Annotated in this window: 63 protein-coding genes; 3 read left to right on the top strand and 60 right to left on the bottom strand. The window is 41.1% G+C overall.

Annotated features, from left to right (window positions below; translation table 11 throughout):
• Positions 1–628 precede the first annotated feature (628 nt).
• The 12 genes from PHT93_RS07750 to PHT93_RS07695 all read right to left on the bottom strand — a co-directional run bounded on the left by PHT93_RS07750 (position 629) and on the right by PHT93_RS07695 (position 9,847).
• A complete protein-coding gene (locus PHT93_RS07750; protein ID WP_300241447.1) occupies positions 629–961 on the bottom strand; it encodes a hypothetical protein in 333 nt (110 codons plus the stop codon).
• A gap of 236 nt (positions 962–1,197) precedes the next feature.
• A complete protein-coding gene (locus PHT93_RS07745; RefSeq protein ID WP_300241445.1) occupies positions 1,198–1,497 on the bottom strand; it encodes a hypothetical protein in 300 nt (99 codons plus the stop codon).
• Positions 1,498–1,699: 202 nt separating this feature from the next.
• Positions 1,700–2,554 carry a phosphoadenosine phosphosulfate reductase family protein gene (locus PHT93_RS07740; protein WP_300241443.1) on the bottom strand — a complete coding sequence of 285 codons (855 nt, stop codon included), beginning with the start codon at positions 2,552–2,554 and terminating at the stop codon, positions 1,700–1,702.
• Between the two features lie 449 nt (positions 2,555–3,003).
• Positions 3,004–3,396, bottom strand: coding sequence for a hypothetical protein (locus PHT93_RS07735; RefSeq protein WP_300241440.1), 393 nt, complete (start codon positions 3,394–3,396; stop codon positions 3,004–3,006).
• A 221-nt stretch (positions 3,397–3,617) separates the two neighbouring features.
• Complete coding sequence (locus PHT93_RS07730) at positions 3,618–3,866, bottom strand: hypothetical protein (RefSeq protein WP_300241438.1); 249 nt, start codon at positions 3,864–3,866, stop codon at positions 3,618–3,620.
• A 69-nt stretch (positions 3,867–3,935) separates the two neighbouring features.
• On the bottom strand, positions 3,936–4,154 hold the full coding sequence (locus PHT93_RS07725) for a hypothetical protein (protein ID WP_300241436.1): 219 nt from the start codon (positions 4,152–4,154) through the stop codon (positions 3,936–3,938).
• Between the two features lie 133 nt (positions 4,155–4,287).
• A complete protein-coding gene (locus tag PHT93_RS07720) occupies positions 4,288–4,473 on the bottom strand; it encodes a hypothetical protein (protein WP_300241433.1) in 186 nt (61 codons plus the stop codon).
• A 14-nt stretch (positions 4,474–4,487) separates the two neighbouring features.
• Positions 4,488–7,691, bottom strand: coding sequence for a DNA primase (gene dnaG, locus PHT93_RS07715; protein ID WP_300241431.1), 3,204 nt, complete (start codon positions 7,689–7,691; stop codon positions 4,488–4,490).
• Positions 7,692–7,751: 60 nt separating this feature from the next.
• Positions 7,752–8,165, bottom strand: a complete 414-nt coding sequence (locus PHT93_RS07710) for a hypothetical protein (RefSeq protein ID WP_300241429.1) — start codon at positions 8,163–8,165, stop codon at positions 7,752–7,754.
• Positions 8,166–8,187: 22 nt separating this feature from the next.
• Complete coding sequence (locus tag PHT93_RS07705) at positions 8,188–8,556, bottom strand: hypothetical protein (RefSeq protein ID WP_300241426.1); 369 nt, start codon at positions 8,554–8,556, stop codon at positions 8,188–8,190.
• Positions 8,557–8,845: 289 nt separating this feature from the next.
• Positions 8,846–9,424, bottom strand: coding sequence for a hypothetical protein (locus tag PHT93_RS07700; protein ID WP_300241423.1), 579 nt, complete (start codon positions 9,422–9,424; stop codon positions 8,846–8,848).
• Positions 9,425–9,547: 123 nt separating this feature from the next.
• Entirely contained in the window at positions 9,548–9,847 is a 300-nt protein-coding gene (locus tag PHT93_RS07695; RefSeq protein WP_300241421.1) for a hypothetical protein, read from the bottom strand.
• A gap of 132 nt (positions 9,848–9,979) precedes the next feature.
• Here PHT93_RS07695 and PHT93_RS07690 point away from each other — a divergent pair, with 132 nt between their 5' ends.
• Positions 9,980–10,261, top strand: coding sequence for a hypothetical protein (locus PHT93_RS07690; RefSeq protein ID WP_300241419.1), 282 nt, complete (start codon positions 9,980–9,982; stop codon positions 10,259–10,261).
• Between the two features lie 72 nt (positions 10,262–10,333).
• On the opposite strand, the gene PHT93_RS07685 is transcribed toward PHT93_RS07690, so the two are convergent.
• From PHT93_RS07685 to PHT93_RS07640, 10 genes are all read right to left on the bottom strand, one after another.
• On the bottom strand, positions 10,334–10,729 hold the full coding sequence (locus PHT93_RS07685) for a hypothetical protein (RefSeq protein ID WP_300241417.1): 396 nt from the start codon (positions 10,727–10,729) through the stop codon (positions 10,334–10,336).
• On the bottom strand, positions 10,719–11,585 hold the full coding sequence (locus tag PHT93_RS07680; RefSeq protein WP_300241415.1) for a DNA adenine methylase: 867 nt from the start codon (positions 11,583–11,585) through the stop codon (positions 10,719–10,721). Before PHT93_RS07680 ends, PHT93_RS07685 begins: the two co-directional genes overlap by 11 nt.
• Positions 11,545–12,063, bottom strand: coding sequence for a hypothetical protein (locus tag PHT93_RS07675; RefSeq protein ID WP_300241413.1), 519 nt, complete (start codon positions 12,061–12,063; stop codon positions 11,545–11,547). Before PHT93_RS07675 ends, PHT93_RS07680 begins: the two co-directional genes overlap by 41 nt.
• 23 nt (positions 12,064–12,086) lie before the next feature.
• On the bottom strand, positions 12,087–12,314 hold the full coding sequence (locus PHT93_RS07670; protein ID WP_300241411.1) for a hypothetical protein: 228 nt from the start codon (positions 12,312–12,314) through the stop codon (positions 12,087–12,089).
• Positions 12,315–12,324: 10 nt separating this feature from the next.
• Complete coding sequence (locus PHT93_RS07665) at positions 12,325–12,582, bottom strand: hypothetical protein (RefSeq protein WP_300241409.1); 258 nt, start codon at positions 12,580–12,582, stop codon at positions 12,325–12,327.
• A gap of 313 nt (positions 12,583–12,895) precedes the next feature.
• Positions 12,896–13,219, bottom strand: coding sequence for a hypothetical protein (locus tag PHT93_RS07660; protein WP_300241407.1), 324 nt, complete (start codon positions 13,217–13,219; stop codon positions 12,896–12,898).
• A gap of 87 nt (positions 13,220–13,306) precedes the next feature.
• Positions 13,307–13,579: a hypothetical protein gene (locus PHT93_RS07655; protein WP_300241406.1), complete on the bottom strand. Its 273-nt coding sequence runs from the start codon at positions 13,577–13,579 to the stop codon at positions 13,307–13,309.
• A gap of 11 nt (positions 13,580–13,590) precedes the next feature.
• Positions 13,591–14,214 carry an HD domain-containing protein gene (locus PHT93_RS07650; RefSeq protein WP_300241404.1) on the bottom strand — a complete coding sequence of 208 codons (624 nt, stop codon included), beginning with the start codon at positions 14,212–14,214 and terminating at the stop codon, positions 13,591–13,593.
• Positions 14,211–14,750, bottom strand: a complete 540-nt coding sequence (locus PHT93_RS07645) for a LuxR family transcriptional regulator (protein ID WP_300241402.1) — start codon at positions 14,748–14,750, stop codon at positions 14,211–14,213. Before PHT93_RS07645 ends, PHT93_RS07650 begins: the two co-directional genes overlap by 4 nt.
• Positions 14,747–15,001, bottom strand: coding sequence for a hypothetical protein (locus PHT93_RS07640; protein ID WP_300241400.1), 255 nt, complete (start codon positions 14,999–15,001; stop codon positions 14,747–14,749). The genes PHT93_RS07645 and PHT93_RS07640 overlap by 4 nt, the downstream gene beginning before the upstream one ends.
• 164 nt (positions 15,002–15,165) lie before the next feature.
• On the opposite strand from PHT93_RS07640, the gene PHT93_RS07635 reads away from it, so the two are divergent.
• Both PHT93_RS07635 and PHT93_RS07630 read left to right on the top strand, forming a co-directional pair.
• Complete coding sequence (locus PHT93_RS07635) at positions 15,166–15,561, top strand: helix-turn-helix transcriptional regulator (RefSeq protein WP_300241398.1); 396 nt, start codon at positions 15,166–15,168, stop codon at positions 15,559–15,561.
• Between the two features lie 284 nt (positions 15,562–15,845).
• A complete protein-coding gene (locus PHT93_RS07630; protein ID WP_300241396.1) occupies positions 15,846–17,054 on the top strand; it encodes a site-specific integrase in 1,209 nt (402 codons plus the stop codon).
• Positions 17,055–17,065: 11 nt separating this feature from the next.
• Here the strand turns inward: PHT93_RS07630 and PHT93_RS07625 are convergent, their stop codons facing one another.
• The 38 genes from PHT93_RS07625 to PHT93_RS07440 all read right to left on the bottom strand — a co-directional run bounded on the left by PHT93_RS07625 (position 17,066) and on the right by PHT93_RS07440 (position 49,345).
• Entirely contained in the window at positions 17,066–17,371 is a 306-nt protein-coding gene (locus PHT93_RS07625) for a hypothetical protein (protein ID WP_300241394.1), read from the bottom strand.
• 237 nt (positions 17,372–17,608) lie between these two features.
• Positions 17,609–19,849: a hypothetical protein gene (locus tag PHT93_RS07620; protein ID WP_300241392.1), complete on the bottom strand. Its 2,241-nt coding sequence runs from the start codon at positions 19,847–19,849 to the stop codon at positions 17,609–17,611.
• Position 19,850: 1 nt separating this feature from the next.
• Entirely contained in the window at positions 19,851–21,197 is a 1,347-nt protein-coding gene (locus PHT93_RS07615; protein WP_300241389.1) for a right-handed parallel beta-helix repeat-containing protein, read from the bottom strand.
• 243 nt (positions 21,198–21,440) lie between these two features.
• A complete protein-coding gene (locus tag PHT93_RS07610) occupies positions 21,441–21,662 on the bottom strand; it encodes a hypothetical protein (RefSeq protein WP_300241386.1) in 222 nt (73 codons plus the stop codon).
• 18 nt (positions 21,663–21,680) lie between these two features.
• Positions 21,681–21,917 carry a hypothetical protein gene (locus PHT93_RS07605; protein ID WP_300241385.1) on the bottom strand — a complete coding sequence of 79 codons (237 nt, stop codon included), beginning with the start codon at positions 21,915–21,917 and terminating at the stop codon, positions 21,681–21,683.
• Positions 21,914–23,896, bottom strand: coding sequence for a hypothetical protein (locus PHT93_RS07600; RefSeq protein ID WP_300241383.1), 1,983 nt, complete (start codon positions 23,894–23,896; stop codon positions 21,914–21,916). The genes PHT93_RS07605 and PHT93_RS07600 overlap by 4 nt, the downstream gene beginning before the upstream one ends.
• Before the next feature lies 1 nt (position 23,897).
• Positions 23,898–25,997: a hypothetical protein gene (locus tag PHT93_RS07595; protein ID WP_300241381.1), complete on the bottom strand. Its 2,100-nt coding sequence runs from the start codon at positions 25,995–25,997 to the stop codon at positions 23,898–23,900.
• A complete protein-coding gene (locus PHT93_RS07590) occupies positions 25,994–27,190 on the bottom strand; it encodes a hypothetical protein (protein WP_300241380.1) in 1,197 nt (398 codons plus the stop codon). The genes PHT93_RS07595 and PHT93_RS07590 overlap by 4 nt, the downstream gene beginning before the upstream one ends.
• 43 nt (positions 27,191–27,233) lie before the next feature.
• Positions 27,234–30,821, bottom strand: a complete 3,588-nt coding sequence (locus PHT93_RS07585) for a phage tail tape measure protein (RefSeq protein ID WP_300241378.1) — start codon at positions 30,819–30,821, stop codon at positions 27,234–27,236.
• A gap of 8 nt (positions 30,822–30,829) precedes the next feature.
• Entirely contained in the window at positions 30,830–31,351 is a 522-nt protein-coding gene (locus tag PHT93_RS07580) for a hypothetical protein (protein ID WP_300241376.1), read from the bottom strand.
• Between the two features lie 96 nt (positions 31,352–31,447).
• Positions 31,448–31,609, bottom strand: a complete 162-nt coding sequence (locus PHT93_RS07575; RefSeq protein WP_300241374.1) for a hypothetical protein — start codon at positions 31,607–31,609, stop codon at positions 31,448–31,450.
• Between the two features lie 223 nt (positions 31,610–31,832).
• A complete protein-coding gene (locus tag PHT93_RS07570; protein ID WP_300241371.1) occupies positions 31,833–32,324 on the bottom strand; it encodes a hypothetical protein in 492 nt (163 codons plus the stop codon).
• On the bottom strand, positions 32,321–33,235 hold the full coding sequence (locus tag PHT93_RS07565; RefSeq protein WP_300241369.1) for a hypothetical protein: 915 nt from the start codon (positions 33,233–33,235) through the stop codon (positions 32,321–32,323). The genes PHT93_RS07570 and PHT93_RS07565 overlap by 4 nt, the downstream gene beginning before the upstream one ends.
• 4 nt (positions 33,236–33,239) lie before the next feature.
• Positions 33,240–33,818 (bottom strand): hypothetical protein, encoded by a 579-nt coding sequence (locus tag PHT93_RS07560; protein WP_300241366.1) that lies wholly within the window; start codon positions 33,816–33,818, stop codon positions 33,240–33,242.
• Entirely contained in the window at positions 33,815–34,177 is a 363-nt protein-coding gene (locus PHT93_RS07555) for a D-Ala-D-Ala carboxypeptidase family metallohydrolase (protein WP_300241364.1), read from the bottom strand. Before PHT93_RS07555 ends, PHT93_RS07560 begins: the two co-directional genes overlap by 4 nt.
• Positions 34,178–34,223: 46 nt before the next feature.
• Positions 34,224–34,706 (bottom strand): hypothetical protein, encoded by a 483-nt coding sequence (locus PHT93_RS07550; protein ID WP_300241362.1) that lies wholly within the window; start codon positions 34,704–34,706, stop codon positions 34,224–34,226.
• Between the two features lie 41 nt (positions 34,707–34,747).
• Positions 34,748–35,800 carry a DUF6712 family protein gene (locus PHT93_RS07545; protein WP_300241360.1) on the bottom strand — a complete coding sequence of 351 codons (1,053 nt, stop codon included), beginning with the start codon at positions 35,798–35,800 and terminating at the stop codon, positions 34,748–34,750.
• 3 nt (positions 35,801–35,803) lie between these two features.
• Positions 35,804–37,147: a hypothetical protein gene (locus tag PHT93_RS07540; protein WP_300241358.1), complete on the bottom strand. Its 1,344-nt coding sequence runs from the start codon at positions 37,145–37,147 to the stop codon at positions 35,804–35,806.
• Positions 37,141–37,425, bottom strand: coding sequence for a hypothetical protein (locus PHT93_RS07535; RefSeq protein ID WP_300241356.1), 285 nt, complete (start codon positions 37,423–37,425; stop codon positions 37,141–37,143). The genes PHT93_RS07540 and PHT93_RS07535 overlap by 7 nt, the downstream gene beginning before the upstream one ends.
• Positions 37,426–37,517: 92 nt before the next feature.
• On the bottom strand, positions 37,518–37,928 hold the full coding sequence (locus PHT93_RS07530; RefSeq protein WP_300241353.1) for a hypothetical protein: 411 nt from the start codon (positions 37,926–37,928) through the stop codon (positions 37,518–37,520).
• Between the two features lie 88 nt (positions 37,929–38,016).
• Complete coding sequence (locus PHT93_RS07525) at positions 38,017–38,271, bottom strand: hypothetical protein (protein ID WP_300241350.1); 255 nt, start codon at positions 38,269–38,271, stop codon at positions 38,017–38,019.
• Positions 38,271–38,960 carry a hypothetical protein gene (locus PHT93_RS07520; protein ID WP_300241347.1) on the bottom strand — a complete coding sequence of 230 codons (690 nt, stop codon included), beginning with the start codon at positions 38,958–38,960 and terminating at the stop codon, positions 38,271–38,273. Before PHT93_RS07520 ends, PHT93_RS07525 begins: the two co-directional genes overlap by 1 nt.
• Positions 38,938–39,882, bottom strand: coding sequence for a hypothetical protein (locus tag PHT93_RS07515; RefSeq protein WP_300241345.1), 945 nt, complete (start codon positions 39,880–39,882; stop codon positions 38,938–38,940). Before PHT93_RS07515 ends, PHT93_RS07520 begins: the two co-directional genes overlap by 23 nt.
• 135 nt (positions 39,883–40,017) lie before the next feature.
• A complete protein-coding gene (locus PHT93_RS07510; protein WP_300241343.1) occupies positions 40,018–40,737 on the bottom strand; it encodes a hypothetical protein in 720 nt (239 codons plus the stop codon).
• Positions 40,737–41,666 (bottom strand): RAMP superfamily CRISPR-associated protein, encoded by a 930-nt coding sequence (locus PHT93_RS07505; protein WP_300241449.1) that lies wholly within the window; start codon positions 41,664–41,666, stop codon positions 40,737–40,739. Before PHT93_RS07505 ends, PHT93_RS07510 begins: the two co-directional genes overlap by 1 nt.
• Before the next feature lie 11 nt (positions 41,667–41,677).
• Positions 41,678–42,046 (bottom strand): hypothetical protein, encoded by a 369-nt coding sequence (locus tag PHT93_RS07500; RefSeq protein ID WP_300241341.1) that lies wholly within the window; start codon positions 42,044–42,046, stop codon positions 41,678–41,680.
• Complete coding sequence (locus tag PHT93_RS07495; protein WP_300241339.1) at positions 42,016–42,672, bottom strand: hypothetical protein; 657 nt, start codon at positions 42,670–42,672, stop codon at positions 42,016–42,018. The genes PHT93_RS07500 and PHT93_RS07495 overlap by 31 nt, the downstream gene beginning before the upstream one ends.
• Positions 42,673–42,958: 286 nt before the next feature.
• A complete protein-coding gene (locus PHT93_RS07490; RefSeq protein ID WP_300241337.1) occupies positions 42,959–43,288 on the bottom strand; it encodes a hypothetical protein in 330 nt (109 codons plus the stop codon).
• Between the two features lie 4 nt (positions 43,289–43,292).
• Complete coding sequence (locus tag PHT93_RS07485) at positions 43,293–43,667, bottom strand: hypothetical protein (RefSeq protein ID WP_300241335.1); 375 nt, start codon at positions 43,665–43,667, stop codon at positions 43,293–43,295.
• A 314-nt stretch (positions 43,668–43,981) separates the two neighbouring features.
• Positions 43,982–44,200 carry a hypothetical protein gene (locus PHT93_RS07480; protein WP_300241333.1) on the bottom strand — a complete coding sequence of 73 codons (219 nt, stop codon included), beginning with the start codon at positions 44,198–44,200 and terminating at the stop codon, positions 43,982–43,984.
• Entirely contained in the window at positions 44,200–44,448 is a 249-nt protein-coding gene (locus PHT93_RS07475) for a hypothetical protein (protein WP_300241330.1), read from the bottom strand. The genes PHT93_RS07480 and PHT93_RS07475 overlap by 1 nt, the downstream gene beginning before the upstream one ends.
• A gap of 97 nt (positions 44,449–44,545) precedes the next feature.
• Entirely contained in the window at positions 44,546–45,031 is a 486-nt protein-coding gene (locus PHT93_RS07470; RefSeq protein WP_300241328.1) for a helix-turn-helix transcriptional regulator, read from the bottom strand.
• 383 nt (positions 45,032–45,414) lie between these two features.
• Positions 45,415–46,635, bottom strand: coding sequence for a hypothetical protein (locus PHT93_RS07465; RefSeq protein ID WP_300241326.1), 1,221 nt, complete (start codon positions 46,633–46,635; stop codon positions 45,415–45,417).
• A gap of 101 nt (positions 46,636–46,736) precedes the next feature.
• Positions 46,737–47,639 carry a hypothetical protein gene (locus PHT93_RS07460; protein WP_300241324.1) on the bottom strand — a complete coding sequence of 301 codons (903 nt, stop codon included), beginning with the start codon at positions 47,637–47,639 and terminating at the stop codon, positions 46,737–46,739.
• Positions 47,640–47,781: 142 nt separating this feature from the next.
• Entirely contained in the window at positions 47,782–48,012 is a 231-nt protein-coding gene (locus PHT93_RS07455) for a hypothetical protein (RefSeq protein WP_300241321.1), read from the bottom strand.
• 264 nt (positions 48,013–48,276) lie between these two features.
• A complete protein-coding gene (locus PHT93_RS07450; protein WP_300241319.1) occupies positions 48,277–48,522 on the bottom strand; it encodes a SymE family type I addiction module toxin in 246 nt (81 codons plus the stop codon).
• On the bottom strand, positions 48,519–48,863 hold the full coding sequence (locus PHT93_RS07445) for an ArdC-like ssDNA-binding domain-containing protein (RefSeq protein WP_300241316.1): 345 nt from the start codon (positions 48,861–48,863) through the stop codon (positions 48,519–48,521). Before PHT93_RS07445 ends, PHT93_RS07450 begins: the two co-directional genes overlap by 4 nt.
• Before the next feature lie 50 nt (positions 48,864–48,913).
• Positions 48,914–49,345 carry a hypothetical protein gene (locus PHT93_RS07440; RefSeq protein ID WP_300241314.1) on the bottom strand — a complete coding sequence of 144 codons (432 nt, stop codon included), beginning with the start codon at positions 49,343–49,345 and terminating at the stop codon, positions 48,914–48,916.
• Positions 49,346–49,992: the final 647 nt, after the last annotated feature.

Raw genomic sequence — 49,992 nt, 5'->3', positions numbered from 1 at the left:
AACGGAGCATCTGCAATGGATGCAATCTTTTTGCGATTTTTAATGTGCGATAGAAACACTATGCCATGTAATGCAATGAAATGGCATTGTGTTTAGCACATGCGCAAAATGTTTGCAGGAATGAAAGGTGTGGAGTGAGTGTGCTTCATGGAGTAGTTGGGCAGGATTAATCACTGCCACAAAAGATACAGCGGAAAGCCCGGCATCTGCGCTCTTCAGCAGATGATCGCCCAAAGTGTTTTCATAAAAAAAAATATTTTCATTTCTAAGTAAGACACATTTCGCGTCCTACCCGTCCTACCCGTCCTACCGTAATGATTAACAACACATTAACCTCTTTTTTTCGTCCTACCGGCGATTTTATTTTCCTACCCCGTCCTACCTCGTCCTACCTCGTCCTACCTCTTCCTACCTTATTTTTTACTTAAAACACTATATATGAGATAGGTAGGACGGGTAGGACGGGTAGGACGGGGATTTCAAAGTTTTCTGAAAATGTTTTTATTTTTCACTTTTAAAGGCTGTTTTTAGGGTAAAAAGGAAAAACCCGGGAAATTCCGGGTTTTTGGTGATTGGTGATTGGTGATGATATCCATGCGGACTTCGTTACAAGCGCGTATAATAGTGGTTACCTTTCTTTATATCCTAGTGCAATAGCAATTGCTTCTAAAAACCGCGGATCATCATCACCAGAAGTAACGCCATACGCTTCTTTGAAGTTACTCAAGAATAATTTCAATAACTCTCCAAATCCTGCCATTTGCTCGTCGAATGCATCTCCATTATTTACATACAGATTGTTCTTTCTTTTTAATTCAAGAATTTCTGCGGCTTTTAAAACCTGATCAATGGTAAATTTTGATTTTTCAGCAATTTTCTCTAATTCTGAAATGTATACCTTCAGATCAGATTCATAGACGGTGTGCCACATACGTGGACTTTGATCAAATAGTGTTGACATATTCGTAAATTTAAAGTGTTGAAGCGTTCTAAACCGGCACGCTTCATACCGCTGTTCAAATGTACACAATCCTGTAAACTATGTAAACTGACTGTAAACCTGTAAAGTGTTGTATATTAATTAAATAGGCTTTTGGGTTTACAGTGTTTACAGTATTTACATAAAAACATAAGTTCCATGTATGAAAAATCCATTTTCAGTTGGCTTTACCATAAATTGATACCATGTTCCAATGATTATATCTCATAACATTTGTACCATTTTAGGAATCGTTTTATTCTTCGGTATTTTCCAATAAATGGGAGGTCTTCCCATTTCACACTCCAGACAGGTTCGTCTCTTTTGCCCTGGATGTAAGCCTGCAGCAGCTCTTTTTTGTGGCTTTGGCTGGCGTACTCTTCCATTGCTTCAATTACCCATCTGCGGTCAAGCCTATGGAGGTGGTATTCGTTTTCGTCCTCATGCTTTTTGAGGATTGAATCGGCTAAGCGGTTTGTTATCAGTGTTGGGGTGCCGTAAGTTGGGGAATCTTCCATTTGATTTGTTAAATATGTTTACCTCAAAAGGTGTGTATATCGGTATATTGTTTGCGTATATATGCACCTTTGTATTAAAAAGGTGTATATATCAGTAGTTGTGTGCAAGTGCTACGATACTGCTAAATTGAAAGTTCATCGCTACTTACCCGTTTTAATAATTTTTTTCCCCACGCTCTTTTGCGCTAAGGCGCAATTGGGTTTAAGCCGCAATCGCTTCATATATTGTTTTTCTTCCTTCCAAAACATCTTCCAAAGATTTATCTGGTAGGTCTGCTAATTCTACTTCGCAAATAATACCACAATTAGGCATCACTTCTTTACTCATTCTTCCTGCATTCGGGTCTAATTCATCCAAGAAAGTACCGTTTATGCAGGAATACCCTACTTTCCTTTCGAGTCTTGCCATCTTCCAGAAATCATCAGGAAAATGAACCCTAATCAAATTCCAATAGCCTTTACCGCCTTTCACGCATCCAATGCAGTTATTATTATTGAATCCAAGAATATACATTATAGGCAAGTCAATTCCTGCATTTATCAACATTCCTGCGCATTGGTCTTTATCAATACCTTTTTCAATTAATGGAAATAATGGCTTTGTATTTGGGTATTGTTGACCAAATCTGATTGCCCTGTTTACTTGCCTCAATTCATATTCAAAACCCCAAATTTGATTAAGTATTTGAACTTCATTAAACAAGTCAATTTGAAATTGTCGTTCTAATTCAAAGCGAACATCTTTTTTTAATTTCAGCGTACAAGGTGCGCCCATTGGTGTATTTACTGCGCCAGTCTTTTCAATTACTTCATATTGGTCTTTAAAATCACGGCTTTTCAACACGTGTATTTTCTTGCCGTACCATTTTTCACAGTCATTTTTAAAACGCTCATTGTCTGGGTGTGCTGAATCAATATGAATATAGAATAGTTCTACATCATCATACATTTCCAGAGCCATTTTGCAAGCCACAGCGGAAGTAACACCAGCACTCCACCAAGCAACCCGAAAGGATTTGCCCCCGCTCAAAAAATTATTAAAACTACCTTTATCCATAATTCAAACTTTATTTCTATTAAACCGCACCAGACACACAACAGCACCTATAAGCAATACCCTTCGGGATACTGCTCATAGCTGCATCCCGTTAGCGTTCATTTGCCAACCCGCACTGAATCCTGTTCAATCAATTGCATTTTATTGCTATGATAGTTAGTCCATGTGCATCCCATCCTTTCACACGCAAAATGGTCTGTTGATTTTCCATTCTTATATGTTTCTCTCAATATTCTATGTTCACATCTTTGGCACTTTATGCCAGTATCAACCCATTTTGTATTGCTGTGTATTAAGTAATCCATTTTCATTTTGTTTTGCACCGCCCACGCTCAAAAACGAAACGCTAACAAGCGGTCATAGTTAATAAAGCCAATTAAAGTTTGTGTTTCATAGGTTGCAGTATGGGTGGCTTTACTAACCATACCGCCATTCCGTTATGGTTCATGCTAAGAAGCATCATCGTCCGATAGTAATTCTTTGATTTTAGTGTGCAAAATAGAGCCACTACCAACATAGTTTTTTGGATTATCAGATAGATATGTATCAATTTCTTGAAGTACTGAAAACATATCTTTAATCCATTTCGGATGTTGCAAAATATCTGAATCTTTGTCCTGATAATTATCAAGCAGTATTCCTAAATTTAAAGGAACAATAAAAGCCCTATCAGGGTATTTCCTTGCAACGTCCGCAATTTCTTTATTTACGTCTGAATCTTCTTCATCGTAGCATTCATTATCTTTTAGAACCTGTTCAAGTTCTTGTAAGTATGTTCTTACATTATCAAGTTCCGAATCTTCGCATTTTGCAACTGTCATTTGTACTGTTCTTGTTTCCATTTTGATATAATTATTAGTTTAACAATCTGATTAATAAAGCACGAAACCATAACATTTGCTATATGTAACACGGCTCTAAAAGTCCGTACTACCTTGAAAATGTCTGCTATGCCGTGCTACACATAGCAAAGTACCGTTGTGGCGCATTAAAACGTGCGCTTCGCCGCCACAACACAGGCTATAACCAATTAAGGCTTCGAGATGGTTGGGATCGTTCAAACTTAATACACGCACCCTGGTGATGCACCCTCCTCAATTGATCTTTTAATTATTTCGCTTACAGCATCGTTGAAGCCCTCTGGTGTCATTATTTCAAATGCAAATTTTCCATATTGGTCGTGAACGATAACCTCCCATCCAACTCCAACCTGAAATTGATCATCACATCCATTGGTTCGGTAGCTCTGAACCTTATAAGGTACGAATCCAAAGGTTTTGATTAATAGTTCTAAGTATTGTTTTTTGCTCATTGTTGTTTTGTTATTTTAGAAGTTTTAGAAAAGCCTTAACTGGTCATAGCCTCACCGTTATATGCAAGGCTACTTATTCGGGTCAGTATCATTCATCGCTTCTTTAGCCACGCCCATCATATGCCACCAAGTTTCGCTTTGGTCTTGCATTTTGGTGTTTTCACAAAGTTTCAGCAGTTTACCAAGTGCCAGTCTTAATGTGGCATTCTTGTTTTGCAATTCAATTATCACATCACTTGCCCTCTTTTCGTTTCCATAAGCGGGCGTTTGGTTTCCGTTTTTAAACATAATTTCTCGTTTATATACCGCCCAGCATATAACAGGCGGTATAGTTTATAAGCCTTTGAGAGTTTGTGGTCGGATTGAAGCGGTGTGGCAGGCTTACAAAACCATACCGCCAATCCGTTGTAGTGCACCATAGCTACACTTTCGTAGCGAATATGCTAATCATGTGAACTTTACCATCAACAATATGGTAGTTCTTTTTTTTAACTACACCTGTTTTACCTTCAATAAATACAGTGTCGCCTCTTTCTGGTATCTGCATATCTTTTGGTAAGTCAAAGCATTTACCATCAATTTCGATTGTTAAGAATTGTAATTTCATTTTTTTAAGGTTTTTTAAAATGGTAGTTTTTCGTCCGGGATTAGTTCTGCTTTCGGTTGAGCCTGTTGTCCGTTTACGCGGGCTTTGTCCATGTAATTTATTATTGTGTCGGGTTCGTCGTGGTCGTCGGGTTCGTTTGGCAGTGTGTCGCCAAATACGGCTCGCATTAGGTTGATGCCGAGTACTTCGTAGTCGAAGCAGTAGGCGCTGGTGATGGTTTTTGATTCGACTACTTTGCCTTCTTCCGATTTGTATTCTTTGTTTACGAATTTTACGCTGGAGCTTACGCCCAGGAATGGTTTTGAGTTTTTGAGGTAATAGCTCAATGTGTCAGCCGGCAGGGGTTTTATACCTGATCGCCTGGCGTTTTCAGCGTATAGCTTGCTGATGGTTGAGAATTTAAGCCTGAGCACGTATTTCCCGCTGCCTAATTCGCGGTTTCCTGTGGTGGTTTTTAGCTTATCGAGCCAGGTTACCCGGAAGTGCCAGCCGTCAATGAGGATATTTTCATCGTACATGGCTTCTATCATTTCCCAGAATTGTCCAATTTCGTTTGATTTGCTTACCTGTTCGTTTTGTTGTTTGATACCATTTATGATGATTGTGCGTATGTCGGCATAACCGAAGCCGAAGTTCACTTTGTTTTGCAGTGTGCGCAAGGCAGCGGCCACGGTACACCATGACCGGAGCATACGGTCTTCGATTGCATCGTCGCGGAGCTCGTCGGATATGTCGGATACTACATAGTCGCTGTTGGTCCAGAATTCTTTTTCAAAGTATTTTCGGTGTGCGAGTATTTCAGCAGTGAGGTGGCTAAGGCCGGCACGCTCCATTTGTTTGAGTTTGTCGTATAGTTTTTTTTCGGCATCGGTGTATTCGGCTTTGTGGAATTGCAGGAACAGGAGGCGGGTAAAGAGTGCAACGTCGGCAGTAGGCATTTCCTGACCGGTGAGCAGTAGTGCGGCGTTTACAAGTGTAGTTTCTTTACGTTTGTCAACGTTGAGGCGGTTACGCCCAATGGCATCGTATATAGATTTAAGGGTTTCTATCAGGGCATAATCAATGTTATTTTTGTATTCATCGACCCATGCAAATGCGTTGCTGAATTGTTGCATGTGTTCTGCCAGCCCGGCTTTGGTACCGTTGTGGATGTTGTAAGGGGTTTGTTGTTCGCCGAACAGGCAGCTCATGCTCATGGCCATTTGGCTTTTACCTGTACCTTTTGGGCCAAAAAGGTTTAAAATTGGGAAGTTTTTATTGAGGAAAAGGATGTAATCTCTGAATATGGTTGCAATCCAGAAGCATATTCCCACGCGTGCATTGCTGCCGAATACATTTGTAAACAGTTCGGACCACTGAAGCATAGTAATGTCGCGCTGCTTGTACTGGAATTTTCTTTCGCCAATGAACAGGGATTTATCGTTGATGTGGATAGAAGAGAAAGCCGGTATAAAGTAGTTTATTTTGTTGAATTCTACAATGCCGTATTCATCAATTTCATGAAATCCATCCTCGGTAGTTATTCCGTTGCTCCAGGCGAAAAAACCTTCTTTTTGCCAACCGAGCACGCGAATTTCGGAGCATGTTCGCGTTTGTTCGTATAGTTTGGCTTTGATACGGGTGAATTGTGCATCGGTGCCAGAAAAGATAAAGTTACCCCGGCCTTCTATGTTTCGGCGGAAAGCCTGAATTGAGGTCATTTCCTGCATATCGAGGTCAACGACTACTCTAAATCCACGGAAGTTAACGACGTCGTACACCCGACGGCTATCTTGCCCTTCGATGTGGAAAACGGGATTCATAACAAAGTTAGATACTTCTTCGACATCGTTTTTGGTGCGCATGAAGTAGCTGTTGTGGTGTTCGTAGAATCCCCATCGTTCAAAGTCGCGTGCATCGACGCCCGAAGGGAGGCTGTCGTCTTTTTCGATGATGATGTTGTTTTGATCGAGGTCTTTGAGGCGGTCGGTGAACAGCTTGGCCTTCACTTTATGGGCCGTAACCATTGCATCAATGTAGATTTTGCGGGTGGGTTCGTCGTATTGCTGTATGAAACCGCATAATTCTTTAATGGCTTCATTTTTACGTCCGGGGTCGTGGCCTATTTTTTCGAGCAGTGCTTTCGCGCGCAGCAATATCCAGTCCTGGCGGTTGGTGGCTATCCATTCTTTGTATTGCTCCTCTGTGGTGAAAAAGGTGTCGGGATCCTCTTTTTCGGGAAGCACGGCACAGTAGGTCATTAGTCCCATTTCCACAGCCATGCGCCCGGTGCGGTTCATTGATTTTTGTCCGGCAGCATCGCCATCAGTTATGATTGTGATGCTGTTGGTGAGCTGCTTTATGATTTTTAGTTGCTCTTCGGTTACGGCAGTGCCGCAGGGTGCTACGGTTGAATCGGCGCCTACCTGGTGCATGCGTATGGCGTCGGGGTTGCCTTCTACCAGTACGGCGCCATCGTTACGCATTGCGCGCGCGGCAAGGTGTATGCCGTATAGTTGGTAGGATTTCAGGTAAACAGCGGTTTCGGGGCTGTTTATGTATTTGGCATTGTCTTTATCGTTGTCAACCTGCCTGGCACTGAATCCGGTGATGCGTCCTGTTTTGTTGAATACCGGAAACATAAGGCGGTTGCGGAAGTAGTCGTATATTTTGTTGTTCTTTTCTGACTGTTTGATCAGCCCTGAGGTGAGCAGAAACTCTTCGAGGTAACCGGCTGCCCTGGCATGTTGGTAGAAGTTTGCCCAGCCATCTGGCGCAAAACCAAGTCGCCACAGGCTTATGTTATCGGTGCCGAAACGGTCGGTGGCTTCTTTGAGCCTGGGGGCAGTTTGCTGAAGCTGCTGTTGATAGTAGGCGGCTGCAAATTCATTAACGGCAAAGAGCTGTTCGCGCATGGCTGCTTTTTTATCGGCATCGGGGTCTGGTGCTGTTTCCTGTATTTGGATGTTGGCTTTTGTGGCCAGGAATTTAGCAGCTTCGGGGAAAGTCATGCCTTTGTCCCTCATTACAAAGGCAATGACGTCTCCACCGGTGCTGCACCCGTAACAGTGCCATATTCCCTTGTGGGGCGATACGGTAAAGCTGGGTGTTTTTTCGTTGTGAAATGGGCACAATCCTTTGAGTATGCTTCCGGCCGGTTTTAGTTTTACGGTTTCACCGATAACTTCTTCGATACGGATGCTTTGTATTATTTTATCAATAGTTGAGTGAGGGATCATTTTGAGTGGTGATTAGTTATTGGTAATTGGTGATTGGCTATTAGTGATAATTGTAGTAGATTAAAACGGGTTTTTGATATTTACATCTATGTTGTATCTACCTTTCGGTATATATTTTACTTGATCGTAAGATGCGTTAATTTGGATTGTTTCAATCCGTAATCCTGTTTCTTCGCAAAAAGTGCAAAGTAAAGTTCTTATGTTGCTTGTAAGCGCAAGTCTAAGTTTTACGGCTTCGCCAATACTAACTTTGTTTGTTTCTATAAGTTGTAAGATGGGTATTGGCGGTAAGTGGGCCCGCTTAACATCGTTAATGGTTAACTCTATTTCATCCAAGGCAAGGTCTGTTTCAAAATAAAGGTCGAATAGTTTCGATCTATCTTGAATCATTTGATAGGATATTAACTGAGTGTGCGCATTTGCAATAAAATTGCTAATGTCTTCTGGGTTGTTGGTGGTTATTTTGTATTTCATTGCAGAGTATTTGAGGGTTATATTAAATATAAGCGTTACGGCAATTAATGACATGTAAATGCGTGAACAATGGATCAGAACTGGAAATATTGTCTTTTGTTAAATAGACAATATTTATATACTTTATTGCTTTAGCAGATTCAGTCGAAATATCAAAGCCAGCTAAACCGTTAAAAAAATCTTCAATAATTAAAATATCTTCTTTTGTGGCTTCATTTATCACCATCAGGGAGTATTGATCAGTGATGTTACTTGGGAAGCCGTTGTCTATTTTGTGCAAAACTTCCTTTGCGGATGTTCTTATTAAATTTTTATGTGTAATTTCAATGGCTTTGCTAATCCAGTTTTTGCCACTTGCTTTTGGTCCGGAAATGATGGTGTCTTTTTTCATTTGTTGAGTTTTTTTTGATTGATGTGCTTGTTTTAGTTTTTTGATGAAAATTAAATTAGGGTTTATGTATTTTTTGTTTGTGATTTATAACAGCCTTTTGAAATATACTTTTTGAAAAAGCAGCAGTTTTCGATTCTTTTTATTTAGTGGCCAAATTCTGAAGTATTGTTTCATGAGGTTTATGGCTACTCTGTGCTGTGCTAAGGTCTGGCAGCTTTTTAAAGTTCTTATCACTTTTTGGTAAGCGGCTCTTTCGGTTGGGAGAGGGGTCATGGCTTTTGGTTATTAGTTATTGGTGATTGGTGATTGGTTCCAATTCTACCGGTTTGCCGGTTTTACTTAATACTTCAAAGCTAACTACCCACACCCATGGGTTTTTGTTCCAGGAAGCATCGCCATTGATGTTGAGCCAAATGGATGTGAAGCCATTGCGGTAGGATTGTGTGTCTTCGATTACACCTCTCCAAAGTTGATATTCGGCACCTTCAGCTTTTGCATCTTCTTCGGTGATGTCGCGCAGCCGCTCAATACGTATATCAGTTACGCGCAGCCATATGCGTGCAGCGGCTTTTGGCATGTGGATGGATGGAGTCCATGGCGCTGCCCAGTCGTTACCATCGGCTTTATAAACATTGAAATATCCTTCTTCATCTTGAATCATAACTTCTGTCCAGGTTTCTCTCACCCAAAGGAGATCACCCGGCTTTCCGTATCGGCATTTTACTTCGATAATATCTTCGTTTGCTGGGCTAAAGTTAACCATAGGTGCAAAAGTGTAACGACCTGTTGAGTGAAGTACAAGTGATTGAAAGTAGTAATCATCCGGGTTTTTGTTTATTTTATCTAAGCCGGTAACGCGGCGTGTCATGGTTTTGGTGTCGTTTAATAAGCCCTTTACCATTGGTGTACTGAACAATATGGGGTGTTCTTTCATGGGGTGTTAAGCGTTTATAAATGTTTAAAAGTGTAATTATGTGGTGATATAAACGAGTTACCCACCATTATGAAACCACATCTGAACCTTTCGCTCATCAGCAGCATTTTGTGGTGGTAACTCCATCCATTTAACTTCGGCTTTTAGTTCGTAAGCCCTACGCTCAATTTCAGCTTCTGTATATCCCCATGTCACACCTTCAAGTGTAGCGGATTGTGGAATAATTACAGGCTCATCCATCCCCACGCTCTCCATACTTTTACCAAGCCCTTTCATTGGTAAATCAGAATAACGATGGGTAACACAGGCTATATGCAATGCCTGTCCATCTTTGTCGAAACCTCCGAATTTAATCATATCATTTATGCTTTTAAGTTAATGCAGTTTATGGCACTGCACATAGCCAAACCGTTCAGAATTTACTTAGTAGGGCAAATCATCTTCCGGTTGTGTTGGTGTAGATGAAGTGTCGATAGAGTTATCGGTGGTTTGTGGACTTGCCTGGCTCCAGTCGATCATGCTTCCGAAAATTGGCACGTTGTCTTGTTGCTATTTGGTCATTGCTTCGCGTACTTCCTTAGTGAAGCTTTGTTTGATGATGTGGGTGTCGCGGCTATCGGTGTTTTTGTTCCTGATTGGGAAGCCTACAAGGTCAATGTACATCCCTTTTGTTCCTTTGAAGATGTTGTTTTTCTCGAATGGAATGAAGATACCTTCGACCGGATTGCCGTTTTTGCCTTTCATGCTGGTGATTACGTGTACGAAGGCTGAGAGATTCATTTTAATTGATGCGTTTTCCATGGTGTAAAGATTTGAGGATTTGAGAATTTGAGAATTATTGTGTTAAATGAGTTCTATTCTGAAGCAGCGTTTTTCTAAAAGGTGTTCACATTCTCGCCAGCTAATCAGATATTGGTTGGCCGCCTCGGCAGCTTTTTTATCATCAAGTTCAGGGGGATACGTGTACCAGATGTTGTAGCGCTCTTCGCTGCACTTTTTAGCATTTTCGGGTATGCTGTCAATTTTTACAAATGAGTGAAAGCTAAAGGTGTGAAAAGGCGTAATAAGCTTTTCATTTTCGAGGTATTTTACTTCTGCATAAAAAGTAAAATTTTTCCCATCTGATACTTTTACGATATCACCAATATTCAGTATATTCCCTGAACGGTCGTATAGGCTTAGTTTGAACATGCCAGGTTTATTGGCGATTAGCGTTTCATTTGATGTTTTAGTTTCCATAATTGTTTTCATTTTTTGTTTCAAATTCTAGCGTTAAAGCTCCGTTAATGGTACGTGGGTCGTAATTGGTCCACAAGCACTCGTTAACTATTCGTTTACTTACGGTTGACCGTTTTGGAGGGCTCATTGATTTGAAGAAATCAGGAAATATCTCGTCGTATATTTCAGAATCATAGCCTGAAATTGCTACAAAACATTTGGCATCTTTTACTGCTTCAGAAAGTTTTGTATGAAATTCAGGTGATACTTCATGTTTGTATCTTTTGCCTGAACTGCGTGTGGTCATTAGATATGGTGGATCGAAATAAACAATATTATTAGGCTTGTTTACTTTTTCAAATAAATCGAATACGTCTCTATTTTCAATTTGGAATCCTCTGAGTTTGTCTGCAATTTCGGGGAGTTTTATCATTTTGAAGTTAAAGCCATCAACCCTATAATAATTTGACTTCTGAATTGCATATTCAAAGCCAGCTCCTTTGTGGTTATTCTGACTTCCATTTGCTCCGTAACTAAGTTGGCTGCGAACAAAATATCGTCTTGCTTTCTCAATATCGTCTGATTCATTGTGGAAATCATCTAATATTTTATATAGCTCTTCCCTGCTAAAAGGAGTGAAATACAATACCCTCATAAACTCTTCGAGGTCGGTACGCATTACTTTGAAAAGGTTAATTACATCGCTATTCAGGTCGTTGATGGTTATTAACGGATAATCAACATTTAAAGCTACGTTAGCACTGCCGCACATTATATCAATAAAATGATAATTGCCTTTCGGAAATAGGTTAATCAGCCAATTCAGATGCGGAAATTTACCCCCGATATATGATATAAGATTTAAGTGCTTTGCCATGGTTATGCGGTGATTTTGTTTTATGTGTTTGCAGGTATTTGTTTGCGACTTGCAGCATGGTGTTGAGGCGATCGAGAGAGGTGTTGAAGCTGTTGTTGTGAGGGTGTGGGAGTATGTGATTTAGTAATTTGCTTGATGACGCAATATAACTTGCAACTACTTTTGTTGACCTTTCCTGAGCAATTATTAGACCCCCATTTATGCAGCGTTGCAGAGAGTTAAGTCGTGCCTGTTCGTTGTAGTACCCCATGTGAGGAGTTTTTTCAAATATGATGCAGCTGGCTTTCACGTATTTGTTAAACATGCGGCTGAGCCAGTCGCGCCTCATGGTGTCGATGTAATAGGTTGCTTTCTCAGGGCAATCGAAGCCGCGTTCATCTACTTCTGGTAGATTGCCAAGATTGTACCGGATAATTATCCTTGTAAGTCCGGTTGCAGGCTCAGTTTTAAACTGGTCAACTTCAAATTCAAAGTTCATGGCTGTGAGGGTTAAACAGGTTGTTATTTAATTTGTGAAAAGAGCGCTTCAATTACCTTTTTAAAAACTAAGCTGTGAGTGCCCGGCATATTTTGTAGATAGGACAGTGAATTGATTAACTCGACAATTTCTATTCTGGTAAGAAATAGCTTTGTTGGAATTAATTCTTCGTCGTTTTCATTAAAGAAAATATCGCATCCATCCGTGTTTTTCACGTAGCGAACATTATCATAAGGAGGTGTATCTTCCATAGTGGTGGGTTTAAAATGGTAAAACTGGGTATATTTCACTTTTTTGCAAAGGCACTGCATTGCCTTCCTGATCTTCAACGATTACGTTGTGTTCAAATATGGCTACAATGTTTCCAATGTGCTTTTCTTCGCCTTTATAGAAGATGCATAGGTCATGAATTACCATGGTCTCCTGGAATTCTTTGTATAACCTGTTTCTTCTTACCAGCCACGTGCAGAAAAATGATGTTAGCGTGAAGCCAATTGCGAGAAAGATGTTGGTTACCATAGCTTAGGAAGTTTTACGGTATCACAATGGTTTAACAGGTGCTCAGAGATCATTATCCTGAAGTTGTAATAGAATTGTCGTTCGGTTACAAGTTTTGTTACTTCAATGGTAATCTCTGAAAGGGGCGTTTTGCCATGTGGTTCAAGCTTTTGGTTTATTTCTTTAAGCTTGTTTCTTACGACTGTGTGTAAGTTGGTGAGCTCTTCATAGCTCAACTCTTTGAGGGTAATTACATTCATTTGAGGGTTGTTTTGTGGCCTGGGGAGGCGGGGTTAATATTAGATTGCAGATTTTGGTTATATTTAGTTATCGCTCAGGCTAAAGAAGCCACTTCGATAAATTCAATATCAGTTCCATCATCACGCCATTTACCAACAGCAAGCGGATTTAATTGGAGTAAAGTCAAATTTGATGCAGTTACCCAATCCTTATCAGCAACGCCCGGTGATTTTTCAGTTAAGACACCGTAAACCTTTCCATTATGGTTTTCGAATGCTTTATCAATACTATAAAGTTTTCCCGGCCAAAAATCTGCACCTATAAGGAATAAAAAATCATTTCCCTTTTTAAAATGTGATTTGAATCCGTTCACTACTTTTGTGTTTTTCTCGAATCCTAAATTTTCAATTGTATTCATATATCTGTTTTTAAGTGATTTAAAATAAAGCCCGAAGCGATAACAGCAGGTATAAATCAGCCTGCCGCAGGCGCAACACAGGCCGCTTCATACCTGCATCCCGTTATCCCATTGTTGTCCCGGGAAGTATTTTTCGCGGGCTGCACCAGGAATGTACATTCCAAAAGCGGCAATTTGCTGGAATAAGTCATTTGTTATTTCTGTGCTGCTTGAAAAAGATATGAATCCAGTTGTTTTGGTTGTGTTGGCATAAGTTGCCCTGACAAATCCTAAGCTGTTGGCTTGCCACAGAACGGCAATTTCTTTTGGTTGTCCTTTTTGGTCGTACTTTATGCGTACTTCAATTATTTTGTTTGCCATGGTTTTGAGGGTTAAGCTGTTTCAGATATAAGTGAAGCTGATCCGCAGAATACTTGTTTGTATTCGCGACTTATATTTTTGAAGGTGTTGAGGAAAGCGTAGAAGCCTTCTTGCGGGCTCCAATAGTCATGTGCCGGCATGGAGTTCAGGTGCATGGCAGAAACGGTGCGTATCTGTTGCCTTGCGCCTTTGTTGTCGTGGTGGAATGCCTCGAATTCTATGTTGAGGGCCATGTTGTCGTATTCGGCAATGTTATCAAAGTCGACTGGGCTTAACATAAATCGGTCGCACACGGCCTGTTCGATGCGTTTTTCTATGTCGTTAAAAGCCTGAGCCAACAGTTTTTTTAATGGCCGGATAATGTCGCCGGTGTAGGCTTCGGGTGCATCGTGCAATAAGGCTGCTAAAGAGAGTGCCGGTGGGGCCAGCCAGGCAACCATGCAACTGTGCTGAGCTACACTATAAAACTCAGGTATGTTGCCATTCCACCGGCACATTTTACTTAAAGCGCCTGCAATGTCTTCTATATCGACCATGGCCGCGGTTGGGTTTTCCAGGTTGAACAGTTTTCCGGTCCCGGTAAGCATGTGGCCGGAGCTAATGTGTTTGAGTGAAGAAGGGATGGCGGGTTTCATGCAATACCCCTTTCTTTTGCAAAAGTGGCAATGTCAACACGGGTACGCCCTTCAATTTTCTGTTGAATATTGACCAGGTGATTGGCCACTGTGTTTTCTGAGATATCCAGCTCACCGGCAATTTCTTTGTTTAATTTTCCGGCAGCAATGAGAATAACTACCTGTAATTGCCGAAAAGAGATAATTCCTTTTTTGGTAACCAGCTCTTTGCATCGCAGTCCCTCATACATGCACCGTCCGCGAATACCGCAATCGTAATATTCTGAAACATCGGTGCATTCACCTTCAGAAACATCAGGCAAATGATTGCATCCGCCAAAGCGACAAATGCCATATATCCTTAAAATGTCTTCCGTTGGGGTGTGGGTAAGCGTTTCCAAAGCGGCCTCGTCGTTATCCAATTCATTTTGTAGAAATGTGATGTGCTCCTCTGGCATGTGAGGGAACTCATATCTTATTCCGCTTTGAATTGAGAATAATTTGTTTCCTTTTGCAAAGAATTCTATGTTGTTGTCGATGAGGCCGGCTGGTATCATGCTTTCGAATTGTTAAGTTCTTTTTGCAATAAATCAAGTTTAATTGAATTGCTGTTTTTCTTTTTTTGTTCTTCAACAGCAAGCCGGTAAGCTTCCGTTAAAATACCCTTGTTATCTTCCCGGAGGCCGCGCAGCACGTGGTCTATAAGTGATTCGCTGGCGCCCGTATTTTCAAAAATAATTTTGCGGTAGCCGCGGGGCAGGTATTTTTTAAGTCTCTGGTAATGAGACTTTTCATGTTTTTTTTTCATGTAGTTATTTTTGACTATTGACAAATGGGATTAATAATGTATAAATTTGTGTAAGAATGTGTAAGAAAGTACAAAGATAGTAAAACAAACTTTATAAAGTCAAGTAAAATTGAATTTATTTTCAAATAAACTTGATATTTACAACGTGTCTAAATAAAAAGAAGATGCAATCAACATTTACTCAGCGGTTTAAGCGGATAATGGATTATTATGAATTGTCTCAAAGTAAACTTGCAGAAGTGATTGGAACAACAAGTCAGACTATCAGTAACCTGGTAAATGGTTCAATGCCAAGATATGATCTGCTTTATAAACTGCTTAGTTATTTTAAGGAAGTGGATGCAAACTGGCTTTTACTCGATGAAGGCAGAATGCTGAAGTCAGGTTTAAATGATGGCATTGTATCAGAACCATCCGGAGATTATCATCAGTCAATGCGGCGGGAAGATTATGATAGGTTGACCCGAGTGATTGATCATCTGATAAAAGAAAATGAATGCCTTCGGGCAGAAATTTTACTTTTAAAAGGTATAGAAAAGGAAGGAGCTACGGGCACCTGAAGGTAATCTACAGGAAAGGTAAATATTGAATATTGGTTTTAGAAATATAAGTAGGGAAAATACGTATTTTTTAACAACTAACAAAAAGCCACAGAGAAAATAGAAGCACCGAAAACATAGGATTGACGCGGGGTATAGAGCGTGGGAGAAATCCCATATTCCACCCACACCCATTATATGTATCTGATATTCAGATATATACAACTGGATTAACAAAGAAAACATCCTCTGCATTCTCTGTTCTGTTTTTTGTGGCCTGGGGAGGCGCAAATATGAACATCGAAATGATTAAAAAAGAGGTCATTCTGCCTAAGCTTAATGATGCTGCCGGAAATATGAAAGGCAGTTGGTTTGTGTATTATTCTGTATTTGATCCTGCAGTGGGCAGGATGAAAACTTTCCGAATTTACAACGGCTTTAAAAAGTTGTCTACTGAGGCAGAGCGGTATAAGTATGCTGCTAAGCTTATCCGGAAGTGGAAAACAAAGCTACTGAAAGGCTGGAATCCATTTTTTGAGCAGGATAAGGTGAAGTATGCAAGCCTTATAAGGTATGAGACGGATGCCAGGCGCGGGCAGCATGTGATTGACAGTACCAGGAACTTTGAGTATTATTCGAGTAGGTATCTTCATTTTGTGAAGAACATCATAAAGCGCGAGCCTTCTACCTATACCTCTTATAAAAGTAAGCTGCGGATTTTTGGACAGTTCTTGTCAAAAAAAGGCATTGATAAGGTAAATGTCCGCTTTTATAACCAGGATACCATCAAGGATTTTAATGAGTACCTCATAAAAGAGCGCGGGCTGGATGGAAAATCGCTCAATGATTATAATGAAACGCTGAACCGTTTCTGGAAGCACCTTATTAATGAAGAAAAGAGCCTCACTCATAACCCGGTAACGGGTATAAGAAGGTATAAGGAAACGCCGGTGCATCACCTTGCTTTCAACCTACATCAGATTAACATGCTGCGCAATGCTATTGAGCCTGAAAGTCCTGTTGTGTGGCTTAAGCTAAAGATGCTCTACAGCACTTTATTGAGGCCGAATGAGCTTCGCCTGATACAAATGAAGCACTTTTCGTGGAGCGATGGCACGATAAGGCTTCCGTGCGATATTGCCAAAAACGACCGGGCGCGGTTGATCACTATTCCTGATTATCTGTATACCGAACTCATTATGAAAGGATATGATAAATATCCGGATGAATTCTATTTTTCCACCTCTGGCAGTGAGCCAGGCCCGAAACATGCAAGTAAAAACTTCCTGTACAATAAATTCAAACATTATCTGGTAAAGCTGAATTTCCAGAAAGGTTATACTTTGTATAGCTGGAAGCATACCGGCGTGCAGATGATGAAGCGCAGCGGCATTGACAATATGTATATAAAAGCACAGCTTGGCCATGCGTCGTATGATCAGATGCTTCCTTATATTGAGGAGCTGATGACGCAGGGCAACGATGATATCAGGCACAAAGCACCGGCTTTGTAAAAGCAGCTTGTTTATGAACTGATGACGCCAATAACGGCTGCAATCATGCTGAGAATGGTTATAACTACAAAAAATGTGAGGTAATTATAGATAGTATTCAGGCGCTTTACGATGAACATTTTATATGCCGCTTCAACTTCATCGTTAAACTGAGCTTTTGCCTTTTGCTTGAAAACATGTTCCGTATCAGCTTCATTTGATGTATAAAATTGCTGCATGTTTTCATTAAGATTACTAATGTTTTCGGCATTTGGCGATAGTAAAAAAAAGGATAGCACCGGCTGAAGATACATTTTAAGGTAACTTTTGTTTTTCATAACGTACTTTTTAGGGGGTGAATACCTGCGAAAAGTACTAATTAAATCTATATCTGCAAATTTTTTTTTGCGATAGGGATTGAAGCGGCATCCTTTTGTGTGCATGATATAATATCGGGTTAGAGTGCAGTAAATGTACTGTATATAATAGTTGGGAAGATTTCATCACGCCCACAAAAGATATAGCGGAAAGCCCGGCATCTGCGCTTTTTAGCAGATGATCGCCCAATTTATAAATTAACGAACGAAAACATCGAGTTCAGCTATACTTATATGCTTATCACTTATAGTAAAACGTATTTCTTTAATCATAAACCTGTATCCTGGAGCAGTATACCATTTTAGAAAGTCAATTTTAGCAAGATCATTTGGACTGAGATAGGCTTTAAGTTTAAATGTGCCACGAGATTTCATCATCAAATCAATCCAGGCTTTATAACGTTTTTCATAGATGCCATTCGGGCCATCCCACCTGAGCGAAAGTGCGTGGGTGTATGCCGGATAAGGATTGCTGTTTTCAAAGCTTATTGGATTACCCGAATAGTCATAAATATCGCATGAAGCAAAAGGATAAAGATTATCAGTACTGTCTTTTCTGAGGCCATGATAATAAAGGAGGCTATTCGAAAAATCACTTTTAAAAAAGTCGGGTAATCCATCAAAATTCCCTGGCTGGGCAGTATTAGGAATGAGCCATTTACGTAGTAAAGGGGATGAAGGTGTTGTATCACGGAAAGGATAACTATTATTCATTATAGGATTGATGTTAGTTTTTATTTCAAACATCTCTCCAGTATGATTTTCATCAATATATTCGTATTGAAAAAAGAAGTCATTGGTATGCTTTAGCCAGGTGATTATGGCTACTTCCGGGTCATAATTGTAAATCCAGTATTCTTTGTTGGCGTTCACATAATAACAATCGTTAATTTTCGGGTCTTCAATTTCGGTAAGGTCAGATACTGTGTTAACAGATCCTTTTAGGGAGAGGCCGTCCAGCGATTTAAAGTTTTCACGAATAAAATCGTCGTTGTTTGTACTTTGTATCAGCCTGAACCCTTTGTATGCGCTGCAACTGAGTTCCGGAGTGGTGGTAATGATGCCCGGGAATTGTTGAAAGTCTGTATCAGAAGCAATATCTTTCAGATATTTTAAGCGAATTGTGCGGCTATTTGGCCGATAATCGAATGCAATGCCAAAGAACTTGCACAGGTTTGTAAAGTAGTCGCTTATGAGTACTTCCGGAACGTGATCTTTCAGGTCGATGCCCGGCGTTGGCGATATAAGGTCGTTGCTTATAAAGTTATTTTCGGCATAGGTGTTGAATATAACAAGCTGCCGCATGTCGATGTCTGTAAAAACATTGTTTTGTACTGAAATATCAAAGGTTTCAAAAACCCTATTCATCACATAGGCCAGGTAGGGGAAGGGAACAAAGAGGTTGTAGGCAACAAAATAGTCATCGTTAGCATAACCAGATAACAACATTTTGAATTTATTATCAACATAGTAGTTTTGAACAGTAAAGTAATTGCTATAAATTTCTTTGGCGCTTACATGGTCAACCTGATAGGTATCATCATCGATATTATCAAACATTTTATTGTTTTCGAGCGGGAAGCAGGCATAATCGCTGTGTGGGTATAGATTTAAACCATTGGTTGCAAGTTCAATATTAGATAACATAATTTCTATGTTTGATGATTGTAACATAGAAAAGAGTATGATGTGTAATATTGCAGGTTTTGGACCGTCTGATTTAAGATAGATGTCCCAGGTGATTTCATCGCCTATGGTTACTGTTACATCTACTGTGCGGATTCCGGTTTCTATAAAGTTAGGCGTAAAAAAGGGAACGCCATTTTTATAAACCCGGAGCCAGTTCATTTCTGAGACCACCTCTTGAACAACAATTTCAAACTTAAGGGAAATTGTTCCGGTCATTGAAGAAATAAATTTATTTCCAGAGATTTGTAACTCATTATATGGGTTTTTTGAAATGACTGAGAAAGCAGGTATAAAAGTATAATCAAAAGGGATTTGACTAATTTGTGCTATATTAACATCATTTTCCATGGTAGCCTTTGCTCTGATTGGATTTTCAGTCTCGTTACGAATTCCACCTAAATCCAGTTCATTTAGCTTTTTGCTTTTAAAAAGCATGGCCAGGTCGCTATTATCTATCGGGCAGCTTACCTCATATTCATATTCTGAGGTGCTCACCACATTTGCGGTACCCGCATAACGCAACAGCCCGAAAGTTAGCAGCAATGGCTTGCTTATAGAATTGCTGCCAAACCGCCCGGGCCGGTGGAAGTAACCCAGCTCTTTTTTCATTGCCGGAGTGGCCGGTAACTGAAAATTAAAAATAAAAGATCCCTTACCCCCACTAAAAACGGGGGAGCGAAGTACAACCGGTATTTCAAGACCGTTGGTTTCGGCCCAGGTGTCACCTATTTTTATTTTTAGTTCCGACATTTTAGTTCAATATTTCAAAATTACCGTTTTCTGGATCAATAAAATTAATTGGGCCGTAAGTTGGGTTTGTCCCTGCACCGAAGGATCCTTCCATGCCGGCGATTGAGTAATGGCCTGATTCTATGACCGCGCTTCCACCACCGTAATTGAATATGGCTATGCCTTTGTCGGTGGTGCGCATGTGGGTGTTGTTGTTCAGTGTGACTTTTGATTTGTCAACCCAAACGTGGTATTGTTTTACGTTGTAGAATATATTGTCCTCAACGATGGTATTGGTTGCAGGATAGCCGCCCGGATAGGTAGCGCCAACGCCTACGCCACGGTCGAAGTTGCGGAAGGTGTTGCCTTTGATCAGGGTGTTTTTTACAAACTTACCGCCTAAGCGGATTGCCTGTTGCCCTCCGGCGCCTACAAATTCATTGTTGAGCACCTGTATCCCGTTCCCGCGCTCGATGTGTATACAGGATGAAACATTATTGTTGCTGATAAATACATTGTGTTCGATGGTGCCCGTGGCTTCATCTGAAAGTCCGGCGGCGCTGTTGAGTATGAGTCCGTATTTATTACCAGCGCCGTCGCTGCGATCAACAACATTAAAGGCAATGTAAAAGCCGTCATAAGTACCGTCGAGCTGGATTCCATCACCCGACGATGCCGATTGGTTTGGGTTGGTGAAGTAACGCTGGTTTAGCCTGGTAAAGTGATTGCCGGTTACTTTTATGCGTTTACAGAACTTTGTATAAATTCCGTCGAGGGCTACGTTGTCGATTTTATTATCGATAAGTTCAAAGTCATCGGAATAAAATGCATGAAGTCCGAACCCGTTGTTGTTAGAATGGTGTGCTTCGCTCATATCGCAACCATATACGCCACATTTGGGCGAATTATCAGCATGGGTGAGCGAAATGGCATTGATGCTTCCTTTCACTTCAAAGCCAACCACTCGGCAGCCCGTTGAATTTTGAAATGTGATAAGGTGAACAGTGCCGGTACTGCTAATTTTAGCCCTATCGCCTTGGCCATATTCGCTTATGATTACATCTGTTTTTTGGCTGAAAGTGATATTTGGTATAACAGAGCCACGTTTCACCTTGTAGGTCTTGCCGTTTTCAAAGGCAGGTAAGGTTTTGAAAGGAGCCGTTATGGTGCCTTTGTAGCCGTTGTTGCTTCCGCTATATTTTGTGTCGATGTAGATGGCATCGTCGGGCAGCACATCGTCGGGTATGCTATTTATTAGCGCCTGTAACCTTATCGAAATTTCTGATTTCGTGATTGGAGGCATGCCTATCACCCCAGCTATTTTCATGGATGTGAGGGATAATGTTTCGTGGTTTTCTTTTGTGTTCATCGGTTTTGGGGTTTAAAAATTCATCAAGTTCATTGTTCCATTTTGTAATAAGCCATAGACTTACCAACAATATTACAAATAGTAACAGGAATAAACCACAGACTACTGCTATAAGCATTTCATAATCTTTCATGCTTATCATCTCTAATTCTGTGCAGCAATAGAATAAATGGAATTGAAACCGCAAAAATAATTCCGGGTATCAAAACAAAGAAAATAAGTGCCGCTATCATGATTTCAGAACTAAAAGTAAGTGTGCATTTGAACATTTTTAAACAGCAGTTCATCCATTGCAAGTGCGATGATAAGCAATACAAACAGCGCTGCCATAAAGTATTTTGCATACTTGGTAAATTTTTGAAGTTTTGCCAGATGCTCTTCAGGTGCAGCTAATGTGGCAACCCACAATAACAAAAATATTGCGGTTACAACGTAAAACAGGATTTCAATGATTTTTGTGTACATGGGTTTTGGGTTTTATTGTTAATGACCAATTGCTTTACTTACTGTTTTGGCGTTTGCCCAGTTTACTTTAATAATGCGTTTAATATTGCCGGAAGAAGTAACAGGCTCAATTTCACCAGTGTGTCCCCACCAGGGAGAACCGTCAAGAGTATATTCAAGCGTATTAACATTAATATTTGGTGATGAGTTAATTTTGCACCAAGGCGAACCATCAAGTGTTAATTCAAGTGTTTTTATGGTATTGAGATTTATCATGTCGTCATTCCTATTGAACCGATGTAAGCAAAATTACCTTTTGTTAATGAGGCTTCGAGTGTTATTATTCCTGTTTTAGTAGGATTAATAAATAGAATTACCTGTTGCCATTCAGCAATCGGTATTGTAGTTGCTGTTAAATCATCTGTTAACGATATATTAGATTTTAATCTACGAATAGAAAGTGTAGCTTCGCCTGTGTCATTTTGAAGTAATACCCATACTTTTATCAATATTGGGACGTTCTTTTCAACAGCAATTTCAGCAATGCGAAAATAATCTAATATAGGATAATCAAGTTGTGAGTAGTTTGCACCTGCCATAAGTCTCCATGCCCCATTTTCATCTTCACGCTTTATATCTGTTTGCCAATTCATAATTGAATTTTCTGCCCCATAATAATAAGCCCCAATTACTCCATTAAGATTTATAACAGTTAATCCTGAATTTGAAAGTTGAGTACTAGTAGGCGACAAATATGTTTTATTATTTATAACAGTATTATAAGCTGTGAACATACCAGTTCCTTCACAATCAATCCATGTATTATGCGTCGAATTATCATTTGTCAGCCCATATTGATTGTCTTTTCCTGTAATGTTAATAAGGGTATTATTACATCCTTTATTGCCGCTAATTGTATTGTCTTTATCAGTAGTTAATTTAAGCCCGCTATAATTGTTATTCAGACTTATGTTTTCAAAATGACAACTTGAAGTCGCACAGTCGAACGCAGCCGATATGTCCCCGTTGTTGTTAATAACAGCATCAATTACTCTTGTTTTATTTCCAGAGTTTCCTGAATATCCATGTGTGTAATTATTCAATGCAAATATGTTCTTAATATCAAAACCTGAAGCTATGGAGAATCCAATTATACAGTTGATTGCTGACATATAATTTAATGCACTTCCAAGGCTATTCAAAGTTGATCCATTTATTCCGGTAGCATAACCAGAAACTATAAAACGCTCAAAACTTATAAAATTATTATCTATATAAATAAAATATCCTGCACAACAACCACCGCTAATTACTGTAATTCCATCTTGTTCGTTACTTGATTTATTCCATCCACCCGAGAATTTCAAACGTTCTGTTTTCGATTTTCCCGATTTTGTAGTTTTGTAATATGTTGCAGACCTTCCCATAGGGCGTGAAGCTGCAATAATAAAAAAAGATTCAATAGATTCGGTGTCGCCATAATAACCACGACCTGGCGCTCTTAATATTTGTTGATCAATATAAATAGAAGTTCCATTGATTGCTTGTATTGGATAAAAATCTAAAAGAGGATTGCTGCTCTTACCTATAACAGAATGTAAAGTTAAATCATTGCAGGCAAAAATATTATTAAGTCTAATATGGAGCATTGCTAACGTAACGTTATTTTTGTATAATGCTATTGACTTAATTGAAGTATGTAATGGAGAACCATTGTCAAAAACAACAGAATCAAATGTATTATTTTCGCCTACTGGCGATAAATCTATTGTATGCACAGGTGCATCGCCTGCCTCGTCGCTGCATAAACAAAGTGAATAGTCGCCCTCTTTGAGATATGAATATATATTTGTTCCATACCAAAATGAAACTTTATTATATGCGGATAAGTTCAGTTCTGTTAATTTCTTATAAGCAAGTTTACCGATAGCTGTTGTTGCACTAAAAACATTTTGACAAGTCGTACTTAATTTACCTGATGAATATGAATTCGCTGTACCCAAAGCAGAAGTCCATGTATTGCCGATGCAATCATCAATTTTTTCTGTTTTGGCCGTTGGAATTGTTACTAAATTACTTTTATTTGTCCAAGCGGAAGAACCTAACGATATAGGCACTCCTGTTTTTGCAACCTTGACTGTATCTGTATCTGAAAGTGTTGCATCATGCCCGCTAATTTCTTTCCACGCATTGGCCCAAGAGAGTCCATCATTAGAGTCATTGCCATTTAATAAATCCACGTGATAAGTTGCCATATTATTCAGGTTTTAACTCAACTTGCACCAGTTGAGGATTAAAGTAAAAAGTGTCTGCTGTATTCGCAACGCCTAAAAGCTGCACTACGGTATCTTCCACGATAGGGTCGGCATCAAAGGGCGAAGTTTGCGTGAGTGTGTTTCCGGTTGTTCCCGTAATGGTGAGGTAAATCCAAGCGCCAATGCTCCAGTTCCAGGCATCGTCGCGCACAAAGCCAATAAGCAGGTAATGCCCGGTTGCATCGGCTTCTACTTCATCGTCAATAAGCATAGCCAGGGCGGTTGCGTTGGCGATAACGTCTGCTTTGGCTATCTGCGCCTTGCCGCTGGAATTAAGCCGTACAACGTCGCCAAATGCCTGCGATTCGTTTGCGGTAAAAGTCGTTGTAATGCCGCTGGCGGTTTGGTTAGTTGCCGGGATAGAAGTTAATTCGGTACTTCCGCCACTTCCCCCGGATTCATCATCCCAAGCGGTATCATAATCCGTTGCGGATTGTTTTTTCAGGACTTGCCCGGTAGTTCCGCCGGTTGGAACCCCAACACCGTCGTCACCTTTATACTTTTTCCAAAGCCCGGTAAAATCTGTTACTACCGGAGTAGCTATTTCTGTATCAGTAGAAAGTATTGCAATGTAATCCAACGCTGAATCAAAGGTTAGAGTAAAGCCCGTGCCGGAAGCATCAGAAGCATAAGCGATATAAACAAAAGCACTGTCAGTGCCTCCTCCCTCAGCATCCACTTCCTCAACTGCTGTAACCAATCCCTTTTTGTTTACGGTTACTTTAGGGATTTTAGTAGTTGAACCAAACGTACCTACATTAGAATTTACTGTTCTAAGCGTTGTCCGTATTGGATGACCTACACTTCCTGAGCCAGAAACATCTCCGGCCAGATAAATAGTTGTTGGGGTTGGTGGTGGGGAAATGCCTTTTTCCAATCTTATGTAGTCCAGATAAAAACCGGGCTGGTAAGCAACTCCGCCAGCTATTGGATAAAACCACACAAAGCGGATTTCATTATAGAAAGCGTCTGAAAAACTAATAGAACTCATTTCAATAGAAATGTGTTGCCATTTGTCTGGGCCTGAGAGAAATGGTACATTTCGTGGTGAAGATACCAGCACACCATCCAGATAAAATTCAACTAATAAGGCACTTAGCGTAGTAACATTGAATTTGAATTTTAATGCCAAATGCAATAAATCAAAATCGACGATTGAAACATTCCCAGCACTTTCAAATTTAACGTAGTCTGCTGTTTGAATATTTCCTACATCAGCACACTTTAACCCAAAGTAAGGGTCTGCTGTACTGTCAAAGTCCACAACAACGCCAACTCCTGTTCCCGCCCACTCGGTGTTTTCGTTATAGATTACATTGCGGAATATTAAACCTCCAAAACCGGTAGCTCCGGCAGGGATAAGTATTTCGGCAATTTCAACCTGTGTAATAGGGTTAATGTAAGGTTTGAGTGCATTGGCAGCCGGAGTTCCTGTTATTACACTAAATTCGTTATCTTCTGTGGCAACTATAACATCAATGCGTGGATTGTCAGGGTTGGAAGCCTGCAACGTAATAATTAAATCATCGGCTTTATAAAGCTCTCCTCTTATAAAATAGATAGCACCGGAAACAGCAAAAAGCATTCCATCCAACCAGGAAACTTTACCACCATACATAAGACCTTGCGGTTTTTGAATTGTGGTAATACGTTCAGCATTTGATTCCGGGAATTTTTTGTAAATTGTTTCCACCGGATAGAAACCATCATCTTCACTATATACATCCAGTGCGATTTGATTTTTGTCAATCAGTTCCATCTCTCCCGTTACAGGATCTGTTGCTACTATCTTCCCCCGTTTGCCTTCGGGCACCGGTGGGTGGTCTTCGATGCTGTCGATTTGGTGAGCGCGAAGGTGCGATTCACCGGTTCCGGGAGGCCCTCCGGCTACTTCTATAACTTCTTTTACACCTGCATCACTTTCACGTAAAACGTATAATGCACCTGAGCGGATGTTTTTGGCAATGGTTTCGTGGTCCAACTGGTTAACGGTTGGTTTTCTTCCTTCTATTTTAGATAAAACAAATTTCCAGAATCTCATTGCTCAGCTTCTATAATTTGAGTTAAAGCGTGTTCGTATTCGAATTGGATGAAAAACATGTTTTCATCGTCAGTTTTGCGTGTCATTTTAGCATCACGCAAAACAATTGGAATAAGTCGGCTTCCTACCACTTCGTAACGTTCTGAGCTCTCAAAGAATTCAGCCATATATTCAGCCATGGGAGCATCCATAAACCCGGTGCGGCAAACAAGCACATCCGATGATTCAACAGATAGTTGCTTTCGGTCTGCCAACGGGCTCACATCAGGGTTTTGCTGTGAAACATTCACGAATTTAAAATCGCTGTTAAGCTCACGGATGCCGGTAGCAACAAAGGTGTCATAACCGCCCGGGCTGTTGGCAAATATGAACTGGTGATCACTCAGATGATCATCATAGTCGAGCAGATAGGTGCGTGTTTCGCTGCGTTCTATTTCACCAAACATGGCTGTAACCGTGTAGTATGCTGCGGTTTTTCCAGGATGGTTGGTTTCTGTCCAGAATAGAATAGACAGAAGAGGAGCGCTTACGCCGAATTCAATAATCGTGTTTTGGGTAATATTTCCCGTTTGCTGCCCGGTGGTAAAACTGCCCGAAGTGCCGTCAGTAAATCCTACCTTCACTTTTAAGTTAAGTTTTTCATTGTTTTCCGGAACCCACCAAATTGGTAGAAATAGTTTTTGCATTTGCGTTGGGGTGGTAACCAGCGTTTTTGGGCTGAAGGTTAAAAATGCCTTCTCATTCACCAGCCATTGACTGAATGATGTCCACTTGGAATAAAATTCTGATTTTATCCAATTTGGAATTTTTCCGCGAACTGCATAATGGTAATACAGCCAAATGGTGGTTAGTAACGGTGAAGGGGCATCGGCATAAATCTCCTGGCATTTTATTTTGTACTCTTTGATCAAACCTGTTTTTGGGTTCCAGGGAATGTTTCCCTGTTCAGGGAAGGTAAATTGACGCGGGGTAAACATCATCGAGCGGATATATTCGCTCATATCCATACTTGCCGAACCGGGCAATATGGGATAAAGAACGTCTGCACCCAGTATCTGATCAGCGGCATCAAAAATGGTAACCTCGATGCTCACGCCGCCTTCGGTGTTGGAAGGAAGATCGGTTGCAACCTCAATGCGCATCACATTGTCGCAGAGTGCAAGTTTGGGCGGATATTTTACGAACTCGATCATGATGCAATGTTAATATTGATTGTAAATTTTAAAAAGGACAAAATCAGAACATGCTCTGCTGTTCAATGTCGGTAACCTTAGCATTAAAGTTCATCAAATCCTGATATACAATTTTGCTGATTACTCCGTCTTTGTGCATTTTTTCGAGATTCAGGTTTAGCCGATTGATGGCAGTAGTAAGAAGTTTATCCTGAGCTGGGATAGAATAATTCATCTCTGCCATGGAATCTGGATATTTCCCATGCTCAAATTGAGGGGTTTTACCGGCCATGTGGTAAATGGCTCTGATAAGACCGGGAGCATTGGCCTGCATGCGGCTGGTGGTTGGTGCATCAATTATCATCTCTGCGCCATTTTCCGCAAACAGTGATGGGCTGGTGAAAATGCCGGTGGAAGGTGTGCCAACATAATCGGCATGGTAAATACGGTTATCGTCTTTTCCGGTAACGGTGTATTTTCCTTTTGCAAATTGCGGAACTTTTTGTGCGGCAATAGTAGTAATTAGTGCAGCGTTTGCAATAGCGGTAGAAATTCCAAGCGGAGTTAATACCCCGGCTTTTATTACTGCAATTGTGCCATCAATGGTGGCACGGATAATATCAGCAGCTTTTTGTTTTTTGAATGCTTCGGTTTTAATTGCCCGCTCTTTTTTTGCATACTTTTCCCTGATTTTATCTTTTTGCTCTTCGGTCAGGTTTTTGTTTGAAAGTTCGCGATTCATTGCCTTGTCAAGTGCCTTGAGCTCATAATCAACGCGGGCATCAGCATTATTTCTCCAGATATCAAACGCGGCACCGCTTACTGTTTTCACCTGGTCAAGGTAAAAATCACCATCAAATTTTGGAGTTGGCAATGGAGCCATTTCGGGAAGCACCAGCGGTTCAACTTCTGTATCAAGTGCCGTCTGAAAATCATCCATCATGTTTTTTACCCAGTCGCCTGCTGCTACATCGGGTTTTAAACCCTCATCACTTATCGAAATTCTTACTTTATCAATTACAGCTTCCAGGTTACCGCCTGCGGCCACAATTTCATCAATATATTTTTTTGAATTTTCGAGCTGTGCAAGTAATTTTCCTACACCTATTGCCTTACTGATATCTCCTGCCGTAACCAGGTTGGTAAGTTGTGTTTTATATACTGAAATGGCGGCACTCAGTTTTTCATACGATGTAAGGAGTTTGGCATTTCCTTCCGTTGTTTCGTCGGTGGATGTTTTGAGAAGTTTATTAACTTCAGCCAACTTATCGCTGATGCGCGTATAATCTTCTGATCCAATCGCAACATTTTTAAGCGCAACGCCCAATAGCCTGGCTTTTTCCTCAAGCTGCGTTGCGGTGGTTTTTACATTTATCGTTATGGCATCGGCATTGCTTTCTGCGTTTATAATATCGGAAAGATCAGAATTTTGTTGTTTAAAATTATTAATTGATTCCCCCATTTTTTCTATGTTCTCGTCCATCTCAGCGGCAGCCTCAGCACCATTTTTAGCGGCATCTTCAAGGGTTCGTTGAATAACCGAAGATGCGACGCCCATCGACAGGAGTACGTTTTTGACATCTTGCCATACTGATGTTTTCGTGTTTTCGTTGCGTGTTAATATTTGCCTTGTTTTGGCAAGCAGTAGTTCAGCCTCAGCTTGTTTAATGGTGCTCTCTGTAAGACTTTTAAGTTTTAATATTTGTTCAGCGTTCAACTTGTTTAAACCAGAAAACGCTGTTTGCTGGGCGTTGTATCGTGCGGTAAGAAGATCATTCGCTTCACTGGTTTCTTTTATGCGAACTCTCTTTAAACTTTCAAGCCTCATTGATTCAGAGCTATACTTGTCATACAGTTTGATGGCAGCAATTAACCCGGTAACGGCCAGGATGGCCAGGCCAATAGGACCGCCCAAAGCAGCCATAGCGGTTTTAAGTGTAGTTGTAGCAATGGCAGCAGCTTTTTGCGCTACTGTGGTTTTTCCAATCAGCGCAAGCCGGTATTGTTCCTGAATTAACAGGGCCTTCAGTAATATTGCATCCTTAATTTTAAGCCCAATGCCGGTTTTTAAAGTTAGATGTTCAATCAATGAAGCAGCAATAACTTTTATTTTTGCTGCCTGAAGTGCCAGGAAGGCACCAACCAAAAGAATAATTGCAGTTTCATTCCTGCGGTAAAAATCTGGAGCAGCTACCAGGGCTTTTATGAGATAACTCAGGCCGTTTGTGCTTTTGATCAGGGCAGGAGTCAGGCTCTCACCCAATATCAGTGCTTTTTCCTTAAAGTTTTTCTTTGCCTTGTCAAGCTGGGCATTAAGGTTGTTGTTTTTAATGTTGTATTCATTGGTAACGGAAGTGCCTTCAACCATTGCCTGATTGGCAATCTTTTGAGCTGCCGTTACTTTATCAATGCTTCCTGCCATGCTGCTAAGCACGCCAACCGCCCGGGCACCATCCAGGCCCATATCCTGAAATATGGGTATCATCTCCTGGAAGCCGCCTTTATCCCTCATTGCACTCAGCACCTGAATAATGGCCGAGTTGGCATCAGTTTTCAGCAGGTTTGAAAACTTTGTTACTTCTATTCCCGCAATTTTGGCAAATTTGGCAGGATCTTCCATTATTTTCATAATGAATTTTTGAAGTGCCGTGGCGCTCATCTCCACTGCCTGCATATCCTGATCAAGGGCTGAGCCGTAACCGAGGATGGCGCTCATACTGATGTTTGCCTGTTTGGCAATACCGCCCAATCGTCCGGCAAAAGCAACCAGGTAAGGCTCACTGGCTGTGGAACTGGCGCCCAGTTCGTTTACTGCGGAGCCAACGGCAAGCATCTGTTCTTTTAGGCCAAGGTTTTGCAGTTCTATGCTGGCATCCTTATACACGCCAACCATCTTGCCAATGTTTTTAATCGCATCGTCTCCCAGATCTTCGCCAAGTGCAACGTTTATCTGATTACCGGCATCCACAAAGTCAAGGATATCGCGTGTGCTGGTAAGACCCAACTTACCGGCATCGCGCGCAAGCATATTCAGGCTTTCGCGGGGAGTACGGGCATCCATTTTTTTAAATTCTTCGTTTAACCCGATCACCTCTTCACGGGTTTTGCCCGTGGTTTTCATCACATCGCTGTAAACATCATCCATCGCGGCCACATCGTTGGCCAGCTTTCTGAAACCAAGTGCAATGCCCGTAATAGATGCGGCAAAAGCGGTTGCTATCCCAAAATACTTGTTAAAGCCGTTGGCCATGTTGTTTAGCGAAGTGCCTGCCGATTGGCTTTTTGTCTTCAACTCACGCATTCTCCCGTTTACCGCATCCAGTTGAACCTGGAGCTTCTTGTATTCGGGCGTTCGGGGATCCATCACCCTCAATATCGCGTTCAGCTCTCCCTGCCGTTTCTTCAGCTCTTTCATCGACAAGCCGGTTAATCCTATTTGATTAACCAGATGATCAAGCTCGTATTGGTTGCGTTTGAGTGCAGCCGCCTTGGCGTGCCATTCTGCCGTGTCTTTTTGGCCCTGCTTCTCAAGCTGCTTCAGCTCTTTTGTGAGAGATCGGCTATCCTCCTCCAGTTCTCTGATGCGTCTGCGCGAATCGTCGTTTTTTATAACGATTTCAAGTTGCGCCCTGTCAATGGTTAAATCGGCCATGGTCGTAATTAGATGTTTATAGTAACTTTTGAGGAATTCCGGAGCGATGTCCTTTCAATAATGAGTTTAAGCCGGGCTATTTCTGCCTCCGAGTAATTGGTTGCCAGCCTGGAGAGCAGTCGGTTGATGCTTCCGTAAACATTGCGGGTGTACCAGCGGGTGTCTTTTTTCTTTTTGCGTGCCTTTTTGGCCTGATTGATGCCCCATACCACTTTGTCGGTATCAATAGCCTCAAATATGCTGCGCTGTGATTTCTTGAAATAGTTGACTTCTATCAACCGGCCATGGCTGGGAAAGCTGAAGGTGAGTTTTGGTTTGTTTCCCTTTGATATGCTTGTGTGGAAGCTTATATTGTCAATCAGTTCATCGGTTTTGCGAAGCCTCATTTGCTCAATGCTTTCTACAAACAGATCAGAAAGAAACTCCCCATGTAGGCTCAATTCTTCTTCAATGAACATCATTTCCACTTCATCGAATTGGCCAAACTGTTTACCTGAATTTGCGATTGCCCGTGTTATATCTGATTGCATAATGCAAAAATGATATGGGCCGCGTCAAAAAAAAAGGACAAAAAAAGCCCCACCATATTGGCAGGGCTTTTAATGGCAATAAAATAGGGAGTAAAGTCAGGCTTGAGCGGTTTCTGTTTCCTTTGTTTGTCGCAAAAGGTCAAACAGTCCGGCCGTTACCCGCCTGAAATCGGGCAAGTTTCCTTCGCTAATGATGCTGTGCTGGCACAGAAATTCAATGGCATCCAGAATTTTGGATTCTTCGGTTAAATCATTCATGGCGTCTCCTTTTAATGGAGAAACCCCCATTCATCTCCAAAGAGCACCCCGCCAAGGGTACCACCGTTTTCACGATAAGATAAATGAGGGTTTCCCCTATTAAATGTGTTGACTAAAAACATGGTTTTGGCGGTATTTTCTTTGTTCACTCACTTTTGCAAGCAAATGATACAGCAAATGTAAGCCTGAAACCTGGTTTTTCAATACGTTTATGAAAAATATTTCAGGAAATATTCCAATCCCCGGCGTTAAAGTCAATGGCGGCAATGTGGCCGCACGTAAAAGCAATGTGAACACCATAACACTGGTCGAATACTGGCCCATATATGCGGTATTTCACAGAAAGCGGATCAAACAACTGTAAAAACTTGCTGTCTCTGGTTTCGCACAATTGAGCATCGCGTTCCATGCGAGCCACAAACGATAATGCCAGGGCTTTCATTTCGCGGTGCGCAAGGTCAATGCCGGCATCATCATCCGAATCGGTTACCTTTTTAATAAACATAACGCCACTTTGCATCAGGTCCGTTTTATTGTCGCCGTTCTGTCCGGCAATCTTGCCTTCCAGCGAATCCATAACCACGGCCGGGAAGTTCGACAGATTGTTGCTGTCATCATTAAGGAAGTGATCAATAGAGCGGAAGAAATGCCGCGATTTATTGCTGTGTGCAACGGCTTTGTGCTCTGTGCTGAGTTTCTCGAAATAGGCTTTCATTTTTTATTCTCCAATTCGTTGCGTTGCCTTTCACTTGCAATTGCTTTTTGCTCAAGGTCAAACAACAGTGTCCAAAAATTAAGGCGTGCAATCTGCTCAATGTCGGTTGGCTTGTCGCTTATGGCCTGGAATATTCCTGCCCAGCCGGTGCCATTTTCGCCATCGTCGCCACCGCTGTTAAATACGTGCGGGTGCCCATTTATTGCCAAATTCCGGCAACCTTCAAAAAACATCAGTATTGCAAAGCGAACATCCATGTTTATTTTGGCAATATCCGCGGCCCGGGCAAGGTGGTAATCGTGATAAGATACCCTGTGTTCGCCATCCCAGCTTTGCACCAATCGGGCGAGCCAGGCAAAGCGACGGGCAGGCCGGTAAAGCACTGCAATCATTTCATTCAGATAGCGAACATTGCCCGTAGCCAAAAAGCTCTGGTATCGGTATTCTGCCTTAGCAAACTCACCTGCAGTAATGTTTCTCATCCGGTCATCTGGTCCGTAGAGCCGTACGCCTGCTTTAATCATCGGAATCATTTGCCGGGTAAGGGCATTGTTGCGCTCAACCCTCATTCTCCCGTCTGGCAAAGGCTCTTCGGTAAGTAAGAAATCAAGGGTTTCGGCAAGCCGGGCAACATCTGAGTAATCAATTGATTTCACCCTGCCTTTTTTAATCCCCCACAGGGCAAAAGGAACGCCCAGACGATAAATACCATTTACAATCCAGGTTGCATCACGGTAGTGGAAAAGACACTTGTTTAAGCGCAGCCATTTAAAAATGAGCCTTACTTTTAAATCGTAGGGCGAAAGCTGCTGTTGCAGTAGCCTGGCAATGTCAAGCAACTGAGCGCGGTTCATTTCATTCCAACTGCCTGGATAAACAAAGTCTTTGCCTTCTATTTCAACCGTTTGCATGTCGTTATCTCCGTTTCCTGAGTTTAATTTTCCAATAGGCAGCGGTGGTTAATCCTTTGTTAAAAGGATCCACGGTTAGCTGGTAAGCATTGTCGCGCCGGGTAACCAGCAAGGCCGATGCTCCCAGCATAAAATCACCCTCAAGGTTTGCCCCCACGGCCGGACCAACAAAAACCTTGTTAACCGGATCGGCATAAGTGGTAATGTTTGTAATGATTTGGGTTGGCCTTCTGTTTTCATAAATCAGGGTAGCCCTGCCCAGGCTGTTTCGTGAAACGGTATCCTGCAATGCAATCATTGCCAGACTATCATCTTTCAGTACGCGGTGATACACGTTGCGGCTGAAAAATTCCTGAAGGATGGCGGCTGTATCCACATTTGCCGGAATCTCCACGGGCACCAGCTTTTCAACCGGATAGGGTATGCCTATTTTATAAACATAGTGCGTAGTGTCGTAATGCCACACTTCGGTTTTACTGTGCGTTGGCTGTTGCGGCTCAGGCCGGCTGCATTCCCTTTGCAGGAAAAGCAAGCCGATAAGCAGTAAGATGGCAATGTTTTGAAGTGATGCAATATATTTCATGGCCTGAATTCATAAATGGTTGACAGTCCGGTGTATTTCAAATCAATATGCACCCAGCTTACTCCGGATTCAATCCGGGTTAATCCCAGCTTTAGCAGTTCGGTGGCGTTTGCACGGATAATGTTTCGCACAGCCTCAGCCGTTAACCCGGCTACATCAAAATCAACGGCCTTTCCGTCACGGTGCATGCTTTTTGAGGCACCCACGGTGCAGGTCTTGGGGCGGTAGCCGCGGTATTTAAATTTACCGCCTCTGTGCCAGTTGTTGATTGTCATTGCACGGTTTCCACACAGTATGCGGATACGCTCCAGCACTTTTAGCAAACGCGGATCTATCAATGAAACGGACCCAGGCCCCATGGCGTTAAATGTTTCAGGAGGTACCAACTCCTGGAGTTCAAAATTGTCAGATATTTTCATGTTTCATTACCTCCGAATAGTTTTTGTTCGATTTTTTTACCTCTGCAAATAATTTCGCATTTTCACATTTTGAATCTTTCAGTTGTTTTTCAAGAGATGTCATCTGCTTTTTCAGCTCGTTATTTTCTGAAAGGACTTTGTTAAACTGGATTTTTCGTTCCTCATTCTCTTTCTGAACCACTAGCAATTCTTTCCGCATCTGTACGTTTTCTCCTTGAACTACATTCAACTTATCTTTCATGGTTTGATTGATCGACCTGAGATCGTCAATCTCTGACATAAACCGCTTTCGCAGGTCTTCACTCAAATCGCGCCATATTCTTGCAACCTTCTCAACGTTGTCAATTTCATTTGCCGCTACCTCAACATTAATTTTATCAACATCTGCAATGTTTCTATTACGGGTAAGCACGTAGGTAATAATCGAAGTTACAGCCGCAGGAATGGTGATTAGTAGTAAGTCATTCATAGTCATTAGGATCTTTGATGATGGATTTATCCTGTTTTTCATTAGAATCCAACAAAGTGTTTTTTATCGTCTGAGTTATTGTAAATTCCACCATTATGCCCTGCATCATCAGCGTAAGGAGATACTGAAAGCAGATCGGGTGTGTTTTTTATAAACTTAACCGCTGCATCCAGGTAGCTGCTTCCAACAATTGTATGGTTGTCTGTTAAACGCACCACAATTTTTGTAAATTGATCTTTCTCCTTTTCGGGGATGGGATTGTAGGTGGCCACGGTAACCGTTTCGCCTGCAATCCTGAAAATAATAGACGGCAAAGCGTCGGCAATGGCCAGATGGGCCACTGCCGGCGCTACAAGATCAAGTAGTATCTGGTAGTTTGTATTGGTGCCGCCATTTAAAATGTAAGCCTTCAGTGCGGCATAAATCACCTCCCCAAGCGCAGGCCGCAGCTTTAGCATTTCTACATCTTTTATCATAGTACGCATAGCCATGTAGGTGCGGCGCGATTGGCCTATTTCTACATACTTCTGCATTTCAACGGTATTGTTTATAATCAGATCACGGGTCTGGGTGTAAACGGCAGGGTTTTCACTCCATTCAGGATATTTTGATTTGTTGATCTCCATATACAGGAGCAATGAATCAAGGGAAAAGTCAGCCTTTTCGCCATGGTACTTCTTGCGGTCGCGTTTCTGATAATCGAAAGCTGTTTTGTGGGTAGCGGTTTCCACTATCTGCAGGCCCTGCGAAGTTACCCTGCTGTCGCTGATGGTAACATAATCGAACATGGCATAGTGGGCAACCACCCTGATGCACTTTTTGAGCAGTATGGCGGCATCGGTTTCAGAAGTCACATTTGCGGATGCAGATCCACTCCCGGAGGCAGAAGCCGAACCTGAGCCCGAAGCGGAACCGCTCCCTGATGCATCGGCATTGGCCAGGGCATCAATTACATCATACATCGGTTGGCCAATGGCCGGCAATAGCACAAACTCTTCGGCCCACTCAACCGATGGTTTAATTTCGTCGAAATTTTTGTGGCCGGTTACGTTGCCTACCTGCCCGATGAGGGTTTCTATGTCTTTTAAAATCATGGCCTACTCTGTTGGATCATTTACACCTGATTTGTCTGTTTCCTGTTTTACAAGCTCCGCATCCACAATGTCCAGAAATACGCGTTTATCTGGCCAGTTTATGCGAATTGCCCGGTTTATATTGTCGAGAACCAGATACCTGGCAATTGGCGTTCGGGTTTTAATGTGAAGGTTGTATGCATTCAGTACCTCTGAACCGGAGCTCATTTTTTCGCCAAGTTGTATGCAAGCCAGCGATGGCTGTACCTGAACGGCACTGGTAATCGCCTGATTGGTTTCGTTGAACAGCCTAAGGTTTGATTCGCTCATTTCCTTTTCGCTGCTTTTTAACTCAATAATTTCCCAACCTGTCATCTCCTTTCCATTTATATCTGTAGTCTTAAAAGTGTAGAATGCTTTTCCGGCATTGTCGGCACCGGCAAGCATGTTGTCAATTTCTGTGAGTTTGTCTTCAAGCCACTTATCCAGCTCCGTCTGATTCCATTTCTTCAATTCCTTCAATTGTTTCAGCGCATCAAGGGGTATTTTGATGTGCCATTTTGCATTGATTGAATTTTGCATTCGTGCCAGGTGGAATGAAGGGATTTCGTTGGCCAGAGGCAGCCACTTATAAATTACGCCTATATAGCCTGGATAATTGTAATACCTGAACCCAAATGACTTTTTTCGCCTGTGGATCATGGCATTCGGGTACCTGGAAGGATTCAGGCGGTCAAAAACTGGAAGTGGCTTAAAATCCTTTTTGTCTGCCCAGTTTCCCATCACAATGTGTTCAAACTGGCCTTGACTATTCATAATTTCCAGGCGGCACTCTTCCGTGTTGATGTGTTGCAGCTTTATAATGGGTACTGCCTTCTTGGTTTTGTTCACAACCATTTGTGTAAAGGTATTCTCCGTCCACACAAAATCAGTAAACTGATCAACAATATAGTCTCTTGCATCCCAGCTTTCCAGCCAGTCTTCAATTTCGGGATCTATTACCGGGACCTTAATTTTTTTGATTCCCGAAATAATAAACTGATTCAGTTGATACCCGCGACTATAAAGCATGTCCACCTTAAAGTCCATCAGCCCGGGAAAAATATTATTCTGGTAAAGGCTCATCAGGTGTTGAGGGAAAAGATTATCCCTGCCCCAGGACGAAATTTTAATATTATTGGCAGAAATTCCCTTATCATCCTCTTTAAAAGCCGAAATACTTGCATTCAGCTTCTTTACGGTCGTGTTTGAAACGGCTCCCGGCTTAGGAGCAGCAGTATCGCCCACCTGGTAGGTTGCTTTCGTTTTCGGGAGGATACCAGCGGTGCCATCTTGCGCCGACAGGGTAGATTTTATAGGCTTTACCATCTTACTGAATTTCCGTTGAATCTGGTAATTAGCCAGATGTGAACTGTTTTTATGTCGTTTGAATCTATTACCCGGATGCCGCGCTGCATGTTTTTCTTCATATTTTGCCTTACTGCTGTTTTGATGCAATTTTTATATGAAACCTCTTCGCCGTTATGCAGCGGTTTTTCCTTGCTGTATTTCACAAACGAAATGGAGAATGGGACCAGCTCCCCCGAAGGAGACATACTTTCGTCCATCAACCGCAATGCATCGCGCAAGTGAATTGTTTCTGACATGGCACAAAGATGTATTTGAATAGCCGAAAATAAAAGGACAAAAAAAATACCCCCGGAATTCGGGGGTATTGGCACAGGTGTAATCAGGGAAGCTAATCAAACGGAACAGGCAAATTGCGCACGGTAGGCTCAAGAAAGTTTGTTTTCCGGTTCAGGCTTATTTTATGTAAGAGCCAGGCTCGGTTTTCACAGCTAAAGTCTTTAAAGGAGTTAACGTTTACATTGCTCGTTGCCATCTCTGTCGGCTGAATAACATCCTTGCTAACCAGCAACTCAGCCGGTGATGTTTCGCAAACAATAGCAGGATAAACAACCGCTGAAAAAGCATAAACGATTACTGCATCCACCTGGGCATTCACAACAGCCACCTGACTGTTTTCGATGACCAGGTTAAAACAGGCATCTCCGGGCGGAGCATTTGATTGTGTGTAATCTGCATTCTCAGCAGCCATACCGGCAAAGCCAATCAGGAGCATTGCCAGGATAAAAACAAATCTCTTCATAAATTTGATTTTGGTTAGTGAATAATGAGTTGAAAAATGAAAAGGCAAATATGCAAACGAAACAGAAAAATTAAAAGGACAAAATAAATCAGGTATTTTTCATCAGTCTGCACCGCTTTATTTTCAAGGCATTTTCTGATCTTCCATAAATTGATTTCCCTTGTATTACCAGTACTTCTTCAGCCTTCGTATAACTCCGTTTGTTGGACCATCCTGCATTTACAACAAAAGCCGATAACCCTTTATAGGGCCGGTTCAGCTTCTTTGCAATATCCATTAATTTCATTTTACGGATATTCCTGTAGATGAATGCGCGCTCCTCTAAAGTGTAATAGTAATTCATCAGTCTGGCATTTTACATGGAAAAATATGACGTGGGTTCCAGTAGCTTGGTCTCAGCGCGTACATAAAACCATTTTCACGTACAGGCACCGGTCGCATCAGCCTGTTCCCATTTCCGCGTATACTCCAGTCTTCAGGCCAAGCAACAACTTCCCATTTTAACACACTGCCCCATCCGTGAGCTGTCTTTTTACCAATATGGGTGCAAAATGATAATATTTTTTCTATTTCATCTTTTACACCAACACAATACCAGTCAACATATAATGCGTGCCGGTAATAAATATCAAGGTGATAGTTCTTAAAGCGGCCTTTTGCAAGTTCAACTTTTCCTTTTTTTGAAGTGTCAAGGTAATCCACGAAATTCAAATCAAACCGCTTTACATAAAACGTGCTATCTTCAACAGTTGGCACTGGCCACTGTGCAACACTGCACGCGTAAAACCAGGCTTCCCCTGCAGGGCCCGATTTCAGCAAGGGTAATGTTACATTTTTCCCCTCGCGTACGTTACTCTCTCCAGGCATTGATATAGCCTTAACGCCATATTCCCCACCTATTTCGTTGCGCACATGGTGATAATACATAATACCATCAAGCGGTAGAAATTGATCGCTGATTACTCCTGTTTGCAAATATGCCCGCACACGCAGGGGGGTGAAGTCTTCTCTAAACAAAATCCTGTCTTTCATCAAAAATTCTTTTAAGTTCTTTCAAAACATTCTTTTTTTCTTCAATTGCAATGGATGCCCACTGATGTTGGTCAACTAAACATGCATCAAAATCAAACTCATTTATCTTGCTTACTAAGGATTTTTTATCAGTAACAAAATACCTGTCAGGAATCTTATAAACACCATGCCTTTCAATCGTACTACGAGTCGTTTCTTCAAAAAACTGCACTACATTACAATATAATGCTTCATAAAATCGGTTCGAAAGATGATTAAAATTCTTGTGCATCAACTCATCTTCCAGGTAAATGGTATACTTAACCAGGTTAAAGCTTTCACGGCCACGTATCCACTGCGGACTATCAGCAAACCTGCAATTGCATCCGGCTAATTGCTTGAACTTCCTCAGATTTTTCGTTTTACTGCTAAGTATAAATTCGTCAGCATCAGCAAAATACTTTTGAAAATACAATCGCCGGCCAGGGCGGTATGTTCCATAATACAATATATCATACTTTTTTTGTGTCAGCGGATTAGGTTGTTGCATCAACAAACTATTCAGGTTAAGTAAAATAAACCGGTTATATCCCCTCACCTTGTTCCCCTCTTCTACCAGATTGCTGATAACCGTTGATGGGTAGTCTTTTATAAGCCGTGCATACTCGCTGTTTGGACTGCAGGTATGCTCATTATTCAGCCAGAATATGTGTGGTTTTTTGCTGCGTCGTATAAATGATTCTATCTCTGCCGTTTTGGGGTAAAACGCCGAACCGATTACCACAAAATTTTCAAATTCAGATGGATTAAGCTCCTTAAGTTCTTCAGAAGTACTGATCAACGGAAGACTTAGCGCTTTTGCGATTTCCTGTATTGTCCGGCAATGTGAAGTTGTCGGGTTATCAGGAATTGGTGAAGTATCTATGAGCAGTGTTTTTCCCATACCTTTTCAAACGTTTCAAAACTGATTACCTTGGATTTTGAAGACAAAAGAATACATAAGCGGCTAAACTCATCATAATCTTCGCATTTTATTATGAAGTTTTGACGGGTATCAACCTGTTCTATAAACCTGAAATCAATTATTTCTGAATCCATCATTTGCAAGTTTATAATTATGTTTAACAATTTCCATTTTTTCAGCGTTCATAATGCCGGTTTCGTAAGAAAATGGACGCCATCCGACATTATGTTCAGCATCGGTATAATAGGATATACTGTCAATACTGTCAAAGCCAAGTTTCCGCCAATCGCGGCAATCATTATAATTCCATCCGGCGCCTAAGTTGTGTATCCATTCATACCCGATTTTTCTTAATTCTTCCGTTAGAATTTTAAGAGGCAAGGCAGCAGACCCTTTCAATCCCGGGTTACTTACAGCAATAATATTATTTCCAAATTCACGGTAATACATAGCCTGTTTCCGTGCATGAAAAATATCAAGGTGCTTCATCTTTGTAAACTGAATAACCGGTACCACCGGTAATTTGAAAAAGTGCATCCATGTCCGGTAATTCTGCATTGTCTTTTCAGGATCAAGAAACTTGTCGGGTGCTATACACAGTACAGGAAAATTATTTGATGCTCCATATTTTCTGTAATAACCATGCAACCGTTTCATATATGGTAAATCAATCTCCTTTTTTTTCAGGCTAAGTGCAAAAGCGCCTGAATCAAGTATTATAAATTCGCCATTTCGTGGCTGTGATGGCTTTAACGGAAAAGCATATAAACGGCTTGCCTCTTTAAAATGAGGCTCAAAATCGTGCTTCATGCAGGCGACAAAACATTTTTCCATCACTTCATCTCAGCTAAGAACTTACGAATACCATCTCCGTTCTTATCAAGGTGATCCTTGTATTTAGTTCCAAGTTTCACATCCAACTCGTTACCCTGTAAGTTTACACGACTGTCAATCTCGATCCAGCGGTCAAGTTTTATAGCAATCTCTCCATGACCGGTACCTGACTTGCCGCCAATATTCGGGGCTTTTGAAAACTCAATCAGTGTACTGAGAAAGGCTTCAAATTCCACGTCGGTAACATCTTCAAGCACAATGCGCCAAAAGAACTGAGTTCCGGCTGCGATGGTTTCTACATTGTACATCATTTGCTGTGGAGTACCGCTCTTTTTTTCTTCCGGTAATGCTTCCCCATTTTCACTCAACTGTTTACCGGCAATCATCAAACGGACTTTGTCGTTTTTTTCATCGTCGCGTCGGGTAAACATTTCAGTTTGGCAATACTCCCAAATACTTTCAACCGTTTCAGGCTGAAACTTTTCGGGCACCAGGTGTGAAGTTTCTTTACAAATCGGGATCAACTTCCCTATCTTCATTTTACCAGGCATAATGGCGTTACCGGCTGCACCTCCAAAAAGACCAATTAAAGGAATTAGATCCCTCATTTCCCGGAAGTATTTAATATCAAGGCCACTATCGCCTGTGCTAACCAGGCTGCCGCCAGAAAACAGGAAATAAAATGCCTGTAATGAGAGCCCGTTTACCTTCCCATTTTCCTCATTAATGCCGTATCCCAACATTTTAAGCATACTAAACATTCCCTTATCGCGCAAAATGCCCCGAATTGAATTTCCGGAAATAACTGGTACACGTTCCACTTTACCATTAGGTTGTACAAATTTTTCGCGCCTAAGCTGGGTAACTGTGCCATTGCGCTCACCACCATTGTGCGTAATGCTACTCAGGGCTGTTACCACGCCCTCCATAATGTAACTTCTCATTCCTGTCCAAGTTTAAAATTTTCCTTACGATCCTGGTTCATGAGCCTTACCAGTATGGCTAAATAAGTAGTTTCATCGCGAAGCCAGTTAAGTATCTCGCTGTCAAACCCACTTTGCACAATAAGCATAATCCTTTCGCTATATTGTGCTTCAAGATTTACAGGCAACCGCTGCCTGAACATACTTAAGAAAGTGGTTAATCGCGAAGTATAAGCTGCGCTTCGGATTGCATTTTCAAAATGCTCCCATATTTCTCGTTTGTAACGATCCTTGTATGAATCGTCAACACATCGCCACAAAGGCCAGAGCAGGTTTTCAGCAACCAGATCCTTTGTCATACTAATTTCGGTGCGTGCATCATCCATGTTGAAAAATTAAAGATTTGTGTTTTTCTATGAGGTTTTAAATTTTCTTCGTAAGCGGCCCATGCCGGAATACCGGCTTTCATTATCCGGTACCCGATATAGTTTCCTGTTATGATTTCAGCCTGTGAAAAGCCTATATTTAACAGGTTTTGCATGTTTTCATGTAATATTTGTAAAAGGGGGATATCGGGCATTATTTGCATTTCTTCTACTTGCCACATGCCGTTCTTATGTTTGAAAAGAATATGCTTTTGACCGGATTCAGCAAGGCATACAAGCTCACAATTACCTGAAACAATAAGATCATACACTGTGGCCTTGTCGGCTTTAGTAAAAATATGCCATTTGCCATCTGAAACAATGTGTGAGTAGGTGCGGAAACGCTGAGGCTTTTCCCTGCCGGTAAGCTTCATCAGCAACTCACTGCTTTCGTCAAAACAGAAAAGGGCCTCATTACTTATAATGTTGCCTGGTAAAAGATAGGAGTGGTCTGTAAAGGTATCGCGCACCCAGTTTTTGAAAAGAATACCGGTTGATTGTTTTCCGGTGATGCGGCAAATTCCGGGTTCATTGCCGTAAATTATGCCATTGGCGCCAATAAGGTAGATTCGTTCGCAGGGATGCATTTAACAAAAATTAGTTCGCTGTTATGCCTGCAAATATGTAACTATAAGTAAAAAATTAAAAGGACAAAAAAAACCGGCACGTGGGAGAGTGCCGGGGCGCATTTACGTGGAGGCAAATGCAGAAAGAAATATTTTAATTTCTACACAGAAATATAAATTTGTTTAGATGAAGAACGCAAAGATAAAAACGGGGTACAACATACGTTATATGCAAGGCTGGGGCAGTTCATTTAATCAAAGTCGGTGCGAATTTGAAGAAAATAAAAAGCCCCGCCCGCATCGGGTTTTACAAACCCGTTTGAGTTTTTTGCAGCCAATCTGCAATTGAATCAATTAGCGTATTTATAGTTTCTGAATGTTTTTGCGGAATCCTGTCTTTTGTAATCGCTGAACGGTCACCTGCAAGTGTCCGGCTAAGTTCAGCCCAGTTTATCATTGTTTTAGCTTTAATTTTTAAATTCATGTTGTGTAAAACAGGTTGTGTTTCCGGGTCTAAAGGTTCGTTGTCGTGTTTACCAGAAAGAATTTTTTCAGTTTTTTCTGATAATTTTACATTCTTAATGTCAGGATTAATTTGTCCTAACTCCTTTTCATGTAATCTATCTGAATTTTTCATTTTATTAACCTCCTACATAAATAGTTCCCAAATTACGTTCTGTCCATTCCGCTCCGTTTTCGATTGCTGAAAAAGGTATCCAATAAATTTTGCCATCAGTTACAGCTCTCGAAATAGGCACATAAACAAATTTATCTTCGTACTGAATTTTCAATGATTGACCAGATTTTGAAATCTCATATTCTCCTGGATAATGACAAAGTCCGTTAGAATAATTAAATCCAGATTCTTCGACTAAGTTTCTAATCAACCAGTTATCTTCATTTTTAAAATGAGTAATGGCAACTTTAGCAGCTTTTACAAAATTCCAGTTGCATACATTTTGCCAGTGATTTGCTGCTTTTAAAATTCTTTGTTTGTTTTCGATTGAAGTTTTCATTGTCGTATCTTTTAATTGTTATTACTTAAATTTCTATATATCAAAAATACCACATTTGTGGTTATTACGCAAGTGTTTTGTAAATTATTTTCCACATTTGTGGCTATTTATATAGATTCTAAGTAAGCCATCCCGATAAAAACAAAACTACGGCAGTACATTTAATCGAAGTTCGTGCAAGTTCGCAACGCCACGAAAGCATGTAACTGTCCGTTGTGTTTCATTGCGCTTGAAAAATTGATGTTTAATGAAGTGTAATCCGCAAGCGCAACGGAAAACACAACATGTTACATACTTCATGGCTATCCGTACAATTAATCAGCGTCATTAGGTATATCCGTTTTGTTTTTCCCGCCCGCTTCGTCTGCTATCGCAGCCGTTTGAATTTCAGTCTGCCAATCTTCTATATGCTTAATAAGGCTATTTATTTCAGCCTCATATTTTTGCGGAATCCTGTTTTTTCGTATGTTCATTCGAGAACCGGAAAGGAGCCTTGAAAGCTCCCCCCAGTTAATTAAGTCTTGTGCGATCATTAGTATTCAAATTTTGAAATGTCAAAATTAAAGTTGTAATTAATCCAGTTTTCGATTTCTGCTTCGATTTCTGCTTTTCTTTCCATTGAAGCATTTTCGTATTCTTCGATTTCTTCATCTGAAAGATATTCATTGTAGCACGAAACAGCTTCTAAATTTAACATCAGATGTTCAGCTATATTACCCTCGATGAACTGTTTGTTGTCGTTAATGTAAGCTCTTGTTAATTGACCTGCTGAATTTTTCATTGTTGTAAGTTTTAATTGTTATTTGATGGAACAAATATACAACGATTGTTGTAATTTACCAAATATTATTTGTTAAAAAATGTTAAATTATTACTCCTTATTTTTTATGAATCAGCTCATTTATTGCGGCTTCAAACTTATCAGCCGACCAGGGCGTTTTGCCGTTTAAGTAGTCGCTAATTGTTTGATATCTTATGTCTAAAAGCTCCGCCAGTTTCCTTTGTGTTACATTTTCATTGCGCATTAAAAGCAATAATATTTCCCGTAAATTAACCGGGTGCCGACCATCCTGGTTAATGGCAGATAGTAGCATATCAAGCAAATGGTTTTCGGTAGCACCATAGCGGTTAACCATTTCACTATCGCCAGGCTCCCATATATCAGCAGGCATAGGATGCTGCACGGCTTTTACAATTTCCGTTCTGGCCAGCAGATCATAACAATGCCATAAGGCCGCAAAGAATTGTTTTTCCTCAGCGTTCAAATCATCCCCATGCTGGTCACGTGCCTGGTAATGTCCAATTGCTTCTGAAATAGCATCCATCGCGCGGATGTGAGGTTTGGTAAGGTCAAGTTCGTTCATTGTGTAGTTATTGGTTTTAATTTGTTTTCTTTTGAACCTTTCAAGGTAAATTGAATTTCTCTTTCCATGAGTATTGCTCGAAGCCGGTTGCGTTTATGCAGGCCAAAAGCAATATCCTCTCTCCATATCCGGCTATGCTCCGGGCACATGCCCACAGTCATAGCATTGCCCCTCCTCTCGTTTGGTTGCCCACAATAGTCACAGGTCCTCATCCCATCGTTTGTTTTCCAATCCCACATGTGAAAATTATAAAATGCCGGGGAACCCGCCCCGGCTCGGGAGTTTGGTTATTATTTCGCAACATATTTCAGGCCAAGTGGCCTTCTGACACCTGGCTTGCGAGGAAGATCGCGTCCGCTGATAGGCTCTTCATCTACTTCTACCTATACGCTTTTACCAAGCGCGATCTTTACAGCATTGATAAAGCTATGATTTTTAATCATTTGTTCAAAACTGTGGTGAGCTGCAAGTTCAGCGAATGTCACTTCATCGTTTAGCCGGTAGCGCTTTATGAATTGCCTTGTGCCATATTCGCAGTTTCCTGCATGGAGACTATCCTGAATTGAAATTGTTGTTTCTGGGTTCGCTTTTATTTTTAACTCTATATCAGCAAAACTCTGATTTAAAATCTTTATTTTGTTGATTTTATTAGTCAATAGGTTTTCAATTTCGGTTTCAAATATATCTCTTGGGTTTGCGTAAAACGCAAATAAGTTACGTGAAACCTCGTATTCAAACCATGTATCATCTACCAATGCCCAAACCTGGTGATATATCTGGTTTTCATTTTCCGCCCTGTACAGATGAAAATATTCAACACCCTCATTTGTGCGTGAGTAGCAAGAATATCCATGAATAGTCTCCCCGCTGTTAACGGGAGTTACAAATTTATGAACAAGGCCATGAAAGTTTAAAGTTGCAAACTCGCCGTTTACAGTTTGAACTATACCCATTTTTTCAATTACAGGGTGAGTGCTGTTCTCATATTTTAACGCATCACGTGGGATGCCATTTGATGCTATAATGTATTCATCCAGTTTAAAGGGCAACTGGATTACATGGTTGCTCCAGTACCTTACTTTATATTTTTTAGTTGCTGCGGTTCCATTATAATCAAAATACTTGAACTCGTATTCTACATGCAGCCTTTCAGCTTCCGGTTCAGACGGTTCAGAGGTACTGAACTCATACAATGATGAAAAATCACCGAAACCAAGGAACTCAACAAACTGATTGATATACATAATATCAATGTTTTTGCCCGTAATGAGGATTACGGGTTCATTGTACCCGAAGCCGTTAACGTCAGACGGTATCCCTTTGTCAGCAGGAATGTAAATGTCCGTATTTTCAATTGTATTCTTACTAAATTCGGTAAGATGTTTTGTTGTTGACCGGTATCCTTCAAAGAGCACAATCGGGATAGTTGGGTCGGGGTTTAGATACCCGTTGAACGTCATTCCGCTTCTGGACTTATAATACATCCTACCTCCATAAAGGTCGTGTATCTTTTCTGCAGACTGATAATAATTTAAAACTCCCTTATCTTGTAGGTTGATAACAAGGGTTCCACGGCTTGCATAGCCGGATACATTTCTTTTCATTGGTTTAGATTTTCGCACAGGTGGTTTGTCTCTGTGCTCAATTCCATATTGGTTCGATTGATAAAAAATGCCGGGGAACCCGCCCCGGCTCGGTGAATGATTTATTTTTTTTCAACGAAACAAAACCATGGGTTTGTGGCCCACCGGTCAAAGTGGAAATAATAATCTTCGGATTCTTCTGATGTATTAAACCCATCCATGTAGGGAGCATTTTCTGGCATTTGCAGCAGTATGTTAATTTGTTCAAGCTCATCAACTTCATTACAATCAGCTTCGCCAAATTCAGTTTCAAGAATTATAGTCTTGAAATTATGCGAATCGTGGAATGTCCAGCCTTTTACTTCGGTGTGGGTTTCGTTTTTCTCTTTCCAGGTTTCAGCAAATTTCTTCAATTCAACTATATCAACAATGGTATAATTGAAATCTTCGTGGTTCTCTGTGTCCTCGTTCAATTCCTCAATCATGCCAATAAATGTTTCAACCGTATCGAAGGTCATGCCATGGCGCTCGTTAAAATAGTTGGATAATTCAATATCAAATTTCTTTTCAACTTGATAAAGAAAATCGCTATGGATTGAACTTTCGGAATTATTAAACGCATAGCAACCGGCATTGTTACAGTCAACCAACTGCCCGTAATCGCCTGAATATGAACTGCAAAATAGCATATCTTCAAAATTATTCCTCCTGGTAACCCGAATTGGGTCTTCTGCATCGGCTCCGAGGTCAACAACTATCCATTTTTCAAGCAGCCTTTCAGCTTTCAGGTTATAATCATAATTTTCCTGAACATAGTTGATAATCTCTTCCTTCAATTCCGCTCTTCGTGTTTGATCGTTTTCAAATTCGGTTATCTCACTTTCTGTGAGAAACCAGAAATAACCGTATTCCTCGGCTGCTGTGTCAGCAATAATGTATTCCGCTACATTTCCACCATTTTCAATGATGTATTGCTCGTTGTCGTGTACAAATGAATCTAATAACGTTTGGATGTTTGTTTTCATGATTTTAGTTTTTAAAAGTGAATGAAATTCCAAAAGTGGTTCGATTGATTTGATGCTACAAAGATACGCTATAACGGAACACAAAGCAAGTAAAACACATTAAAATTACCTTAAAATTGCGTTATAACGGAATATTTGTTCATTATACGTGCCTTGCGCCAGTAAACCACTTGGCAGCATCGGTCAAAGCATTGGCAATTTGCTTATCGGTAGCGTTGTAGACTTTAACAATTTCCAAACTAAATGAGTTGCCTGGCAAATGAACCACTCTTATGAGGAGCTCTCCGCTTCTTGTACACAAAATAAAAAGCTCTTTAGTCTTTAAAAGAGGATTTTCGCACAATAGGAATCTTGGTGTTTTAGAATTTTTCATAACTGAAGTACTTTAAGTGCTCAAATTTACTCAATCTTCAAATCAATAAAGTTTATAAAGTGCGAAAATAACAAAGGTATATATCCAAAAACCATATTCGCACTTTATACCAAACCGGGGGGAGCTGCAACCATTTTCGACCGGCGCGAGGAGGAACGACGAGCGACGGGCGGAAATGGTTGCAGCGGGGGGGCTAACCCCACCCGCTTGCAACCATTTGTAAACGGTTAAGTTTTCACAGTCGGCTGTTTATTTTGCTCATTTTCATACTGCTGGTTTTAAAATGTTAAATATTTCAATTGCTTTTTTTTCTATCTCTCGTTCCGGATTTGTTTTGATGGTGATCTTTCCATCTTCAACAAAAAGGTAAACGGGCGTATTTGGCAGAAACCCGGCTTCCTCCAGCCAAACTCCTTCCAGCCTGATAATTGGATAAATTGTTAACTGCCGGTATTTTCTTGGCCGGTAACCGGTGCCAATGGTGAGGATTCTCAATTTTATATCTCTCATGCTGCCCTCCTTTCTACCTGTGCATTAGAAAAAAGATAGCAAAGCGGGTAAAACTTATCTTTGTTTGTTTCTTCGGTGTCGTCTGGTGCCGGGTCTGTTGCCTTCAATTTACGAGGGCTTCCCCACACGACAAATGCTTTACTGCCCTTTTTCACCTTAAACCCTTTTTTATTCCACTCCTGAAGGGTGTTAAATTCTTCGTTGTCTTCATCCCGGTAAAAAAGTTCTATTACTGCCTCATTAACCGTGTCGAACTGCTCACTTTGAACAAGCGGTTTAACTTGTTTACTCATTTCTCTGAGGGCTTCCCGCTTTTCTTTATGATCTGTTTTTGTTTCCATGTTTCAAAAATTAGGCTGGCAGGTGGGTAGCCTGCCAGCCGGTTCATAAATTAGGCGGTTAATTTTTGTTCCACATTTTCAATCCGGCGTTGAATGTTTGATGTGCAAATTTCAACCATCTGCGCAACGGCTTGCGGGTCCTTGCTTGAAAAGCTTTTCAATCCGTCTGAACTTAGGCGCAAAGTTGCTTCTTCTCCGACCTCAGCGGCAAACTGTTGCAATTTTTCAAGCTGCATTAACAGGTTGTCGTGTTGTTCTGCCAGATATTGCGCTTCCTTGGCTTTCATCTTAATTTCAGAAATAGAAAGGATCCGTTTAGGTTTGGGCTGTGATTCCGGTTGTGGATCCGGTGCCGGCTCTTTTTTTTCGGTTTCCGGTTTCAAAACTTTCATCACGTTTGCCGGGGTGTTGGCTTCGTGGTTTTCGGTTTGGCCTGTGGCCTTGGCTGCCAGGTCGGCTGCCTTTTTTGCTGCTTTATTCATAATTATTGCCCTGTTTTTATTCTGCTGGGACTGCAGGTTTTCGTTAAACAATACGCTAATATACAACACATTACGCAAATATCCAAATAAAAAAGCACTTATTTTTAAAAATAATACATTTTAATACGCTGTATATCAATACATTACAAAGTATTTATAATTTATAACCATTCTAAATAAGGGGCTACAGGTAACAAATAATTGTTGTTTTGTGCGGCCTCACATGCTATTTTACAAAATCCGGCATTTTTCATGCCGGAAGAGTACCCTCAAGTGCACACCGCTGGTCGCAAGGTGATGCGCAACACATGGCAAAAAGTGATATATGGTCTACGTGCATATGTTATGGCGCTGGCGCCGGGCGCCCCATGTACGTGCAGCGAAGCGGAACACCGATTATTGCTGCGCGCGCGCCCCATATGCGTGCAGCGAAGCGGAACACCGATTAGTTTTTTGCGATAGGGATTGAAGCGGCATCCTTTTGTGGCGTGATATAAAATGGGGTTTGAACGGAATGAGTTCACAAACGGAGCATCTGCAATGGATGCAATCTTTTTGCGATTTTTAATGTGCGATAGAAACACTATGCCATGTAATGCAATGAAATGGCATTGTGTTTAGCACATGCGCAAAATGTTTGCAGGAAT

This window comes from Massilibacteroides sp. (assembly GCF_028705895.1).
Classification (GTDB): domain Bacteria; phylum Bacteroidota; class Bacteroidia; order Bacteroidales; family Tannerellaceae; genus Massilibacteroides.
Note: the sequence above shows the minus strand (reverse complement) of the source record. Positions and strands in the feature narration are given on the sequence as shown.

Coding starts and splice junctions, on each gene's coding strand:
- PHT93_RS07750 (WP_300241447.1), bottom strand. CDS start 961: ATGTCAACACTATTTGATCAAAGTCCACGTATGTGGCACACCGTCTAT.
- PHT93_RS07745 (WP_300241445.1), bottom strand. CDS start 1,497: ATGGAAGATTCCCCAACTTACGGCACCCCAACACTGATAACAAACCGC.
- PHT93_RS07740 (WP_300241443.1), bottom strand. CDS start 2,554: ATGGATAAAGGTAGTTTTAATAATTTTTTGAGCGGGGGCAAATCCTTT.
- PHT93_RS07735 (WP_300241440.1), bottom strand. CDS start 3,396: ATGGAAACAAGAACAGTACAAATGACAGTTGCAAAATGCGAAGATTCG.
- PHT93_RS07730 (WP_300241438.1), bottom strand. CDS start 3,866: ATGAGCAAAAAACAATACTTAGAACTATTAATCAAAACCTTTGGATTC.
- PHT93_RS07725 (WP_300241436.1), bottom strand. CDS start 4,154: ATGTTTAAAAACGGAAACCAAACGCCCGCTTATGGAAACGAAAAGAGG.
- PHT93_RS07720 (WP_300241433.1), bottom strand. CDS start 4,473: ATGAAATTACAATTCTTAACAATCGAAATTGATGGTAAATGCTTTGAC.
- dnaG (WP_300241431.1), bottom strand. CDS start 7,691: ATGATCCCTCACTCAACTATTGATAAAATAATACAAAGCATCCGTATC.
- PHT93_RS07710 (WP_300241429.1), bottom strand. CDS start 8,165: ATGAAATACAAAATAACCACCAACAACCCAGAAGACATTAGCAATTTT.
- PHT93_RS07705 (WP_300241426.1), bottom strand. CDS start 8,556: ATGAAAAAAGACACCATCATTTCCGGACCAAAAGCAAGTGGCAAAAAC.
- PHT93_RS07700 (WP_300241423.1), bottom strand. CDS start 9,424: ATGACACGCCGCGTTACCGGCTTAGATAAAATAAACAAAAACCCGGAT.
- PHT93_RS07695 (WP_300241421.1), bottom strand. CDS start 9,847: ATGATTAAATTCGGAGGTTTCGACAAAGATGGACAGGCATTGCATATA.
- PHT93_RS07685 (WP_300241417.1), bottom strand. CDS start 10,729: ATGGAAACTAAAACATCAAATGAAACGCTAATCGCCAATAAACCTGGC.
- PHT93_RS07680 (WP_300241415.1), bottom strand. CDS start 11,585: ATGGCAAAGCACTTAAATCTTATATCATATATCGGGGGTAAATTTCCG.
- PHT93_RS07675 (WP_300241413.1), bottom strand. CDS start 12,063: ATGAACTTTGAATTTGAAGTTGACCAGTTTAAAACTGAGCCTGCAACC.
- PHT93_RS07670 (WP_300241411.1), bottom strand. CDS start 12,314: ATGGAAGATACACCTCCTTATGATAATGTTCGCTACGTGAAAAACACG.
- PHT93_RS07665 (WP_300241409.1), bottom strand. CDS start 12,582: ATGGTAACCAACATCTTTCTCGCAATTGGCTTCACGCTAACATCATTT.
- PHT93_RS07660 (WP_300241407.1), bottom strand. CDS start 13,219: ATGAATACAATTGAAAATTTAGGATTCGAGAAAAACACAAAAGTAGTG.
- PHT93_RS07655 (WP_300241406.1), bottom strand. CDS start 13,579: ATGGCAAACAAAATAATTGAAGTACGCATAAAGTACGACCAAAAAGGA.
- PHT93_RS07650 (WP_300241404.1), bottom strand. CDS start 14,214: ATGAAACCCGCCATCCCTTCTTCACTCAAACACATTAGCTCCGGCCAC.
- PHT93_RS07645 (WP_300241402.1), bottom strand. CDS start 14,750: ATGATACCAGCCGGCCTCATCGACAACAACATAGAATTCTTTGCAAAA.
- PHT93_RS07640 (WP_300241400.1), bottom strand. CDS start 15,001: ATGAAAAAAAAACATGAAAAGTCTCATTACCAGAGACTTAAAAAATAC.
- PHT93_RS07635 (WP_300241398.1), top strand. CDS start 15,166: ATGCAATCAACATTTACTCAGCGGTTTAAGCGGATAATGGATTATTAT.
- PHT93_RS07630 (WP_300241396.1), top strand. CDS start 15,846: ATGATTAAAAAAGAGGTCATTCTGCCTAAGCTTAATGATGCTGCCGGA.
- PHT93_RS07625 (WP_300241394.1), bottom strand. CDS start 17,371: ATGAAAAACAAAAGTTACCTTAAAATGTATCTTCAGCCGGTGCTATCC.
- PHT93_RS07620 (WP_300241392.1), bottom strand. CDS start 19,849: ATGTCGGAACTAAAAATAAAAATAGGTGACACCTGGGCCGAAACCAAC.
- PHT93_RS07615 (WP_300241389.1), bottom strand. CDS start 21,197: ATGAACACAAAAGAAAACCACGAAACATTATCCCTCACATCCATGAAA.
- PHT93_RS07610 (WP_300241386.1), bottom strand. CDS start 21,662: ATGTACACAAAAATCATTGAAATCCTGTTTTACGTTGTAACCGCAATA.
- PHT93_RS07605 (WP_300241385.1), bottom strand. CDS start 21,917: ATGATAAATCTCAATACCATAAAAACACTTGAATTAACACTTGATGGT.
- PHT93_RS07600 (WP_300241383.1), bottom strand. CDS start 23,896: ATGGCAACTTATCACGTGGATTTATTAAATGGCAATGACTCTAATGAT.
- PHT93_RS07595 (WP_300241381.1), bottom strand. CDS start 25,997: ATGAGATTCTGGAAATTTGTTTTATCTAAAATAGAAGGAAGAAAACCA.
- PHT93_RS07590 (WP_300241380.1), bottom strand. CDS start 27,190: ATGATCGAGTTCGTAAAATATCCGCCCAAACTTGCACTCTGCGACAAT.
- PHT93_RS07585 (WP_300241378.1), bottom strand. CDS start 30,821: ATGGCCGATTTAACCATTGACAGGGCGCAACTTGAAATCGTTATAAAA.
- PHT93_RS07580 (WP_300241376.1), bottom strand. CDS start 31,351: ATGCAATCAGATATAACACGGGCAATCGCAAATTCAGGTAAACAGTTT.
- PHT93_RS07575 (WP_300241374.1), bottom strand. CDS start 31,609: ATGAATGATTTAACCGAAGAATCCAAAATTCTGGATGCCATTGAATTT.
- PHT93_RS07570 (WP_300241371.1), bottom strand. CDS start 32,324: ATGAAAGCCTATTTCGAGAAACTCAGCACAGAGCACAAAGCCGTTGCA.
- PHT93_RS07565 (WP_300241369.1), bottom strand. CDS start 33,235: ATGCAAACGGTTGAAATAGAAGGCAAAGACTTTGTTTATCCAGGCAGT.
- PHT93_RS07560 (WP_300241366.1), bottom strand. CDS start 33,818: ATGAAATATATTGCATCACTTCAAAACATTGCCATCTTACTGCTTATC.
- PHT93_RS07555 (WP_300241364.1), bottom strand. CDS start 34,177: ATGGGGCCTGGGTCCGTTTCATTGATAGATCCGCGTTTGCTAAAAGTG.
- PHT93_RS07550 (WP_300241362.1), bottom strand. CDS start 34,706: ATGAATGACTTACTACTAATCACCATTCCTGCGGCTGTAACTTCGATT.
- PHT93_RS07545 (WP_300241360.1), bottom strand. CDS start 35,800: ATGATTTTAAAAGACATAGAAACCCTCATCGGGCAGGTAGGCAACGTA.
- PHT93_RS07540 (WP_300241358.1), bottom strand. CDS start 37,147: ATGGTAAAGCCTATAAAATCTACCCTGTCGGCGCAAGATGGCACCGCT.
- PHT93_RS07535 (WP_300241356.1), bottom strand. CDS start 37,425: ATGTCAGAAACAATTCACTTGCGCGATGCATTGCGGTTGATGGACGAA.
- PHT93_RS07530 (WP_300241353.1), bottom strand. CDS start 37,928: ATGAAGAGATTTGTTTTTATCCTGGCAATGCTCCTGATTGGCTTTGCC.
- PHT93_RS07525 (WP_300241350.1), bottom strand. CDS start 38,271: ATGAATTACTATTACACTTTAGAGGAGCGCGCATTCATCTACAGGAAT.
- PHT93_RS07520 (WP_300241347.1), bottom strand. CDS start 38,960: ATGAAAGACAGGATTTTGTTTAGAGAAGACTTCACCCCCCTGCGTGTG.
- PHT93_RS07515 (WP_300241345.1), bottom strand. CDS start 39,882: ATGGGAAAAACACTGCTCATAGATACTTCACCAATTCCTGATAACCCG.
- PHT93_RS07510 (WP_300241343.1), bottom strand. CDS start 40,737: ATGGAAAAATGTTTTGTCGCCTGCATGAAGCACGATTTTGAGCCTCAT.
- PHT93_RS07505 (WP_300241449.1), bottom strand. CDS start 41,666: ATGGAGGGCGTGGTAACAGCCCTGAGTAGCATTACGCACAATGGTGGT.
- PHT93_RS07500 (WP_300241341.1), bottom strand. CDS start 42,046: ATGGATGATGCACGCACCGAAATTAGTATGACAAAGGATCTGGTTGCT.
- PHT93_RS07495 (WP_300241339.1), bottom strand. CDS start 42,672: ATGCATCCCTGCGAACGAATCTACCTTATTGGCGCCAATGGCATAATT.
- PHT93_RS07490 (WP_300241337.1), bottom strand. CDS start 43,288: ATGAAAAATTCAGATAGATTACATGAAAAGGAGTTAGGACAAATTAAT.
- PHT93_RS07485 (WP_300241335.1), bottom strand. CDS start 43,667: ATGAAAACTTCAATCGAAAACAAACAAAGAATTTTAAAAGCAGCAAAT.
- PHT93_RS07480 (WP_300241333.1), bottom strand. CDS start 44,200: ATGATCGCACAAGACTTAATTAACTGGGGGGAGCTTTCAAGGCTCCTT.
- PHT93_RS07475 (WP_300241330.1), bottom strand. CDS start 44,448: ATGAAAAATTCAGCAGGTCAATTAACAAGAGCTTACATTAACGACAAC.
- PHT93_RS07470 (WP_300241328.1), bottom strand. CDS start 45,031: ATGAACGAACTTGACCTTACCAAACCTCACATCCGCGCGATGGATGCT.
- PHT93_RS07465 (WP_300241326.1), bottom strand. CDS start 46,635: ATGAAAAGAAATGTATCCGGCTATGCAAGCCGTGGAACCCTTGTTATC.
- PHT93_RS07460 (WP_300241324.1), bottom strand. CDS start 47,639: ATGAAAACAAACATCCAAACGTTATTAGATTCATTTGTACACGACAAC.
- PHT93_RS07455 (WP_300241321.1), bottom strand. CDS start 48,012: ATGAAAAATTCTAAAACACCAAGATTCCTATTGTGCGAAAATCCTCTT.
- PHT93_RS07450 (WP_300241319.1), bottom strand. CDS start 48,522: ATGAGAGATATAAAATTGAGAATCCTCACCATTGGCACCGGTTACCGG.
- PHT93_RS07445 (WP_300241316.1), bottom strand. CDS start 48,863: ATGGAAACAAAAACAGATCATAAAGAAAAGCGGGAAGCCCTCAGAGAA.
- PHT93_RS07440 (WP_300241314.1), bottom strand. CDS start 49,345: ATGAATAAAGCAGCAAAAAAGGCAGCCGACCTGGCAGCCAAGGCCACA.